General features: G+C 47.9%; 45 protein-coding genes and 2 pseudogenes (2 of these 47 cut by a window edge). 39 read left to right on the top strand and 8 right to left on the bottom strand.

The annotated features are described in order from the left end of the window. The 4 genes from P3X63_RS11085 to P3X63_RS11070 form a co-directional block, all read right to left on the bottom strand. Positions 1–1,757, bottom strand: the 5' portion of a protein-coding gene (locus P3X63_RS11085) for an ABC transporter ATP-binding protein (protein ID WP_026587376.1). Its footprint begins 70 nt before the window's first position; only the first 1,757 of its 1,827 coding nucleotides appear in the window; the start codon lies at positions 1,755–1,757; its stop codon lies beyond the left edge, outside the window. Then, positions 1,754–3,481 (bottom strand): ABC transporter ATP-binding protein, encoded by a 1,728-nt coding sequence (locus tag P3X63_RS11080; RefSeq protein WP_026587375.1) that lies wholly within the window; start codon positions 3,479–3,481, stop codon positions 1,754–1,756. The genes P3X63_RS11085 and P3X63_RS11080 overlap by 4 nt, the downstream gene beginning before the upstream one ends. After that, a complete protein-coding gene (locus P3X63_RS11075) occupies positions 3,478–3,954 on the bottom strand; it encodes a MarR family winged helix-turn-helix transcriptional regulator (RefSeq protein WP_026587374.1) in 477 nt (158 codons plus the stop codon). The genes P3X63_RS11080 and P3X63_RS11075 overlap by 4 nt, the downstream gene beginning before the upstream one ends. A 139-nt stretch (positions 3,955–4,093) precedes the next feature. Continuing rightward, positions 4,094–5,665, bottom strand: coding sequence for an alkaline phosphatase family protein (locus P3X63_RS11070; RefSeq protein WP_277692862.1), 1,572 nt, complete (start codon positions 5,663–5,665; stop codon positions 4,094–4,096). Between the two features lie 206 nt (positions 5,666–5,871). On the opposite strand from P3X63_RS11070, the gene P3X63_RS11065 reads away from it, so the two are divergent. After that, positions 5,872–7,746: a hypothetical protein gene (locus P3X63_RS11065; protein WP_051290413.1), complete on the top strand. Its 1,875-nt coding sequence runs from the start codon at positions 5,872–5,874 to the stop codon at positions 7,744–7,746. 30 nt (positions 7,747–7,776) lie between these two features. On the opposite strand, the gene P3X63_RS11060 is transcribed toward P3X63_RS11065, so the two are convergent. After that, complete coding sequence (locus P3X63_RS11060) at positions 7,777–9,408, bottom strand: PhoX family protein (RefSeq protein WP_035428117.1); 1,632 nt, start codon at positions 9,406–9,408, stop codon at positions 7,777–7,779. 253 nt (positions 9,409–9,661) lie between these two features. Continuing rightward, complete coding sequence (gltC, locus tag P3X63_RS11055) at positions 9,662–10,564, bottom strand: glutamate biosynthesis transcriptional regulator GltC (RefSeq protein ID WP_026587370.1); 903 nt, start codon at positions 10,562–10,564, stop codon at positions 9,662–9,664. A gap of 148 nt (positions 10,565–10,712) precedes the next feature. Here gltC and gltB point away from each other — a divergent pair, with 148 nt between their 5' ends. From gltB to P3X63_RS11015, 8 genes are all read left to right on the top strand, one after another. After that, positions 10,713–15,278, top strand: coding sequence for a glutamate synthase large subunit (gltB, locus tag P3X63_RS11050; protein WP_277692861.1), 4,566 nt, complete (start codon positions 10,713–10,715; stop codon positions 15,276–15,278). Between the two features lie 16 nt (positions 15,279–15,294). Next, entirely contained in the window at positions 15,295–16,776 is a 1,482-nt protein-coding gene (gene gltD, locus P3X63_RS11045) for a glutamate synthase small subunit (protein WP_026587368.1), read from the top strand. A gap of 213 nt (positions 16,777–16,989) precedes the next feature. Then, the gene (locus tag P3X63_RS11040) at positions 16,990–17,235 is read left to right on the top strand and encodes a hypothetical protein (protein WP_026587367.1); all 246 of its coding nucleotides are present in this window, start codon (positions 16,990–16,992) and stop codon (positions 17,233–17,235) included. A 65-nt stretch (positions 17,236–17,300) separates the two neighbouring features. Continuing rightward, complete coding sequence (locus tag P3X63_RS11035) at positions 17,301–19,001, top strand: DUF6044 family protein (RefSeq protein WP_026587366.1); 1,701 nt, start codon at positions 17,301–17,303, stop codon at positions 18,999–19,001. Positions 19,002–19,013: 12 nt separating this feature from the next. Continuing rightward, complete coding sequence (locus P3X63_RS11030; protein ID WP_077736664.1) at positions 19,014–20,030, top strand: glycosyltransferase family 2 protein; 1,017 nt, start codon at positions 19,014–19,016, stop codon at positions 20,028–20,030. 83 nt (positions 20,031–20,113) lie between these two features. Further along, positions 20,114–21,367 (top strand): MFS transporter, encoded by a 1,254-nt coding sequence (locus P3X63_RS11025; RefSeq protein WP_077736665.1) that lies wholly within the window; start codon positions 20,114–20,116, stop codon positions 21,365–21,367. Positions 21,368–21,380: 13 nt separating this feature from the next. Further along, a complete protein-coding gene (locus P3X63_RS11020) occupies positions 21,381–22,487 on the top strand; it encodes a mandelate racemase/muconate lactonizing enzyme family protein (protein ID WP_277692860.1) in 1,107 nt (368 codons plus the stop codon). Positions 22,488–22,560: 73 nt separating this feature from the next. Next, entirely contained in the window at positions 22,561–23,184 is a 624-nt protein-coding gene (locus P3X63_RS11015; RefSeq protein ID WP_026587362.1) for a YitT family protein, read from the top strand. Positions 23,185–23,204: 20 nt separating this feature from the next. Here P3X63_RS11015 and P3X63_RS11010 read toward each other — a convergent pair whose 3' ends face one another. Then, entirely contained in the window at positions 23,205–23,969 is a 765-nt protein-coding gene (locus P3X63_RS11010) for a phosphosulfolactate synthase (RefSeq protein WP_026587361.1), read from the bottom strand. Between the two features lie 824 nt (positions 23,970–24,793). Here P3X63_RS11010 and P3X63_RS11005 point away from each other — a divergent pair. The 16 genes and pseudogenes from P3X63_RS11005 to P3X63_RS10930 all read left to right on the top strand — a co-directional run bounded on the left by P3X63_RS11005 (position 24,794) and on the right by P3X63_RS10930 (position 42,886). Then, on the top strand, positions 24,794–25,504 hold the full coding sequence (locus P3X63_RS11005; RefSeq protein WP_077736666.1) for a phosphoadenylyl-sulfate reductase: 711 nt from the start codon (positions 24,794–24,796) through the stop codon (positions 25,502–25,504). Positions 25,505–25,519: 15 nt separating this feature from the next. Beyond that, the gene (locus P3X63_RS11000) at positions 25,520–26,659 is read left to right on the top strand and encodes a sulfate permease (RefSeq protein ID WP_026587359.1); all 1,140 of its coding nucleotides are present in this window, start codon (positions 25,520–25,522) and stop codon (positions 26,657–26,659) included. After that, a complete protein-coding gene (gene sat, locus P3X63_RS10995; RefSeq protein WP_026587358.1) occupies positions 26,622–27,785 on the top strand; it encodes a sulfate adenylyltransferase in 1,164 nt (387 codons plus the stop codon). The genes P3X63_RS11000 and sat overlap by 38 nt, the downstream gene beginning before the upstream one ends. Beyond that, positions 27,782–28,375, top strand: coding sequence for an adenylyl-sulfate kinase (gene cysC, locus P3X63_RS10990; RefSeq protein ID WP_277692859.1), 594 nt, complete (start codon positions 27,782–27,784; stop codon positions 28,373–28,375). Before sat ends, cysC begins: the two co-directional genes overlap by 4 nt. Before the next feature lie 141 nt (positions 28,376–28,516). Continuing rightward, complete coding sequence (locus P3X63_RS10985; protein ID WP_026587356.1) at positions 28,517–29,194, top strand: DUF421 domain-containing protein; 678 nt, start codon at positions 28,517–28,519, stop codon at positions 29,192–29,194. Positions 29,195–29,523: 329 nt separating this feature from the next. Further along, positions 29,524–30,375 carry a pyrroline-5-carboxylate reductase gene (gene proC, locus P3X63_RS10980; protein ID WP_026587354.1) on the top strand — a complete coding sequence of 284 codons (852 nt, stop codon included), beginning with the start codon at positions 29,524–29,526 and terminating at the stop codon, positions 30,373–30,375. Between the two features lie 40 nt (positions 30,376–30,415). Continuing rightward, positions 30,416–31,537 (top strand): glutamate 5-kinase, encoded by a 1,122-nt coding sequence (proB, locus tag P3X63_RS10975; RefSeq protein ID WP_026587353.1) that lies wholly within the window; start codon positions 30,416–30,418, stop codon positions 31,535–31,537. Positions 31,538–31,563: 26 nt separating this feature from the next. After that, a complete protein-coding gene (locus P3X63_RS10970) occupies positions 31,564–32,835 on the top strand; it encodes a glutamate-5-semialdehyde dehydrogenase (protein WP_026587352.1) in 1,272 nt (423 codons plus the stop codon). A 357-nt stretch (positions 32,836–33,192) separates the two neighbouring features. Continuing rightward, positions 33,193–34,353 carry an acyl-CoA dehydrogenase family protein gene (locus P3X63_RS10965; RefSeq protein WP_277692858.1) on the top strand — a complete coding sequence of 387 codons (1,161 nt, stop codon included), beginning with the start codon at positions 33,193–33,195 and terminating at the stop codon, positions 34,351–34,353. 31 nt (positions 34,354–34,384) lie between these two features. Beyond that, positions 34,385–36,022: an AMP-binding protein gene (locus tag P3X63_RS10960; RefSeq protein WP_277692857.1), complete on the top strand. Its 1,638-nt coding sequence runs from the start codon at positions 34,385–34,387 to the stop codon at positions 36,020–36,022. A 43-nt stretch (positions 36,023–36,065) separates the two neighbouring features. Continuing rightward, positions 36,066–37,400, top strand: a complete 1,335-nt coding sequence (locus tag P3X63_RS10955) for an acetyl-CoA carboxylase biotin carboxylase subunit (protein WP_026587349.1) — start codon at positions 36,066–36,068, stop codon at positions 37,398–37,400. A gap of 13 nt (positions 37,401–37,413) precedes the next feature. After that, positions 37,414–37,632 (top strand): annotated as a pseudogene (locus P3X63_RS10950) (acetyl-CoA carboxylase biotin carboxyl carrier protein subunit); the annotation flags it as partial. A 17-nt stretch (positions 37,633–37,649) separates the two neighbouring features. Then, positions 37,650–38,561 carry a hydroxymethylglutaryl-CoA lyase gene (locus P3X63_RS10945; protein ID WP_277692856.1) on the top strand — a complete coding sequence of 304 codons (912 nt, stop codon included), beginning with the start codon at positions 37,650–37,652 and terminating at the stop codon, positions 38,559–38,561. 16 nt (positions 38,562–38,577) lie between these two features. Next, entirely contained in the window at positions 38,578–39,360 is a 783-nt protein-coding gene (locus P3X63_RS10940) for an enoyl-CoA hydratase (protein WP_026587346.1), read from the top strand. A gap of 1 nt (position 39,361) precedes the next feature. Then, the gene (locus P3X63_RS10935; protein ID WP_035428114.1) at positions 39,362–40,906 is read left to right on the top strand and encodes an acyl-CoA carboxylase subunit beta; all 1,545 of its coding nucleotides are present in this window, start codon (positions 39,362–39,364) and stop codon (positions 40,904–40,906) included. A gap of 27 nt (positions 40,907–40,933) precedes the next feature. Next, positions 40,934–42,886, top strand: coding sequence for an AMP-binding protein (locus P3X63_RS10930; protein ID WP_277692855.1), 1,953 nt, complete (start codon positions 40,934–40,936; stop codon positions 42,884–42,886). A 77-nt stretch (positions 42,887–42,963) separates the two neighbouring features. On the opposite strand, the gene P3X63_RS10925 is transcribed toward P3X63_RS10930, so the two are convergent. Further along, positions 42,964–43,191 carry a hypothetical protein gene (locus tag P3X63_RS10925; RefSeq protein ID WP_026587343.1) on the bottom strand — a complete coding sequence of 76 codons (228 nt, stop codon included), beginning with the start codon at positions 43,189–43,191 and terminating at the stop codon, positions 42,964–42,966. A 96-nt stretch (positions 43,192–43,287) separates the two neighbouring features. Here P3X63_RS10925 and P3X63_RS10920 point away from each other — a divergent pair, with 96 nt between their 5' ends. From P3X63_RS10920 to P3X63_RS10855, 14 genes and pseudogenes are all read left to right on the top strand, one after another. Beyond that, the gene (locus tag P3X63_RS10920; protein WP_026587342.1) at positions 43,288–43,518 is read left to right on the top strand and encodes an excisionase family DNA-binding protein; all 231 of its coding nucleotides are present in this window, start codon (positions 43,288–43,290) and stop codon (positions 43,516–43,518) included. Positions 43,519–43,914: 396 nt separating this feature from the next. After that, entirely contained in the window at positions 43,915–44,349 is a 435-nt protein-coding gene (locus P3X63_RS10915) for a DUF1641 domain-containing protein (RefSeq protein WP_026587340.1), read from the top strand. A gap of 42 nt (positions 44,350–44,391) precedes the next feature. Next, positions 44,392–45,570 carry an NAD(P)/FAD-dependent oxidoreductase gene (locus P3X63_RS10910; protein WP_026587339.1) on the top strand — a complete coding sequence of 393 codons (1,179 nt, stop codon included), beginning with the start codon at positions 44,392–44,394 and terminating at the stop codon, positions 45,568–45,570. A 196-nt stretch (positions 45,571–45,766) separates the two neighbouring features. Continuing rightward, positions 45,767–46,324: a hypothetical protein gene (locus P3X63_RS10905; RefSeq protein ID WP_277692854.1), complete on the top strand. Its 558-nt coding sequence runs from the start codon at positions 45,767–45,769 to the stop codon at positions 46,322–46,324. A 141-nt stretch (positions 46,325–46,465) separates the two neighbouring features. Then, positions 46,466–47,071 carry a TetR/AcrR family transcriptional regulator gene (locus P3X63_RS10900; protein WP_277692853.1) on the top strand — a complete coding sequence of 202 codons (606 nt, stop codon included), beginning with the start codon at positions 46,466–46,468 and terminating at the stop codon, positions 47,069–47,071. Next, the gene (locus P3X63_RS10895) at positions 47,064–47,918 is read left to right on the top strand and encodes an ABC transporter ATP-binding protein (RefSeq protein WP_277692852.1); all 855 of its coding nucleotides are present in this window, start codon (positions 47,064–47,066) and stop codon (positions 47,916–47,918) included. Before P3X63_RS10900 ends, P3X63_RS10895 begins: the two co-directional genes overlap by 8 nt. A gap of 5 nt (positions 47,919–47,923) precedes the next feature. Then, positions 47,924–48,625: a fluoroquinolone export ABC transporter permease subunit gene (locus P3X63_RS10890; RefSeq protein ID WP_277692921.1), complete on the top strand. Its 702-nt coding sequence runs from the start codon at positions 47,924–47,926 to the stop codon at positions 48,623–48,625. After that, the gene (locus P3X63_RS10885) at positions 48,622–49,317 is read left to right on the top strand and encodes a hypothetical protein (protein ID WP_277692851.1); all 696 of its coding nucleotides are present in this window, start codon (positions 48,622–48,624) and stop codon (positions 49,315–49,317) included. Before P3X63_RS10890 ends, P3X63_RS10885 begins: the two co-directional genes overlap by 4 nt. Positions 49,318–49,378: 61 nt before the next feature. Beyond that, positions 49,379–50,857 (top strand): D-alanyl-D-alanine carboxypeptidase/D-alanyl-D-alanine endopeptidase, encoded by a 1,479-nt coding sequence (dacB, locus tag P3X63_RS10880; protein WP_277692850.1) that lies wholly within the window; start codon positions 49,379–49,381, stop codon positions 50,855–50,857. Between the two features lie 126 nt (positions 50,858–50,983). Continuing rightward, positions 50,984–52,477, top strand: a complete 1,494-nt coding sequence (locus P3X63_RS10875; protein ID WP_277692849.1) for a glycosyltransferase — start codon at positions 50,984–50,986, stop codon at positions 52,475–52,477. 299 nt (positions 52,478–52,776) lie between these two features. Continuing rightward, positions 52,777–55,002: a formate C-acetyltransferase gene (pflB, locus tag P3X63_RS10870; protein ID WP_277692848.1), complete on the top strand. Its 2,226-nt coding sequence runs from the start codon at positions 52,777–52,779 to the stop codon at positions 55,000–55,002. A 53-nt stretch (positions 55,003–55,055) separates the two neighbouring features. Continuing rightward, the gene (gene pflA / locus P3X63_RS10865; RefSeq protein WP_077736675.1) at positions 55,056–55,790 is read left to right on the top strand and encodes a pyruvate formate-lyase-activating protein; all 735 of its coding nucleotides are present in this window, start codon (positions 55,056–55,058) and stop codon (positions 55,788–55,790) included. 114 nt (positions 55,791–55,904) lie between these two features. Beyond that, positions 55,905–57,107, top strand: a complete 1,203-nt coding sequence (locus tag P3X63_RS10860; RefSeq protein WP_277692847.1) for a DHH family phosphoesterase — start codon at positions 55,905–55,907, stop codon at positions 57,105–57,107. A 123-nt stretch (positions 57,108–57,230) separates the two neighbouring features. After that, positions 57,231–57,671: pseudogene (locus P3X63_RS10855) on the top strand (glycoside hydrolase family 10-like protein) (its annotated part continues 708 nt past the right edge of the window); the annotation flags it as partial.

Genomic DNA, 57,671 nt, shown 5'->3' with positions numbered 1-57,671 from the left:
AGCTCTTCATGGGTTCCTTGTTCAATAATGTCTCCGTGATTCATGACAAGAATCAGATCCGCATCTTTAATGGTGGATAGGCGGTGGGCGATGACAAAGCTTGTGCGGTTATCCATCAGCCTGTTCATCGCTTTTTGGATATTCATTTCCGTACGGGTGTCAACACTGCTTGTCGCTTCATCCAAAATTAAAATCTTCGGATCGGCCAAAATGGCTCTCGCGATCGTCAAGAGCTGCCTTTGCCCCTGCGAAATATTTTGCGCATCCTCGCCAAGTACCGTGTCATAGCCGTCAGGCAGGGTGCGGATAAAGTCGTCGGCATATGCGCCTTTTGCCGCCTGGATGATGTCTTCGTCTGTCGCATTTTCACGCCCATACGCAATATTGTCGCGGATCGTGCCGTTAAAAAGCCAGGTGTCCTGAAGGACCATCGCAAACATGCTGCGCGCCTGCTCTCGCGAGAGCTCGGTAAGATCAATTCCGCCCACCTTGATCCGACCTTTGTTCAGTTCGTAAAAGCGCATCAATAGATTGATAATCGTCGTTTTTCCCGCACCGGTCGGTCCGACGATCGCAATTGTCCGGCCCTCTTCGACATCGAGGTGAAGATCGCGGATCACCGGTACATCTTTGTCATAGCCGAACGCGACGTGTTCAAACGACACATCGCCGGTTAATATCTCAGTGTCGATGTCTGCAGGTGTTTCCTGTTTTTCCTCTTCTTCGTCCAACAGGCTGAAGACCCTTTCCGCCGAAGCGATCGCAGACTGAATCGTGTTGGCGATTCCGGCGGCCTGGACAAGCGGCTGGGAAAACTGCTGGGTGTATTGAATAAAAGCTTGCACGCCCCCGACCAGCATGGCGCCGTTTAAGACAAAAATACCGCCTGTAATGCTGACAAAAACATAGCCGAGGTTGCCGATAAAGGTCATCATCGGCATCATCAGTCCGGATATAAATTGCGCTTTCCAGCCGGATTGGTACAGCCGTTCATTGACTTCATCAAACTGCTGAATCGCTTTTTCCTCATGTCCGAACGCCTTTACTTCCTGGTGTCCTGTAAACATTTCCTCAACATGGCCGTTGATTGCGCCGAGCTCATGCTGCTGACTGCTGAAATGCTTCTGTGAGAAGGAAGCGATCAGCCTCACCGCAATCATGCTCAGCGGAATGGTGATACATACGACAAGGGTCAGCCAAGGGCTGATCAAGAGCATCATGATGATGATCCCGACAATGGTGATGACCGAGGTGATCATCTGTGTCAGCGCCTGCTGCAGCGAATTATTAATATTGTCGATATCATTGACTGCACGGCTGAGTGTGTCGCCGTGCGAATGACCGTCAAAGTATTTTAAAGGAAGGCGAGTCAGCTTCTCATTAACTTCCTGACGCATTTCAAATATCGTTTTTTGCGCCACTCCGGCCATCATGTACTGCTGCAAAAATGTAAATAAAGCCGAGAGCAAGTAAAGACCGGCCAAAGTCAGCGTAATCCGGCCAAGGAAATCAAACTGAACACCGGTTCCCTTCGTAAAGCTCGCAAAAAGGGAGGAGGTGGCATCACCGAGAAGCTTTGGGCTGATGACATTAAACAAGGTGCCTAAAATTGCCGCGATGAAGACCAGCACAAGCTGAAAAGTCCGCGGTTTTAAATAGCCGGCCAGCCTCAAGAGTGTTTTCTTAAACTCCTTTGGTTTTTCAGGCTTCATACCTGCTGGGGATGAGCCGGGGTGCCGATTTTCTTTTTTGCTCATGCGCTCTCCTCCTCAGCTTGCTGGGATGCGACGATTTCCTGATAAATCTTGTTTTCCGCAAGCAATTGTTGATGTGTGCCGATCCCGGCGATTTTCCCTTCATTTAAGACGATGATTTGATCCGCTTCCGTGATCGTGCTGACCCTTTGTGCGACAATGATCACGGCGGCGTCGGCGGTTCTTTTCTCCAGCGCGTCTCTTAGCTTTTTGTCCGTCTTGTAATCAAGCGCTGAAAAGCTGTCGTCAAACAGATAGATCTCCGGTTTTCTGACCAATGCCCTGGCGATGGAAAGCCGCTGTTTTTGGCCTCCTGAAAGATTGGCGCCGGCCTGCTCGATATAAGCGTCGATTCCGTTTTCCTTGCCTTCGATAAACTCTGAGGCCTGGGCGGCTTCAAGCGCCTCAAGAATTTCCTCTTCAGTCGCATCTTCTTTGCCAAAGCGGATATTATCGCGAATCGTCCCGCTGAATAATGAAGCTTTTTGCGGCACGTAGCCGATTTTCTTGCGCAGCTCTTTTTGCGGGATCTTCCGCACATCGATTCCGTCTACAAGCACAGCCCCTTCTTCGATGTCAAAGAACCTCGGAATCAATTGCAGGATGGTCGTTTTTCCCGCACCCGTACTGCCGATGATCGCGGTGGTTTCGCCCGGCTTTGCCTTGAATGAAATCTGTTCAAGGACAGGCTTTTCCGCGCCGGTATAGCGGAATGTGACATCCTTGAATTCAACATGGCCATAGAGCCCGCTATCTTCAGTCGGCTGCTTTGGATCGGAGATTTTAGGAGCGATCATCAATAGTTCATTGATGCGGTCCGCCGATGCTTGCGCTCGCGGAATCATGACGAATGTCATGGAAAGCATGATCAAAGCGAACAAGATCATGGACGCATATTGCAGGAATGCCATTAAGTTACCGACCTGCATGGTGCCTTCATCAACCCGAATTCCTCCGAACCAGATGATGGCGATGTTCGTGAAATTCATCATGATCATCATCACCGGAAATAGGAAGGCCATGATTCTGTTAACAGCGATTCCCGTATCCCGAAATTCTTTGTTTGCCTGTTCAAACCGCTTTTTTTCTTCATCTACACGATTAAATGCGCGAATGACACGGACACCCGTCAATCCTTCCCGAAGGATGAGGTTGAGACGGTCCGTCTTTTTTTGCAGGACGCCAAACAGAGGGACGGCCTTTCTAGTAATCAGAAAAATTAAGCCAGCCAGTATCGGAAGAGACGCCAGGAAAATGATCGACAGCTTTGCATCCCTTGATACGGCCAGCACAATCCCGCCGATTAACATCAACGGGGCTCTTGTCATCATGTTGAGCATCATATTGAGCACATCTTGAACTTGTTTGACATCATTTGTCGTCCGCGTGATGAGGGAGGCGGACCCGACCTTCCCGAACTCCTCCAGCGAAAAATGTTCGACTTTCACAAACAGCTTGCGCCGAATGTCCCTGCCGAAGCCTAGGGCCGTTTTGGATGAGAAAAAAGCTTTGCCGACCGTCATGATGATCGCCAGGAGAGAACAAAGAATCATCCATACACCGTTTTTGAGGATGTATCCCATGTCTGAGTTGACGATCCCGACATCAACGACATCGGCCATTAATGTAGGCAAATATAGTTCAAGCAAACTGCCGAACAGTGTAAAAGCTGCAACGAGAATCACCTGCAGCTTATAAGGCTTCAAAAATTTTAAGAGAGATATCATCTTTCAACCTTCTTTTCGTCTTTTTTTAGGCCGAGCTCCAAAAAGTCGGACATTTTATGGACTAGCTCGGCAAACTGTTTGCTTTCCGCTTCGCCAATATAAGCGGCCAGCTGGATGAACCATTGATTGAGTTCTTTTTTCACTTCCTTTGCCGCTTTTTTACCTTTATCGGTTAAAAAAATCCGGACGATCCTTCGATCACCTTGATCCATGCGCCGGTCAATCAGTCCTTTTTCATTCAGCCGGTTTAAAAGCTGTGTGGCAAAAGGGGAGGTAACGTGCAGCGCCTGGCTGATTTCCGATACCATTTTCCCTTCTTTTCCGGCATTTTCATTTAGAAACATTAATGCTTTCCCTTCATTATTTTTCCAGTCTTGAGAGGGAATCGTGTGTTTCATTTCCAAGTAACGCACCCGGCTAAACGCCTGAATTAATTGTTCAACCGTTTCCCGGCTGATGTCATCCTGTTTCATCGCTTGCACCTGCTCTTTTAAATTTAATTAAGTAAGTAAACTAAATAGCTATCAATATATTACAAAGAACAACAAAAAAATGTCAACGAAGAACCCCTGGACAAAAGAAAAAACCTGATCGCTTCAGGAACGAATCAGGCTATTCGGTCAATCGGATAAAAAACTCTTTTAAATCAACGTGACGAAGATGTTTCGGAGCTTCATCCGATCCGACAATGATCATCGGTGCCAGACTATCCATTTTATAGAGGGAGCCGTGTCCGCCTCCGCCGAGATGAAGAGGGGATTTTTCTGCGGCAAATTGATAACCCGGTTTCGCGTCGGCGACGACGTATCGGCCGCTGTGGGAGTGGAGGGCGCTGTAAAGACGGGCGAGGGCATCGGGGTAATCCCCGTAGCGGAGCATTCTCCCGTTCACTGAAAGATTTAATACAGAGAAGTCCCCGCCGATAGACCACGATTGTCCGTAAGAATCCGTATAGCGTCCACCCGGTCGGAAACGAAGCGGCTCTTTCGCCTGCTTTGAATCGGCATAGATCCAGCCGTTTTCTTTCCAAGCGGCAAAACCGATTCTTCCGTCTTTCTTCAATGTATTTACCGCTCCTTTAACCGGCATGCTTTGCTCGATACAATAAATAAATGCCATTCTGTCGTTGACGGCAAACATAAGCTGGTCTTGATTCCGCGGACCCTTTATATCGGCCGTCCTGTCATCAGCAAATACGGAATGGAGCCTGATGACGGCTTTATCTCTGTCTTTTCCGATCACCGTCTGGCCGCTGTCTCCCATGATCACCCACACCGCCTGCTGACAAGCTTCACTCCATGAATTATAAGTGCTTAACATCCGCTGAAGCTCTTCATCGATTTTTTCAAGGCCATTCATGTTGTTCGGGCCTTTTTGATGGGCAACACGGTCAAAATCGGGCAAATAAGCTACTGTCAACGCCGGAAGCTTGTGCTTTTTGATTAAATAAGAGACTTCCTGCGCCGTAAATTTGTCATTCACACCATACCTTTGCCAAATATGATGGTCGCGGTTCTCCGGATTCAGCTGGGCAAACCGGCCGAGCGAAAAGAGCGCCGGACCATTGATGCTCATCTTCTCCGGCATCAGCTTCAGCCGTTTAAGCGGCGGCGGAATGTTTAACTCGTGCCGGTGATTCCCGCGATAGATCAGCCCGTTTACAGAGGCCGACTGTTTTCCCTGTTTTTCTAAATCTTCATGGATCGTTGTCGTCTTCGTGCTTAAATGACGATGATTTAACGAATACATTCCGTCCTTGATCGTTTGCTTGAGACCGAGTGAGACCATCTCTTTTTTGTCGCTGCCGTAATTGACGAGACGCTTTTCCTTCTCGTTATACCAGACAAGCCCGGGCACATGGTGGATATGGGGATAGATTCCTGTCAGTAAAGTGCTGTCAATCGACACAGACATCGTCGGATAGGCGCTCACGACTTCAGGCTCATAGCGGCCGTTTTCAAGAAAAAATTTCAGCGCTGGAGCGCGCCCTTCTTTGACCGCTTTTTTTAAAGGAACATCCATTAACGAATCGATGATCAGTACAATGACAGGCTTTTCGGCAGTTTTGACAACCGCTGTTTTTTCATTGGTCCGTCCCTGTTTTTCATCTCCGGTGTTAAGCCATATCATAAATATAATCAGTGCGCATAAGAAAACGGCAAACATCATGATGAACTTTTTCAAAACGGCTTCACTCCTTTCCCCTAAAGCGTTACTGAACACATATTTTCCCAGGTGGACGCCCCTTTTATAACTGGAAATAGGTTCTACATTATTTCCGGCCTTTTTAACGATCATTTTTTTAAATGGGGGAAATCTAATCATTTAAAAGGAGGATAAAAGTGAAAAAACGAAAATGGCTGACCGCTTTAGCTATCATAGCGGTTTTTATGGTGAGTGCTTTTATCGCCATGCGATATTTTGAACCTGAATATGCTTACACGCCGCCGAAAGAAAAAGTCGTCGCAAAAGAAAGCCGGATGAACGGATACGATATTTGGGGGACGTTCGTTTCAAATGAAGAGGCGGACAACATCCGATCTCGTGATGGGGCGGTGAAGGTCGATGATCAGCTGCTGGATTTGGGACGGAAAACATTTTATCAAGAAACGTTCGGTAATGAGGTTTTTTTGACGGACATCCTCGGGCTCCTTGACGGACCGATCACAGTTGCGAATATGACAAAAGCTATCGCGGCGTTAAAAGGGAAAGGGACGACCAACTTGCGGGTCGAGCTGGCCAAAACGGTGAAAATCGGGGATGAAACGTTTAAAAAAGGGGAGAAGATCGACACCGGAATCGATGTGGCAAAAGGAGCCTATGCACCCCTCGGCATGCCTGTCAAATATGCCGGAGGAAAAGCAAAAGTCGGCATCAGCTGTGCCGCCTGCCACGCCACGACAGACCCGAAAACGAAGAAGGTGATGGAAGGGGTGACGAATCCCGATTTAAACACCGGACTGATGCTCGCGCTGGCGACGAATTCAGCAGCTTATTTCACACATGCTGAAGTCAAAAGCATTCAGCAATACATTCATCATGATAGCCCTGTGATGACCCATGCAAACGGAAAAAAAGAGCGCCTTCCCGATCCCGATCAGCTTGAAGCGGCAGTTGATCAAGTATTTCTGAAATGGCCGAAAGGCTACTTCGATTCAACAATCGATATGAAAAGCAATCCGACCCAAATACCGGACGCTTTTACACTTGGGGATCATCCTTACAGCTGGAGCGGGGCCGCCATGGTCGGTCCGTTCAAAGGCTTAAGCGCGTTCAGCAATAATGTGCATGCGCAAAATTCGGACAGCCTTTCACAGTCTCCGGGAAGCCGGGCTCTGTTTGGTATGAGTGAAGACGTTTATCTCGGAACCATTCTTCAGCGTGCCGCAGATAGAAAATACCGGTATCATCCAGCAAAAGGTGAGACACCTGCCGCCTTTTTCAAAAAGAATGACCCTACGCCAGGTGTTCCAGGCGTCAATCAAATGGTGAAACCGCCGGGTTTTCCGAAAATCTCGCTGGCTGCGCCGGATGGCGTACATGTCGGCTCACCGGGCAGGAAAGCGAACGAAGAAAACAATGCGGTATCCGCTTGGCAAAACACGCTGCAACCGCCAAATCCGCCGACAAAAGCCGACAGTCAATCGATCAAGCGGGGAAGGGACGTTTTTGCCAAAGCGGGCTGCATTTCTTGCCATGCAGGACGCTATTTGACAAACAACAAGGTCGTCTCCGTCAAAGAAATCGGCACTGAGCCGACAAGAGCGCAATCGTTTAAAAAAACGGAAAAACTATTCGGCGAAAGCCTCATCTATGCGCCGGACACAAAGCTGCCGATCAGCGGCAAGGCGAAAGTGCTGAAGGTGCCGACAAACAAATTTGATCAGGAGCAAATCAAACTGGCGTGGGCTAAGGATGGCTCATCCGGAGGCTACAAAGTTCCGAGTTTGATCGGACTTTATTGGAGTGCGCCGTATTTACACGACGGAGGCGCCGCGGTTGGACGTTCGCTTGACGAAGCCGGCATCCCCGAAACCGTAGCCAAAGGGAAACCGGCCGATCCCTACAACAGCCTCTTGTCATTGATCGACAGGGATGTAAGAAAGCGCGTCGTCAAAAGCAATCAAGCATCACGCGATTTACAAACCGTCAGAGTGACAGGACAAGGGCATGAGTTTTGGGTCGATCGAAAAAGCGGCTTTTCCGAAAAGGAACAAAAAGCTTTAATCGATTATTTGTTCAGTCTTGATATGCCGAAAAAATAAAGCCGCCAATACGCGGCTTTATTCCTCATATTAAAATCCGGTAATCGCGACAACGCTAGGCCGCGGCATGTGATCGCCTTTGCGGTGGGGCCACATGCTTGTCGGACTGGCAAGGTCTGCGGTTTCTTCACCTGGGTGCTGTACTGACAGAAACAGCGCTTTTTCATCCGGTGTAAAGCATGGACCGGTTAATTCGGCTTCAACAGGTGCCGAAGCGAATTGGAATGCTTCGCCTTCCCGGTTGCCGGCAGTCGGAATGACAAATACGCCGTTGTTCCCAAAAGTCTTCCAGATGGCCGTGTTGATGCTGCTGCTGGAAATGTCTGTTACAGTCCACAGATTTCCGTCCTCATCGAATGTCAAGTTGTCAGGCGCGCTGAAGCCGCTTTGAATGCCGCCAGCGGCAAAGATTGCGAATTGGAACTCCAATGCCCCGTGGTCATCATCTTTTTCATAAAATCTCGTAATATGGCCGTGAAAGTTGCCATGCCGGTCATTGTTCGTATGAGCGATAAAAATCGTCCCGTCAAAAGGGCTGATTTCGACATCTTCAGGGCGGTCGGTCGGTGTTCCGCCGAGCAAAATCGCCGCCTCGTGGCAATGGACGAGTACGTCTGCCTGTGTTTTGAATTTTTCAAGCAGTGTGCTGTTTCCCGCGGCTTTTTTCCGGACGGCTTCAATCGTTAGCGGCACCCATTGGCCTTTGGCGAAGTTTGCTGCATATAATGTACCTTCTTGCAGCAGTGCTGTGTTCTTTTTTCCGGCCCTATGATCGTACTTTCCTTTGCTGATGAACTTGTAGACGCACGCGTCTTTTTTATCATCACCCATATATACGACGACACGGCCGTCTTTTGCAAGCCCCATACACGTATTTTCATGGTTGAATCGGCCAAGTGCCGTATGCTTGCGAATTTGGAAATCGGCGTTGAACGGATCGACCTCAACGACCCAGCCGTAGTGTGTTTGGTCAAGGCTTGCAGCCTTCGCCGTCGATTCAAAGTTTTCTTCACAGGTCAGCACTGTATTCCACAATGTCCGTCCCCCTGAACAATTGGCAAACGTTCCTTGGACCTTCACCGCACCGCCGACAGCAGCGCTTCCTTTTGCAGGGCCTGTTAAATCAATCGGTGTCAGCCCAGTAACGCGGCGGGCATATTTGGAAGACGGATCCATTTTCCAGCGGCCTTTTTCCCTGTACACCTCAATAACAGAACCGCCTTGATTATAGAGCAATGCCTCGGTTTGTTCCGCTGTATAGCCGTTTTCGACCGTTTGTCCGAAGAGGAACAGCTCTGAAATATACTCATGATTAACCCATAAAAGTCCGCGGTCTTTTTTGTTTTCCATCGGGAAATAAAGCGTGTAGTCATTGTTATAGCCAAAAGTCTCGCCTTTTCGGTTGATCTTGTCGCCGTATGAAGCGATGACATCGTAGCGGTATCCTTTCGGCAGCACCAGCTCGTCGTTTGTCGAAGGTTCGATCGGCGTAAATTTTAAAGGACCGTATTTCGGTTTTTTAAATTTGCCCGGCTGATGGAACATTCCTTTTGCTTCAGCGGCTTTCACCAGTCCGTCAAGCCCGGACCCGGCCGCAGCCAAAGCGGCAGTGCCTGTGCCGAGATAAGTTAAAAATTTGCGGCGGTTGATGACAGGGGACATATGTAAACACCTCATTCATATGGATTTGATTTTATCGTAAAGGAAAAATATTAAGTTTCATTTAAGCTTGTATGAAGTGTTTGAAAATTAGGCATGATCACGTTCATTTCGGCATAGACATATCAGATGTGGCCATATATAGAAGAAATTTCCCTGATTAATCATCAGAAAATTCCGTCTCTTTATGCCGGTTATGATATAATGAAATCAGCCAAGCTTATCGCCTGGCTGATCTCATTATATGGCCATCCTTTTATTGATACTGCTGAAGCCGCGAGAAAAACTTCTTCACAGACTGATAAAAATCTTTTGCAGAAGGGGACAGCTCTCTGTTTTTTGGAGTAATGATGCCGACGGTTCGCTTAACTTGAGGATAGTCGATCGGAATCTTTTTCGTAAACCGGGGAGTGGTCTCATTAAAGGCGGTTTCCGGCAAAAGCGTAACCCCCATTTCAGCAGATACAAGCCCTTTGATCGCATCCAAGTCTTCACCCTCCGAAGAGATTTTCGGTGTAAACCCCACTTGTTTGCATGCATCAACAGCCATCTTGCGCAGGATGAATCCATCCGGAAACAGGACATAATTATCGTTTCTCAGATCACCCAAATGAAGGCTTTTTTGCCCTGAAAGCGGATGGTTGACCGGAACGAGGGCAAAAAGGCTTTCTGTGAACAAAATATCTCCTTTAATCTCAGGATTGTTCGTCGGAACAGGGCCGAGAAAAGCCAAATCGATATCCCTGTTTTTCACCGCTTCTATTAAAAATTTATAGGAACCCTGTCTTAAAAGAAAAGCGACGTTTGGGTGCTCCTCTTTAAACGCGGAAATAACGGTCGGAAGAAACTGGCTCGCAAGGCTTGTCGGAAAGCCGATTTTCACCGTCCCTCTGTTAGGATCCAAGTATTCATCGATTTGTTCTTTTGCAAAATCGATCGCTTTCATCGCCGTTTTAATGTGATCTAAAAACTGCCTTCCGATCGGAGTCAGTTTGACATTGCGGCCTTCGCGCTCAAACAAATCGACGCCGAGCTCTTCTTCCAGATTGGCGATCTGCCTGCTGATCGCCGATTGGGCGACATGAAGGTGCATGGCCGCTTCCGATACGTGCTCTCTTTCTGCAACTTCCATAAAGTAATGCAATTGGCGTAATTCCATCGTTGTTTCACCTGCTCATCTCAAAATGAGATAGTTTTAATCTAAATTATATATTGTTTGTATAGATTTGAAAACCTACAATAGGATTAGAGTTTGTAAGATTTTATGACCGGGGATAAACGGGAAAAAAGAACGGGGGAGAGGAACTATGACTTATAATCAACTACCAAAGGCACAAGGTCTCTACCGTCCTGAATTTGAACATGATGCATGCGGAATCGGCCTTTACGCTAATCTAAAGGGCCTTCCGACTCATGATATTGTCAAAAAAGGATTGCAAATGCTTTGTCAATTGGACCACCGGGGCGGTCAGGGCAGTGACCCGCATACCGGAGACGGAGCAGGGATCATGATGCAGATTCCTGACGCTTTTTTCAAAAAAGTTTGCTCTGATTTTCACTTGCCTGAGAAAGGGCGCTATGGCGTCGGTATGGTGTTTTTTTCAAAAGATGACGCTGAGCGCGCCGAAATCGAAGCGCGTATGAATGAGCTGATTGAACAAGAGGGACAGTCAGTGCTCGGCTGGCGAACTGTGCCAATAAATGTCGGAAAAATCGGAACAGTCGCACAGGAGAGCGCACCTGTCGTCCGTCAGGTCTTTATCGGTGCGAGCGAACAGATCAAAGACAATTTGGCCTTTGAGCGCAAGTTGTACGTCATCCGCAAACAAGCGGAAAACTGGGCGCGCGAACGAGAAAAGTCATTTTATGTTGTCAGCCTGTCCAGCAACACGATCGTCTATAAAGGACTGCTTACACCCGAGCAGGTTGACGCCTTTTATGAAGATCTTCAGAATGAGGATTTCGTTTCAGCTTTCGCTCTTGTTCATTCCCGTTTCAGCACAAACACGTTCCCGAGCTGGGAGCGGGCTCACCCGAACCGCTATCTCATCCACAACGGCGAGATCAATACGCTGCGCGGCAATATGAACTGGATGAAAGCGAGGGAACAGCAGTTTGTCTCAGAAGCATTCGGGGAGGATCTGCCGAAAGTTCTGCCGATTCTTGATGAAAACGGAAGCGACTCTTCAATATTGGATAACGCTTTTGAATTTTTCGTCCTGGCTGGTCGAAAACCGGCTCATGCTGCGATGATGCTCATTCCGGAACCATGGAACGAAAACCCTTATATGTCGAAAGAAAAGAAAGCATTCTATGAATATCACAGCTCTTTAATGGAGCCGTGGGACGGCCCGACAGCGATCTCATTTACAAACGGCAAGCAGATCGGAGCCATTCTTGACCGGAACGGACTCAGACCGGCCCGCTATTATGTGACAAAAGACGACTACATCATTTTTTCGTCTGAAGTTGGCGTCATTGATGTCGAACAGGAAAATGTTTTATATAAAGACCGCCTCGACCCGGGAAAAATGCTCCTGGTGGACCTTGAAGAAGGCCGGATCATCTCAGATGAAGAGGTCAAATCCGAAATCGCCGGCGAATTTCCTTACCAGGAATGGCTCAATAACGAGCTTGTCCATGTCGCAAATGACCTTCAGGAATCTGAAGAAAAGCCGGTGCCAGACCTTTTAACGCGGCAAAAAGCGTTCGGCTACACGTATGAGGATATCCATAAATATTTGCTTCCTGTCATTACCGAAGGAAAAGATCCGCTCGGCTCAATGGGCCATGATGTGCCTCTGGCGGTTTTATCAGACCGGCCGCAATCGCTGTTCAATTACTTTAAGCAGCTGTTTGCCCAGGTTACCAATCCGCCGATTGACGCGATCCGCGAGCAGATCGTCACATCAACCTTGACATGGCTCGGAGCGGAAGGGAACATTCTTCACCCGAATGAAAGCAGCTGCCGCAGAATCAAATTGTATACGCCGGTGCTGACAAACGCTCAGTTCAACTCTCTAAGAGGGCTTGTCCATCAGAACTTTAAAAGCAAAACGATTCACACGCTTTTTACGGATAACTTGAAAAGCGGACTTGAAGATATGTTTAAAGAGGCCGACAGAGCGATTGCTGCAGGCGTCACATTGCTTATATTGTCAGACCGCAAGATGGACCCGGAAAACACGCCGATTCCTTCGCTTCTTGCCGTAAGCGCGCTTCATCAATATTTGGTCCGCGGAGGAAAACGGACGAAGGTCAGCATCATCGCCCAATCAGGGGAAGCGAGAGAAGTCCACCATTTCGCCGCATTGATCGGCTATGGTGCGGATGCTATCCATCCGTATCTCGCATATGCGACTTACAAGCAGGCGATTGAGGACGGCGCTCTTTCCATCAGCTATGAAGAAGCGGTGACCAAATACAGCAAAAGCGTAACCGAAGGCGTCGTCAAAGTGATGTCAAAAATGGGGATTTCGACTGTCCAAAGCTATCGCGGCGCACAAATTTTCGAAGCCGTCGGCATCGATAGAGATGTGATTGACCGCTACTTTACAGGAACGGCGTCACAGCTTGGCGGAATCGGCCTTGATACGATCGCCGAAGAAGCGAAGCGCCGCCACCGTGAAGCGTATCAAGACACATTCAGTGAAACGCTTGATTCCGGAAGCGATTTTCAGTGGAGAAAAGGCGGCGAACATCACGCCTTCAATCCAAAAACGATTCATACGCTGCAATGGGCGTGCCGTAAAGGCGATTACAGCCTGTTCAAGCAATATTCAAAAGCGGCGGATGAAGAAAGGATCGGCTTTTTGCGAAACCTCTTTGCATTTGATGAAACGCGGAAGCCGCTGCCACTTGAAGAGGTCGAACCTGTTGAATCGATTGTACGCCGTTTTAAAACGGGTGCGATGTCGTTCGGCTCTTTAAGCAAGGAGGCGCATGAAGCGCTGGCGATCGCCATGAACCGCTTAGGCGGAAAAAGCAACAGCGGGGAAGGCGGAGAAGATCCGAAGCGGTTTATTCCAGATGCCAACGGAGATAACCGCCGAAGCGCTATCAAGCAGATCGCATCCGGCCGTTTCGGTGTCAAAAGCCACTACCTTGTCAATGCTGATGAGCTGCAAATCAAAATGGCCCAAGGTGCAAAACCAGGTGAGGGCGGACAGCTCCCTGGAAACAAAGTGTATCCGTGGGTAGCCGATGTCCGTGGATCAACGCCGGGCGTAGGCTTGATTTCACCGCCGCCGCACCATGACATCTACTCGATTGAAGACTTGGCACAGCTGATCCATGATTTGAAAAACGCCAACCGCGATGCCCGCATCAGTGTCAAGCTTGTCGCAAAAGCAGGCGTCGGCACGATCGCTGCCGGTGTGGCCAAAGCAACGGCCGATGTCATCGTCATCAGCGGATATGACGGCGGAACCGGGGCATCTCCGAAAACGAGCATCAAGCATACCGGCCTTCCTTGGGAGCTCGGTCTTGCTGAAGCACATCAAACCTTGATGCTGAACGGTTTGCGCGAACGTGTGGTACTGGAAACAGACGGAAAATTAATGACGGGCAAAGACGTCGTCATGGCCGCCCTTTTAGGAGCCGAAGAGTTCGGATTCGCCACAGCGCCGCTCGTCGTCCTCGGCTGCGTCATGATGAGAGCCTGCCATTTGGATACATGCCCTGTCGGGGTGGCGACGCAAAACCCTGAACTGCGCAAGAAATTTATGGGGGATCCTGACCATATCGTCAATTATATGCGCTTTGTCGCTGAAGAAGTGCGCGAACTGATGGCTCAGCTCGGTTTCAAAACGGTTGATGAAATGGTGGGGCGCACAGATGTCCTTCGTGTCAGCGAACGCGCCAAAGCGCACTGGAAAGCGGGACAGCTCGATTTATCGAACCTGCTCTATCAGCCGAAAGGGGCTCGCACATTCAGGACGCCGCAAAATCACAACATCGATCAATCGCTTGATATCACCGCTATTTTGCCGGCAGTTCAAACAGCGATTGAAAACAGCACTCCGGCCGAGGCATCATTTGAGATTCGCAATATCAACCGTGTAACAGGCGCTGTCACCGGAAGCGAGATTTCAAAACGCTACGGTGAAGCGGGGCTGCCTGACGACACGATCAAATTGCACTTTACAGGCTCGGCGGGCCAAAGCTTTGGCGCGTTTGTGCCGAAGGGGATGTCGCTTTACTTGACGGGGGATGCCAACGATTATATCGGCAAAGGCTTGTCAGGCGGAAAAATCGCCGTTACAGCTCCTGAAGACTTCAATCCTGCTTTCCGCGACAATGTGATCGTCGGAAATGTCGCCTTCTACGGAGCGACAAGCGGTGAAGCGTATATTAACGGACTCGCCGGAGAGCGATTTGCCGTCAGAAACAGCGGGGTAAAGGTTGTGGTCGAAGGAATCGGAGACCATGGATGCGAGTATATGACAGGAGGGCGTGTCGTCGTTCTGGGGGATGTCGGCAAAAACTTTGCCGCAGGAATGTCCGGCGGAATCGCCTATGTCTATACGGAAAACAAAAAGGCCTTTAAACGAAAATGCAACCATGAAATGATCGAATTTGAATCGCTTGAAGCGCCGGAAGAAAAAGAAGAGCTGAAGGCCATGATCGAAAATCATTACCGCTACACTGAGAGCACGAAAGCAGCTTCCATTCTGGACGATTGGGAGGGAGCGATATCCCAGTTTGTGAAAGTGATTCCGAAAGACTTCAAGCAAATGATGGAACGGATTAAAGAACAAAAAGAAGCCGGCTTATCAGACGAAGAAGCGATGATGTACGCATTTGAAGCCGGAACAAAGCAAAAGATTCAAACCTCTGCGGCTGCCTCTTCCAAAGAAGCAGTGGCACAGTAAGAAAGGGGAGGGGAAAATGGGCAAAGCAACAGGATTTATGGAATTCAAGCGGGAAAAGCCTGCTGAACGCGATCCTCTCACACGGATAAACGATTGGAACGAATATTCGTCTCCATTTTCTGAGGAAGTCTCAAAGAGACAGGGAGCGCGCTGCATGGACTGCGGCACTCCCTTCTGCCAAATCGGCATGGATATCAGCGGATATACGTCAGGATGTCCGATTCATAATCTGATTCCTGAATGGAATGATCTCGTCTATCGGGGAAGATGGAAAGAAGCGCTTGAACGCCTCCTGAAAACGAACAATTTTCCTGAATTTACGGGACGCGTTTGTCCGGCACCATGTGAAGGCTCTTGTACGGTCGCGATTTCCGATCCGGCCGTATCCATCAAAGGGATTGAACGGACCATTATTGATAAAGGCTTTGAAAACGGATGGATCAAGCCGCGGATTCCGAAAAAGCGGACCGGCAAGAAAATTGCGATCGTCGGATCGGGTCCGGCAGGACTCGCAAGCGCCGACCAGCTTAATCAGGCAGGGCATTCCGTTACCGTTTATGAACGCGCCGACCGTCCGGGCGGCCTCTTAACATACGGCATTCCGAATATGAAACTCGAAAAAAGCGTCGTTGAGCGCCGCATCAAATTGTTGACGCAAGAAGGCATCGATTTTGTCACCAACACGGAGATCGGAAAAGACATCACAGCCGAAGAGCTCAAAAGTAAGTATGATGCGGTCATCCTCTGCACGGGAGCACAAAAGCAGCGCGACCTCGTCATTGAAGGCCGCGAAGCAAAAGGCGTGCACTTTGCGATGGATTATTTGACAGACACAATCAAGAGCATGCTTGATTCAAATTTCAAAGATAAACAATTCATCAATACGAAAAACAAAGATGTCATCGTCATCGGCGGCGGAGACACGGGAGCCGACTGCGTTGCGACGGCAATGCGCCAAAAGGCGCGGAGCGTTGTTCAATTCGGCAAGCACCCGAAGCTTCCTGATACAAGAACGGCTGAAAACATGTGGCCGGAACAGCCGCACGTCTATGCGCTCGACTATGCGTATGAAGAAGCGGAAGCAAAATTCGGACGCGATCCGAGAGAATACTGCATTCAGACGAAAAAACTGGTTGCCGACAAAAACGGTCATCTAAAAGAGCTGCACACGATTCAAATGAAAAAAGTGAAAAATGAACAAGGCAAGTTCGAGTTTCACGAAATTCCGGGAACGGAAAAAGTCTGGCCGGCTCAATTTGTTTTCATCGCCATCGGCTTTGAAGGTACAGATCAGCCGCTCTTGGAGCAGTTCGGTGTCAAAGCGGTCAGAAACAAAGTAGACGCAGCATACGGGGAGTATAAAACAAATGTCGAGGGAGTCTTTGCGGCAGGGGATGCGAGAAGGGGCCAAAGCTTAATCGTTTGGGCCATTCATGAAGGACGCGAAGTCGCCCGGGAGGTTGACAAGTATTTGATGGGTAGTTCTGTACTGCCGTAAAAACAAAGGGGATCTATGATAGATGACGGCCTGGCTCATGAACCTGATTGCAGGATCATGGGCCAGGCTTTTTTAGTGCGAAAATCCGGAGTTGTTTTTACAATTTCGGCCAAGGAAAATTACATTTGTACGTACTCTATTTTATGTAAATTCGCATAGCCTAAAGTATTCAATACCCGTTAAAGGAGGCTATGATGGTGGAGGCAGTGAACTATGACTTCGAGCATGGCTTTGAAGAGCAAAGACAACAGCCTTATTCATACTCTTACCCATACCCGCGGCCGAGACCGCGGCCAAGGCCGCGCCCGTTCTTTCCATACCCATATTTTTATTTCCCATTTCCTTTCCCTTATTATCCTTACTATCCATTCTATCCTTGGTAAAAACGAGGGCTTTCCGGCAGAATCGGAAAGCCTAATTTTGATTTTCATGCATGTTTCAATCCTGCTGAAGCAATAATAAAATGGCAGCGCCCCAAATATTTCTTCTCTTGGAACAAGAAAAAAGATGGATGTGTTGTTTTTATGTTGTTATTTGCCAAAAAGCTCAGCCGGGAAAAAGCGGTTCTCTTGATCGCTTTTACCGTCATCTTATTGTATGTTTTGCCTCTTTACATATTAAATGAAAACGCCCATATCCGTGTACACGACAATCTTGATTCCAATATCGCCTGGTATAAAGTGCTGGCGGAAAGCGGGCAGATGCTCGGCGGTGTGAAGGCCGTCATTCCGCAAATCATCAACGGCCTGCCCCGCGATGCGTATGGAACGGAATGGAGCGGGATTGTCTGGCTTCATGCGTTGTTTCCGCCGATGACAGCATATGCATTAAGCCAAACATTGACAAGGGTTTTCGCCTTCATCGGCATGTATCTGCTGTTGAAGGTTCATGTGATTCGCAACGAAAAAGCGTATCTGATCATGATCGGCGTCTCCCTCGCATTTGCCCTGACGCCCTTTTGGCCTTCAGGCATGCTCAGCACGCTCGGACATCCCCTTGCCTTATGGGCATTTTTAAATATCAGGGCGGGGACTTTTTCCTGGAAAGAGTGGCTGACTCTTGCGCTTTTGCCACTTTATTCAAGCTTTGTGCTCGGCTTTTTCTTTTTTCTTGCCGCAGTATCCATTCTTTGGCTTTACGACGCATTTACAAAACGCGACTGGAACCTTCCTTTTTTGGGGAGCATCGCGCTGATGACGGGGATTTTTCTCGCGATTGAATACCGGCTCGTTTATTCGGTTTTCGCCTCGGGCGAAACGATGCACCGCGTCGAATTTATTTCATCAAGACACGACATCCTGCATTCTTTCCGTCTGTCTTTTAAAAATTTTGCTCTCGGCCATAACCATGTCATGACCGTACATACAGCCGTGATCCTGCCTGTGATTCTTTTGACGTTCATGATCGTGGTCGGCAGAGCAAAACAAATGCGCGCGAGGGAAGAAAAACTGTTCATTTTTTTGACGATTTTAAACTACGCCCTGTCTTTATGGTATGCGTTTTGGTTCAACAAGCTTTGGGCTGTCCCGAAGGAAAAAATCAGCTTTTTGTCGGCATTCAATTTTGCCCGCTTTCATTTTTTGCGGCCGCTTGTGATCTATGTGAGCTTTGCGGTCGCTTGCTGGATCTTATGGCGCATGGGAAAGAGATGGCGGCGGTTTGTCGGCGCTGCGCTTCTTGCCCAGCTGATCGTTCTCATTCCATTCAATGAAGAATTTACTTACGGGGCTTACCGCCATTCGCCTTCCTTCCGGGAATTTTATGCGTCTGAACAATTTAAAGAAATCAAACAGTTTATCGGCCGGCCTGAGCGTTCATATCGGGTAGCGAGCATCGGACTGCATCCGGCGATCGCCCAATACAACGGCTTTTACACGCTTGATACGTATGCCAATATTTATCCGCTGAAATATAAATATCAATTTCGGAAAATCATCGCCAAAGAGCTTGAGAAAAATCCCGTCTTAAAGCGCTATTTTGATGAATGGGGGAGCCGCTGCTATCTGTTTGTTGATGAGCTGGGAAAACATTATGCCTTTAAAAAAGATTCCAAGAAAAAAATCACCAATCTGGAGCTGAACACTGAAGCTTTTAAAGAAATGGGCGGACAGTACATTTTTTCAGCCGTTCCGATTGTAAACGCCGAAGAAAACAAGCTCGCATTGTTAAAGCGGTTCAGCCATCCACAGTCCGCCTGGAACATCTATTTATATGAAGCAAAATAGGAGGGAAGCCCATTGAATCTGACACAGCCATTATTAACGATCGTTGTTCCTTGCTATAACGAAGAGGCGGTTTTTTTGGAAACCGCCAAACAGCTGACATCGGTATTGCAAGATCTGACCGAAGACAAACTGGTTTCAGCCGACAGCAAAATCTTATTTGTCGACGACGGATCAACAGACAGGACCTGGGCGCTGATCGCCATGGAAAGCACAAAAAACCACTATGTGACAGGCTTAAAGCTAGCCCGCAATGCAGGGCACCAAAAAGCGCTTTTAGCTGGGCTGGATAAAGCGAAGTATAAATCGGACTGCGTCATTTCCATCGATGCCGATCTTCAGGATGATATCGGCGCAATCCGCGAGTTTATGGAAAAGTATCATGAAGGATATGAAATCGTCTACGGTGTGCGCCGGAGCCGCAAGACTGACACGCTTTTCAAACGGACAACAGCGGCGTGGTTTTACCGCTTGATGAACAAGCTTGGCATCCAATTAATCGACAATCACGCTGATTTTCGGCTGATGAATAAAAGGGCGCTCGAAGAGCTCAGCCGATATGCTGAAGCCAATGTCTTTTTGCGCGGCCTTGTGCCGCTGATCGGGCTTCGCTCGGCCAAAGTGCTCTATGACCGTAAAGAGCGTCTTGCAGGAGAGACAAAATATCCGCTGAAAAAAATGCTTTCTTTTGCTTTTCACGGTATTACCTCTTTTAGTGTGGCTCCGATCCGATTTTTTACGTTCATCGGCTTTTTCTTATTTTTCCTAAGCGGCATCACCGGCATCTATGCGATCATTCAAAAGCTCCTCGGGTACACGAATGCCGGATGGGCGTCATTGATGATCTCGATCTGGTTTTTAGGAGGCTTGCAGCTGATGGGAATCGGTATCATCGGTGAATATATCGGGACGATCTTCACTGAAGTGAAAAGGCGGCCGAGGTATGCGGTCGATGTTGATTTGTACACCGACAGGCTGGGGCGCCTGGAACGGCTTGAATCTGAAAACATTCACGGGACAAAGCTCAGTTAAAGGCGGATGCTGGTAGGAATAGCATCCGTTCCTTGCGGACAATCTAATCTATAATCAAGTACAAGGAAGGATGTTTCAAGCTTATGGCAGAAAAACAAACCTCGGGCCTGACTGTTGTGGCCATCGGTTCGATTCCGCTGATTATGACATTGGGAAATTCAATGTTGATTCCGGTTTTGCCGAAAATGAAATCTGAACTCGATTTGTCGCAATTTCAAGTCAGCCTCGTGATCACCGTGTTTTCCATTACGGCGGCCCTTTTTATTCCGCTTCTCGGATACTTGGCAGACCGTTTTTCTCGGAAAGTGATTATTATTCCGTCCCTGTTTCTTTACGGGGCGGGGGGCATTCTCGCAGGATTTGCCGCAACGGCATTTTCCAATGCATTTCCATGGGTGCTTGTCGGCAGAGGACTGCAGGGACTCGGTGCAGCCGGGACGGCGCCGATCGCGATGGCGCTCACAGGAGACCTTTTTAAAGGATCTGATGAAAGCAGGGTGCTTGGACTTGTCGAAGCCTCAAACGGTTTTGGAAAAGTGCTGTCGCCCATCATAGGCTCTCTGATCGCATTGATCGCTTGGTTCTGGGTTTTTTTTGCTTTTCCGGCTTTTTGCATCGCGCCCATCGTTCTGAGCTGGATATTTATTAAAGAAAAGGATAAAAAGAAAGAGCCTCCGCCTTTCGGAAAATATGTCAAAGGCTTAGTCAGTGTTTTTAAACACGAAGGCAAATGGCTGGTGACGGCATATTTGGCGGGTGCTGTCTGCCTGTTTACATTGTTCGGGATTCTCTTTTATTTATCTGACATTTTGGAAAAAGAATATCATACAGACGGGGTCAAAAAAGGTCTGATTTTAGCAATTCCACTGCTCGTCATGTGTACGACCTCCTACATAACAGGCAGTAAAATCGGACAAAATCAAAAGCTCATGAAAAAAATGATCGTGATCGGACTCGCATTTATTACAGTTTCATATGGCACACTGTCATTTTTTTCCGCGCTTATACCCTTTATCTCGATTCTGGTCATCAGCAGCATCGGCACAGGATTTGTCCTGCCTTGCGTTAACAGTTTTATCACTGGTGCAGTCGGCAAAGAAAGGCGCGGGTTTGTGACATCGCTTTACCACTCGGTTCGGTTTTTAGGAGTGGCCATCGGTCCGCCGATTTTCGGAAGGCTGATGGAGTGGTCAAAAATCGGTATGTTCATGACGATTGCCGGACTGACATTCGTCGTCGGCATCCTTGTATTAACAATGATTCACGTCAAAAATGAAGACAAGACGAAAAAAGGGGAGAAGGGGCGGAAAGGACTCCGCCCCGCTGATGCACGGTGAAAGGAAAAAAAACATGCGCATTGAAAGGGTAGATACATTCCCGCTTTTTTATCGGCTTTCTGAACCTTATGGGGATGCCAATGGCTACAAACATTACAGAACATGCTATTTGCTTCGCGTGACAACCGCATCAGGACTGACGGGGTGGGGGGAGTGTGTTGACTTTCTGCCGCTGGTGGATGCGGGCTTTAAGAAACGGATCATTCCTTATTTAATTGGAAAACAGGCGACGGACCGCTTGAAGATAACCGCTGTCATTAGAAAGTGGCATCAGCGGGCAGCTGCCGCCGTCAGCATGGCGTTAACAGAAATTACGGCAAAAAAAGCCGGACTATCCATATGTGATATATGGGGAGGAAAGTTGAGAGAGCGCATACCGGTCTATGCGTCGTTTCAATCGTATTCGGACAGGCCAGACTGGATCAGCCATTCGCTTCAGTCCGTTGAGAAAAAAGTCCAGGAAGGGTTTGACACCGTCAAGTTGAAGGTGGGAGGAAGATCGTTTTCTGAAGATGCGGCACATCTCGATGCCTTTCAAGAGCTGTCGGAGGAAACGATCCGCTTTATCATCGATGCCAACCAGAGCTATGACTTGGCGGCCGCCCGCAGGTGGGAGCACCGGCTTGCAGCATGGCGCAATCTGCTTTGGTTTGAAGAGCCTATGCCGTTTGATGACCTTGCTGAATATCGCATGCTTCGCTTGAGTTCTGCTTTTCCGATTGCAGGGGGAGAAAACATGAAAGGGGCCAAACAGTTTCTGCCCCTCCTTCTTGAACATGCCGTCGATATCATACAGCCCGACTATGTTCACGGATATGGAACAGACGACTTTCAGAGCGCGCTTAAGCTCGCCCGGCATTTTGGAAGGCGGGTTTCCCCGCACAGCTTTGATGGTGCGCTGTCAAGATTGTATGCCGCTTTCGGGCAAGCCTGTCTGTCCCCTTGGTCAAAAATGGATGGAGAAGATATTGAACCGCTCGAATGGGACGTCATGGAAAATCCGTTCACAAAGATCGTCAATATTCAACTAAAGGACGGATATCTACAGGTGCCTGATAAGATCGAAGTCGATACAGACCTGATCAAAGCGTACCTGTGGGACGGGACAAACTATGGCTGATGCGGAATATTTTTCTTTTCCCCTTTCATATAGTAAACAGAGGACAAGTTCATTTAAAGGGGATTTCATCCATATGGGAAGAAAATTGAAAATTGTATATGCCTGTTGTTTAGGAAGCGTTTTGCAGGGACTCGGTATGGCGCTCTTTTTATTTCCAAACCACATTCCATCCGGAGGGGCGGCCGGGATTGCCGTGCTCCTTAACTTTTGGTTCCAGGTTCCACACGGGTTAACCGTCTGGGCCGTCAACATTTCCCTGCTTCTGACGGCTGTCAGGTGGCTTGAGCCGGTTACGGTCATCGGAACGATGGGAGCCATCACGATGACGTCCGTATCCGTGCAGATTTTCGAAACAATGATGCCTGTCATGACGACAAACAACATTTGGCTTGACTTATTTTACGGTGCCGTCCTTTTGGGTGCAGGCGTCGGATTATTATATAAATACAATATTTCCAACGGGGGATTCGGTGCCTTAGCCTTGATGATTTCAATTTACAGGGGAGGAAAGCCCGGTACGACTTTATTTTTCATGAACGCTTTTATTTTTCTCTTCACGGCTTCCGTTATCGCTTGGGGCATCGTCATCCAGGCTTTGGTCTGCCAATGGATTTCAACCAAGATCATCGATGCTATTTACCAAATTCGCTTGCGCCCGTTGTTGATGCCCCTATATGGCTATCGCAACAAAAAATAGGTCCGCTTGTTTAGCGAACCCTATTCAAACAAATAAAATGTATCCGAGCGAAGACCAAGCCTCAAAGTTTCCAGCGGGATCGCGTCTTGAAACGGAATGTTGGCCATATTGACATCAGGTCCGATTTTTTCAATAAAACACGTTTGCATCTTTTTATTCGGCGCTTCAAATATTAAATCGTCCGGCTTGATCCCCGACCGGAGGATTTCCTCAATCAGCTGTGAGCGCATTTCCCCGTCGCTTTTGCACAGTCCGCTTGTTCCGCCTTCTCTCGTTTCCGTGATGACTTTTTCCGCCCCGGCTTCAAGATCTTCGAGAATGTAGTCAATCCATTCCGAGGACTCTTGCTCGTTGCTGATCGCACTGTCTTTGGAGCCGACCTCGCTGAACACATGAAACTCCTTGGCAAAGTCGGAGATAAAGCTCGCTTTCTCTTTGTTGGACAGGCGGATCGTCCCATTTGAGATTTCCACATACTGACACCCGTATGTTTTGCAATAGCGATAGTAGTCTTCGATTTTATCCTGGCATAAAAACTTCTCGAACAATGTCCCGCCAAAAAAGAATTGGACATCATTTTGCTTGAGGCAATCGATTTTTTCCTCCAAATATTTTGTGATTAATGACGTACCCCAGCCAAATTTCACAAAATCTATATAATCGGCTGCTCCATTTACCGTGTCCTTAAAAAAATTTAAAGGAACTCCGTTGTCAATGAGGATGGTGATCCCTTTTGTTCTCGGTTTAAAATGCCTCTCAGGCAGTTTCAGTTCAGATGAAATCATGATGACCCCTCACAATCTTTAACTGTATCTTTCACACCTTGGAAAAATGCCTTTTTACCATCATGTCGCTGCCGTTCTAAAAGATACATCTGTTCTGCGTTTTCTCCTGCGATCTCCTGAGCCAGGAGTCAACCTGTTCACCTCCTTTAGCGGACAGCATGGTTGAATCAGCAAAAACCCGGATTTCAAAAGCAGCTGCTGACAAGCCTTTACGTATGGGTATTCATCCATATTGTGAAGTCAAATTAAGTATATTCGCCGTCCTTTTATAAGGTTCCACTCAAAGGGGGGATCATTCGTGAATACGGCAAAAAGGGATTGGTGACAGTTTTGCGAACGCGACAAAAATTTCACCGATTTTTCACATTCAAGATTATTTCAATATATTAAATAGACTGCTAGCGATTCTGGATGAAAAATGAAAACAGCCAATATATAAGAATCATCGGGCAAAATTCCATCCTCTTAATATCTCAGAATAATATTGAATTCATTGTCAAACATGTAAATGATATACATAAATTTATTGGATTGTTTCGCTTATGACCGGTATGCTATGATAATCCCGTATTTTGGGAATTCCCTTCAATTTTGCATGCACACATACGTCATGATGGATCCTCTGAATGTTTTTCATCTTAGAATGCGACCGCACCAGACCGGCTTTTTTAAATATTTTTAGAAAGTGGGCGCATAAAAGTTTTTTCCAGATCACATTTGCTCTACAAGTGAATAATCTGCCTATATGTTCTGTCAGTTCATTTTGTCTTGTTGGGAGGGTATAGCTAGTAAAATACGTTGTATTAAAAGTGGGGGAAAAATAGATGAACGAGTGTTTAACATATAACACATGGAACGAACATGATGCAAAAAAAGTCATGGATCATTTCAGCTGTGAAATGGATGTTTTGAAATGGGCCTACAGGACTTACGACAAAATCGTTTATGCCTGCAGCTTCGGGGCCGAGGGAATCGTATTAATCGATTTGATTTCGAAGATCAAAAAAGATGCTGACATCGTTTTTCTGGATACGGGGCTGCACTTTCAGGAGACTTACGACCTCATCGAGGACATCCGGAAAACATATCCCGATCTTTCGATACGTTTCCTGAAACCTAAGCTCTCGTTAAAAGAACAGGAAGAGAGGTTCGGAAGCGAGCTTTGGAGGCATCATCCCGATCTTTGCTGCAGCCTCCGCAAAATCGAGCCGCTCAGAGAACACCTTTCAGGCATTGAAGCATGGATTACCGGACTAAGGCGGGAGCAGTCGGAAACGAGAAGGCATGTCCGGTTTATGAATAAGGACGATCAATTTAAACTGGTCAAAATCTGTCCGCTGATTCATTGGACGTGGGATGATGTCTGGAACTACATCAGGCTGCATCAGCTGACATATCACAAGCTGCACGATCAGCAATATCCGAGCATCGGCTGTGAGATGTGCACGCTTCCTGTGACAGACGGCGGCAATTTAAGAGCGGGAAGGTGGGCCCATCGCGAAAAAACGGAATGCGGGCTTCATCAATTCCGGTAGGAGCTGGGTAGAAAGATGACAATTACAGTTTTAGCATTTATCATCGCTTTATTTTTTGCCATGAACATCGGAGCAAGCGGGGCTGCGGCGGCAATGGGCATCGCCTACGGCTCAGGGGCTGTCAAAAAAAGGCGGATTGCTTTATGGATCAGCGGCATCGGCGTGTTTCTCGGGGCCATGATAGGGGGCGGGGAAGTCGTCAAAACAATCGGTTCAGGGATTATCCCTTCGTCCATTCTCAATGTGAATATCGTCGTAATCATCCTCGGAGCATCGGCGATTTCACTTTTTATCGCAAATATGACGGGGATTCCGCTGTCGACAAGCGAAGTCACGGTCGGATCGATCGTCGGTGTCGGTATCGCCTTTCATGCCGTTTTTACAGATCAATTGCTATTGATTGTGATGTATTGGCTGCTCGTTCCGATCGCTGCTTTTTTTCTCGCTTTCATCATTGGACTGGTGATGAAAAGGGGGGAACAAAAGCTGAAACGGCTGAGGCGGAAAAAATGGTCGCGCATTCTTGTCGTGCTCGTGATTTTAACTGGGTTTTTAGAGGCGTTTTCCGCAGGCATGAACAATGTCGCCAATTCAGTCGGCCCACTGGTCGGAGCCGGGCTGTTATCGGTTGAAAGCGGCACGTTTTTAGGCGGCCTGTTTGTGGCAATGGGGGCGATTTGCCTTGGAAGCAGAGTCATTGAAACTAACGGCAAAAAAATTACAGAATTGTCCCTGCTTCAAGGATCGGCCGTTTCAGGGCTTGGGGCTTCATTGGTCATCGGTGCATCACTCCTCGGTATTCCCATTCCGCAAACACAGATCACGACATGCAGCATTATCGGTATCGGATTGTCTGAAAAGGGGAAAGCGATCTTCCGCAAAAGCGTCATTGTGAAACTTATGAAAGTGTGGGTTGTTTCTCCTGTTTTTTCTCTTGTTATATCCTATAGTCTCGTCAAGACCTTTCTTGAATTTGATTTGTACTCAGTTGCTGTTGTCTTGTGTGTATTTCTGGCAACCCTCGGCTCTGTCAGCCTGATGAAACAGGCCGGCAAATCAAAGCGCAAGGGTGATCAAAAAAGGGACCATTTTAAATCGATCGTTGGAGGGAGAAATCATGAAAGGGAACCAGCCGCATGGAGGGATTTTAGTTGACAGGTTTGACGGTGTGCATCTCGCGGATACAGCCCGGCACGAAGTCGAACTGGATGATATGGCGCTGAGCGATTTGGAGCTGATTGCAACCGGCGGATACAGCCCGTTAACCGGTTTTTTAAACGAACGGGATTATCAGTCCGTCGTTGAGGAGATGCGCCTAGCAAACGGGCTCCCTTGGAGCATTCCGATCACGCTTCCTGTCGCAAAAGATACGCTCAGCCGCATCAATATCGGCGATTCTGTCAAACTGGTCAAAGACAAGACGGTCTACGGTGTGTTGACGGTTACCGATCTGTTTTTCGCCGATAAACTGAAGGAAGCCGTCCATGTTTACGGAACGGCCGATCTTCGTCATCCGGGCGTAAAAAAATTGTTTCAGCGGCCGAACGTCTATATGGCCGGTCCGGTCAAGATGATCCGCCGCCCTGAGCGCCAAACATTCGGAAGCTTTTATCTTGATCCGAAAGAGACAAGGGAGCACTTTCAAAAGCGCGGCTGGAAAACGGTTGTCGGTTTTCAGACGCGGAATCCGGTGCACCGCGCACATGAATACATTCAAAAATCGGCTTTGGAAATCGTTGACGGCCTGCTCCTGCATCCGCTCGTCGGCGAGACAAAGTCTGATGACATTCCGGCTGATGTCAGAATGGAAAGCTATCAGGCTCTTTTAAAAAGCTATTATCCGAAGGAGCGCGTCTGTTTAGCCGTATTTCCGGCAGCGATGCGCTATGCGGGGCCCAGAGAGGCGATTTTTCATGCGCTCGTCCGCAAAAACTACGGATGCACACACTTCATTGTAGGCCGCGATCATGCTGGGGTCGGCAGCTTCTACGGCACCTATGACGCACAGCATATTTTCAGCCGATTTACTGAGGATGAAATCGGTATTACGCCTCTGTTTTTCGAGCATTGTTTTTATTGCAAAACATGCGGAAACATGGGCTCTCTCAAAACATGTCCGCACGACAAGGAAGACCATGTCCACTTATCAGGCACAAAGGTAAGGGAAATGTTGAGAAGCGGCCAAAAACCTCCGCAGGAATTTACCCGTCCTGAAGTCAGTGAAATATTAATCAGGGGTATGTCCAAACAAACTGAAAAAGAGGTGAGCCCGAATATATGACGCAAAATATCGTCTGGCATCAGCCGTCTGTCACCAAAGCCGACAGGCAGCGCCTCAATCAGCATAAAAGCGGTGTGCTTTGGTTCACAGGGCTGCCCGGTTCGGGAAAATCGACGCTTGCCAACAAAGTCGACAGAAGGCTCCATCAAAGAAACATCAGGAGCTATGTGCTGGATGGAGATAATGTCCGGCACGGTTTGAACAAAGGTCTGGGGTTCAGCAAGGAAGATCGGACTGAAAATTTAAGAAGAATCGGTGAGGTGGCAAAACTTTTCGTTGACAGCGGCCAAATCGTCCTCACGGCATTCGTCTCTCCGTATCGCAAAGACCGCGACCAAATCAGAAAGCTTTTTCCTGAAAGCGAATTTATCGAAATTTATATCAGCTGTCCGGTTTCTATTTGTGAACAGCGTGATCCAAAAGGGCTTTATCGAAAAGCAAGGAAGGGGGAGATCCGGGATTTCACCGGGATCGACGCCCCTTATGAATCTCCCGCAGATCCGGAGCTGATCATCGATACAAATCGCTGCGGAGCGGATGAAGCAGCAGATATGGTCATCGCTTATTTGCAAGAAAAAGAATGGATTTAAGCATTTAAAATGAAAGGCTTGTCTGGTGAACATACAGCAGATCGGCCTTTTTCTTTTATCGCCTTCCTGAAAAAAATTCCGCTGGTTTAAAGTGCATCCCGAATGTTAACAATGAAGAGAGAGCCTCGGGAGGGAACCTTGATGGAGTATTTACACTTGACAATTGAACTGTTGATCGGATTTGCAGCATTATTTCTCATGACGAAAATATTAGGGAAAACCCAATTCGCACAAATCACTCCGTTTGACTTTATTTCCGCTTTAATTTTGGGGGAAATGGTCGGAAACGCAATTTTTGATGAGGACGTTACCATCTGGAAAATCCTTTTTGCCATCATCGTTTGGGGCATTCTCATTTATTCAATCGAAATTTTATCACAAAAAGTTCAAGGCATCAGAGGGTTTCTGGAAGGAAGGCCAAGCCTTGTCATTAATAAAGGGAAAATCGACTACAACACACTGAAAAAAAACAAGCTTGATTTAAACCAGCTGCAAACGTTAGCGCGTGAAAAAGGGTGTTTTTCCTTAAACGAAGTCGATTATGCGATATTGGAAACAGACGGCACGCTCAGCGTTCTTCCCAAACACCAATACGGAACGCCGACAAACCAGGATTTAAACATTCCCAATAAACAGGTTCAGCTTCCTTTCCCATTAATCCTTGACGGACAGCTGGAAAAGGATAACCTCCATGAAGCCGGATTCGATGAACTTTGGCTGCAAAATCAATTATTAAGCCAAAACATCAAACAATACACTGAGGTTCTGTACGCGGAATGGCGGGGTGATGAAGGACAGCTTTATATCACCAAATATTGACGATGAAAACGAGGGCTCGACAAGTTTCGGGTCCTCGCCTTTTTTGACCGCTATTGATGATTTGGAATTCGTACTTTTATACCAGGCGGAAAGAAGGGCAATTCTTCCCTTCAAACGGATCACAACGACAAATGATACACAGCAAAATCAAATCCCCTTTTGTCAGCTCATTGACTTTCCCTTTATTATGTAAATTTTCTGCAAAAATCTCCATTTTTCACAGGCTCGACACCGTCCAGTCAAAACACGCAAACTTGACATAAATATCTAAAGTGTTAATATACTAACCGTGTTCAAAAAAATACGAACAGAAATGCGAACAAAGGGAGATGTTAAAGATCTTTAATCAAAAAAACGTAGCTTTTATCGGGGCAGGTTCCATGGCAGAAGGGATGATTTCAGGCATCGTCCAGTCTAAAAAACTGCCCGCCAGTCAAATCTATGTAACAAACCGCGCGAACCACAAGCGTTTAGAAGAACTCCAACAAAAATACGGGATACAAGGTGTCAGAAAGGAAGACCTCGACTATCAGAAAATCGATTGCTTCATCCTGGCGATGAAACCAAAAGACGCTGAAGCTGCTCTTGTATCCTTAAAACCGCATATCAAACCTCATCAACTCATACTGTCAGTTCTTGCTGGCATATCAATCTCTTTTATCGAAAACGCGCTGCACGACAAACAGCCCGTCATCAGAATCATGCCTAACACTTCGAGTGCGATCGGAGCTTCAGCGACCGCGATGTCTGAAGGAAAGAGCGTCGAATCCGATCACTTCAAAACCGCAAAACAACTGCTGCGGTGCATGGGAGAAGTCTACACGATCGAAGAAAGCAAAATGGACATTTTCACAGGTATTGCCGGAAGCGGACCTGCATACTTTTACTTTTTAATGGAGCACATTGAAAAAGCGGGAGCCGAAGCCGGACTAAGCCAAAAATTAACGAGGGAAATCGGTGCACAGACACTCATGGGCGCCGCCAGAATGCTATTGGAAAGCCCTGAAGACACAGCTGTTCTCAAAGACAACATCACCTCTCCTAACGGAACGACTGCCGCCGGCTTAAAAGCTTTGGAAGAAAACGGCGGAGGGGAAGCGATCGAGCAGGCGGTCAAACATGCCGCAAAACGGTCAAAAACCATCAGTCAGGAACTCAAACAATTAGTCGCAGCAAGATAAAACGTCTAAACATAAGGAAAAATACCACAGGAGTGATAAAATGACCTCTAATCAAAAGAGGGTAGTTGTCAAAGTAGGAAGCAGCTCGCTAACAAGTCTTCACGGAGAAATCAGCAGCAAAAAGCTCGAAAAGCTGGTTGAGCAGATCGTCCGCCTCAAAGATGAAGGGCATGAGGTTCTCCTCGTCTCATCAGGCGCTGTTGCGGCGGGATACCGAAAGCTCGGCTTCATCAGCCGGCCGGATACGTTACCGGAAAAACAGGCATCTGCTTCAGTCGGTCAAGGATTATTGATCGAGTCGTATTCCAAGCTTTTTTTATCACACGGCTACATTGGCTCACAAATTTTGATCACAAGAAGCGATTTTTCAGATGAAAAACGGTACAACAATGTCAGAAACACGATGAACGTCCTGCTGGAACGGGGAATCATCCCGATCATCAATGAAAACGACACCGTCACTGTCAACCGGCTCAAATTCGGTGACAATGATACACTGTCGGCAAAAGTGGCGGGGCTCGTTGACGCCGATCTTTTGACCATTCTCTCTGATATTGACGGCCTGTACGACGCCAACCCGAAACATGATCCGGACGCCAGACTCGTGACAGAAGTGAATGAAATCACACCGGAAATTGAAGCCTCAGCAGGGGATGCCGGAAGCGATGTCGGCACAGGCGGTATGAAGTCTAAGCTTGACGCCTTTAAAATTACAATGGCTTCAGGCATCAAAGGGTTTTTAGGCCGGGCCGACAACCCCGATATTTTGCAGGAAGCCATCAATGGGACTGCGAGGGGAACGTATTTTGAACCGAACGAAGATTCACAGACCCTCAATCATAAAAAACAATGGATAGCTTTCAACTCTGGACCGGAAGGGGACATTATCGTCAGCAATGAAAGCAAAGAGTTTATTATCGACCGTAAAAAAAGCCTGTATCCTTCTAGTATTTACGAAATCAACGGACGCTTCAGCAACGGATCCGTCGTTCGAATCCTTGACCAGGAAGGTGAAGAAATCGGCCTCGGTGTCGTCAACTTTTCTTCATCACAGCTTCGTAAATGGAAGAAGGATGCGAATCAGGAAACACCGGCTTCCTCACAGGCTGTCGTTGACAGAGAAGCGTTTGTCTGTCATTTAGAGCTATCCGTCCCGCTTTAAAAAATGAATCAGAAGGAGGAATTGATATGACAGCGACCAGAGAGAGCATCCCGGCACGTATTGAGGAAAAAGCGATAAAAGCAAAAAAGGCGGCAAAACAATTAAGGCTGACAACGGAAAAAGAAAAGAACGAAGCGCTCTTCACATTGGCGGAGCATTTAGTGACAAACATGCAATATATTCTCGATGAAAATGAAAAGGATATAGAGGCCGGACGCAGCAAAGGCTATGAGGCGGCATACATTGACCGCCTCTCCCTTAATGAAGACAGGGTGCTCGATTTCGCGAAAGGTCTTAAAGATGTCGCCCGTCTGGAAGATCCGGTCGGTGAAACGCTATCAAGCTGGACGCTCGACAACGGGTTAAAAGCAGAGAAAGTCCGCGTTCCGCTCGGCGTCATCGGCATGATTTATGAAGCGAGGCCGAATGTGACAGTCGATGCAGCCGGACTTGCTCTTAAATCCGGAAATGCCGTTGTTTTAAAAGGCGGATCATCGGCGATACACTCCAATAAAGCGATCGTCTCTTGCATGCACGACGCATTGGCGGACACAGCCATTCCGCAGGATGCCGTTCAATTTATCGAGAGCACAGACCGCAGCGCCACAAAAGAGCTGTTTAAGATGAAAGAACATATCGATGTATTAATTCCTCGGGGAGGGGGCGCTCTTATTCAAGAGGTCGTAGAAAATGCGACCGTCCCTGTATTGGAAACCGGTGTCGGCAACTGCCATCTGTATATCGACAAGGACGCCGATACGAAAAAAGCGCTCCGCATCATGATCAATGCAAAAACGGATCGCCCTGCTGTCTGCAACGCGCTTGAGACATTGCTTGTCCACGAACAATGGCTTCAAGAAAACAGCGAGGCGCTCAAGACCGCGTTAGATGCCCATGACATTCAAGTCCATGGAGACGAAAAGGCGCTCCGGCACATTCCCGGTGCGAAACCAGCGGATGAATCCGACTGGCGGAATGAATATTTAAGTCTTGACATCGCTGTTAAAGTCGTTAGCAGTGTTGAAGAAGCCTGCGACCATATCGAAACATACGGAACGAAGCACTCGGAAGCAATTGTTACGGAGAATCCGGAAACGGCCGAAGCCTTTCTCAACACTGTTGACGCAGCGGCCCTTTACCATAACGCCTCCACCAGATTTACAGACGGAGGGGCGCTCGGCTTCGGAGCGGAAATCGGCATTTCTACGCAAAAGCTTCATGCGCGCGGACCGATGGGACTGAAAGAACTGACCACTTGCAAATTTATCATGAAAGGCGACGGCCACATCAGAATATAAAACGACTGAAAAAATCCTAAAACGGTTTAAAGTTTTAGGATTTTTTCAACCTAACCCTTGCAGTCTAGGAAAGCAGAGCATCGGAGCGACTTTTCACAGAATGTGATGATGTCGGTGTTTGGACAGCACGTCCATGGACTTAACCGATGGATTCGTGAGCACTGATTTAGCAGGCCTGACAATGAATGCGAGGGTTTGTCGTCACGCTGAAACCTGCCGGAATCGGCAGGTTTTTTTCATACTTCAAACGCCATCCATCCTCATAGCATGAAGGGCGGATTTTTTTAATATAATGTTAGAAAGTTTTTCTGCTTCAACATTGACGATCCATATCACCACAAAAAAGGGGGTCATCCAGTGGATTTTGAACTGACAAGAGAACAGCAGATGATACGCGAACTTGCCAGGGACTTTGCAAAGCACGAGATTGCTCCGTACGCAGAACATGTTGACAAAACGGGCGAATTTCCAATTGACACATTCAAAAAAATGGGGAAGCTTGGGCTTTTAGGCATTCCCTTTCCTGAAAACTACGGCGGCTCGGGCGGTGATACGATTTCTTATGCGCTTGCTGTTGAAGAAGTCGGCAGAGCCTGTGGCAGCACGGGACTGAGCTACGCCGCTGCCGTATCGCTCGGCGCCTCCCCGATTTATTATTTCGGCACAGAAGAACAAAAAAAGGAACATCTTGTTCCCCTCGCGACAGGGGAAGCGCTTGGCGCATTCGGATTAACTGAACCCAATGCGGGTTCTGACGCAGGAGGAACTCAAACAAAGGCCCTGACGGACGGGGATTTTTATGTCATCAACGGGGAAAAATGCTGGATTACAAATGCCGGCTACGCCCGCACCATCATTGTCACCGCTGTCACCGGAAAAGACAGCAGCGGAAAAAATATTATATCGGCGATCATTGTTCCGACCGATGCAGAAGGGCTCACCATTAAAAGCGAGTATGACAAAATGGGTGTCCGCGGCTCCAATACATCACAGGTGATATTGGACAACGTCCGCGTACCGAAAACAAACCTTTTGGGCAGCCCTGAAAAAGGGTTCAAACAATTTCTCAACACATTAGACGGCGGCCGGATTTCGATTGCTGCGCTAGCCGTTGGAATTGCTCAAGGCGCCTTTGACGCTTCATTGGCCTATGCCAACGAGCGGAGGCAATTTGGCCGGCCGCTTTCATCTTTTCAAGTGACTCAATTCAAACTGGCTGATATGGCGCTGGAAATTGAACTGGCCCGCAATATGGTCTTGAAAGCTGCCTGGCTGAAAGATCAAGCCCGGCCGTTTACAAAGGAAGCCGCATTCGCCAAGCTGTTTGCTTCGGAAATGGCCGTCAGATCATGCAACCAGGCGATTCAAATTCACGGAGGATACGGGTATATGAGAGAGTATGGAGTTGAACGGATGCTCCGCGATGCGAAGCTGATGGAAATCGGTGAAGGTACGTCAGAGATTCAGCGGCTCGTCATCGCCAGACAGCTTGGCATGGGAAAACAGGCGCTAAAATGAAAACGCTTACCAAGAAAGGGGAGACCAACGATTGGCAGAGCCAGTCCATGTGACGATTGGAAAACTGTTGGAGCAAACGGCAAAAAGCGCGCCTGATCACGAAGCCGTCATCTATTGCGACCGCGGCCTCCGTTATTCGTATCGGCAATTTGATCAGCTATGCAGAAAAGCGGCAAAAGGATTGATAAAACTCGGTATTCAAAAGGGGGAACACGTAGCCATCTGGGCTTCCAATACACCGGAATGGCTTACAGCGCAGTTTGCAGCCGCAAAAACCGGCGCCGTGCTCGTCACAATCAATACAAACTACCAGTCTTCAGAGCTCGAATTTGCTTTGGCGCAATCGGATTCATCGACTCTCATTTTAATGGAGTCTTACAAGGGCACTTCCTATATTGATATCTTATATGACTTGCTCCCTGAATTAAAAGATGCCGAACCCGGCAGTTTGACTTCTGACAGACTGCCTTTCTTAAAAAATATCATTGTACTTGGAACAAGCCGGCACCCCGGCATGTTCACCTGGGAGGATCTTTTGGCTCAGGCCGGCTCTGTGAGTGAAAAAGAACTTGATGAAAGAATGGAGAGCCTGGATGAACATGATGTGATCAATATGCAGTATACATCAGGCACAACAGGATTCCCAAAAGGCGTCATGCTCACGCACTACAACCTCATCAACAATGCAGCCAATATTGCCGAATGTATGAATTTAACGGCCGAAGACCGCATGTGTATTCCCGTACCATTTTTTCACTGCTTTGGATGTGTACTAGGAAACCTGGCGTGCGTCACCGCCGGCGCGACAATGGTTCCGATCCAGGAATTCAGCCCGGCCAAGGTCCTTCAGGCTGTTGAACAAGAAAAATGCACCGCACTTCACGGAGTGCCCACCATGTTTATCGCTGAATTGAATGATGAACATTTCCAATCCTACAACCTGTCTTCTTTAAGAACGGGCATCATGGCTGGATCAAACTGTCCGATTGAGGTGATGAAAGCGGTTATTGAAAAAATGGGAATCACAGAAATTACGATCGCCTACGGACAGACCGAGGCTTCACCGGTGATCACCCAGACAAGGGTCAATGATTCCTTGAGAAGAAGGGTTGAAACCGTCGGACGCGCCCTTCCGAATATTGAAGTGAAAATCACCGAGCCCGGTACAAACCGGGAAGTGGAAAGAGGCAGACAAGGCGAGCTTTGCACACGCGGCTATCATGTCATGAAAGGCTATTATCAAAATCCGGAGGCAACAAAGGCGGTCATTGATGTAGACGGTTTTCTGCATACAGGCGATTTGGCCGTCATGGACGAAGACGGCTACTGCCGGATTACCGGGAGACTCAAGGACATGGTGATCAGAGGCGGAGAAAACATTTATCCGCGGGAAATTGAAGAATTTTTGTATCAGCACCCCGGCATTTTGGATGTACAGGTCGTCGGCGTCCCCAGTGAGACCTACGGCGAAGAGGTATCGGCCTGGGTCAAGCTGAAAAGCGGAGAATCTTTAACAGCAGATGAGCTCAAGGCGTATTGCCAAGGGAAAATTGCGCGCTATAAAATTCCGCGTTATATCGCTTTTGTAGATGACTTTCCAATGACGGCGTCAGGAAAGGTGCAAAAATTCAAATTAAGGGAAATGGCATCCGAATATTTCAAATTGTAATTGGTATTTTCTGCGTGCGACTAACATGGAAGGGGGAGCTTACTTGTATAAAAAACTGCTGATTGCCAACCGCGGGGAAATCGCCCTTCGGATTATTCGAACATGCAAACGGCTCGGCATTCAAACCATTGCTGTGTATTCTGAAGCCGATGCGGAGTCCCTGCATGTCAAGGCGGCTGATGAAGCATGGCCGATCGGAAAGCCGCGGGTCAATGAAAGCTATTTAAATATCGAAAAAATCATTGATACCGCCAAACAAGCGGAAGCCGACGCGATCCATCCCGGTTACGGCCTGCTTTCGGAGAACAGCCGCTTTGCTGAAAGATGCAAGGAGGAAAACATCGCTTTTATCGGCCCATCACCCGACGTGATCGCCAAAATGGGGAGCAAAATCGCAGCGAGAAAAGCAATGGAAAACGCATCAATCCCCGTTGTTCCCGGTGTATCCAAACGCCTGTCAGGACTAGAGGAAGCGCTCTCTGTCGCGTCATCCATCGGTTATCCTGTGATGCTCAAGGCTTCTCTCGGTGGAGGAGGCATTGGCATGCAGCGCATCGCAGACGAATATGAATTAAAAAAGGCATATGAAGGCAACCAAAAACGCGCTGCCGATTTTTTTGGAGACGGAGCCATGTATATGGAAAAATGCATTGAACGGGCCCGACATATCGAAATCCAGCTTTTAGCAGACGAGCATGGGAACGCCGTCTACCTCTGGGAGCGCGACTGCTCAATTCAAAGGCGGCAGCAAAAAATCATCGAAGAAGCCCCGGCCCCGCTCTTGAATGAAACAATGAGAAAAAAACTCGGCGATGCCGCCGTCAAAGCCGCCCTGTCAATCGGCTACACCAATGCGGGGACAATCGAGTTTTTAGTCGATCAAGAGAACCGTTTCTATTTTCTCGAGATGAACACCCGCCTGCAAGTCGAACATCCTGTCACAGAAGAAATTACCGGGCTGGACATTGTACAAGAACAGCTAGCTGTAGCTTCAGGCAAGTCACTCGCTTTTTCCCAAAAAGATATCAAGCGGGACGGTCATGCGATTGAAGTCAGGATATGCGCTGAAGACCCGAAAACCTTTTTCCCGTCACCGGGACGGATCACTGATCTCAAGCTGCCGCAGCATCCAAGCATTCGGCATGAATGCGCCGTATCAGCCAATATGAACATCACCCCGTTTTACGATCCGATGATTGCCAAAATGATTGTCAAAGGGAAGGACAGAAGCGAAGCGATCACCCTCTTAACCGAAGCGCTCGCACAATATCATGTTGAGGGAATCAAAACGAACATTCCGCTTCTTCAAGACATCGTACGTTCAGAAGCATTTCAAAAGGGGGGAGTCCCAACCGATTTTATCAGCCAGATGAAATAAAAAAACAAGGAGGCTTGCCATGAGTACTGTTGTCACCAATATGGCGGGAAACGTATGGAAAATTCTCGTGAAAACAGGAGACAGAGTCGAAAAAGGCCAAGAAGTCGCAATTTTGGAATCGATGAAAATGGAAATTCCGATTTTATCGGAAACGGACGGGGTCGTCAAAGCGGTCAAAAAAAGCGAGGGTGATTTTGCAGATGAAGGTGAAGTATTGTTAGAGCTTCAATAGCGTCTGGAGGAAAACAAATGAACGTTCCAAAAACAATCAGCATCAAGGAAGTCGGACCGCGCGACGGTCTGCAAAATGAGAAAACCGTACTCACGACAGGCGAAAAAATCGCCTGGATCAACATGCTCTCTGAGACAGGACTTTCCTATATTGAAATCACATCATTCGTTCACCCTAAATGGATTCCGGCGCTTTCGGACGCCCTTGACGTTGCCAAGGGCATCAGCCGGAAGCCGGGCGTCACCTATGCCGCGCTCGTCCCCAACCAAAAAGGGCTGGAGCGGGCGCTTGCAGGAAAAATTGATGAAGCTGCCGTATTTATGTCGGCAAGTGAAACACACAACATGAAAAACATCAACAAATCGATCAGTGAAACGCTTCCCATTTTAAAAGATGTCACAAGAGAAGCCATTAAAGCCAAACTCACCACAAGAGCCTATCTATCCACTGTATTTGGCTGCCCTTGTGAAAACAGCGTGCCTTTAGAGCAGATCATCCGCATCACTGAGGCGCTGTTTGAAATGGAGATCGATGAGCTTTCCCTCGGGGATACGATCGGCGCCGCCAATCCCGTTCAGGTGCAGATTGTGCTCGAAGCCCTGCTGAAACGTTTTCCGAAAGAAAACATCGCACTCCATTTTCATGATACGAGAGGGATGGCCCTCGCCAACATGATCGCGGCCATGGACATGGGGATCACCACCTTTGACGGAGCCTGCGGCGGGTTGGGCGGCTGCCCGTACGCACCGGGGGCATCGGGCAATGCCGCAACAGATGATCTGATTTATATGTGCGCGCAAATGGGAATCGAAACCGGGGTCGATCTCGGGAAGCTTCTTTTGGCTGCCAAATGGATCGAAGACAAAGCAGGCAGGCAGCTGCCAAGCCGAAATTTACAGACAGCCAAATCATTGGACTGCTTTTCATAAAAAAGGAGGGAGACCGGTGGAACCGAATCTCCAATTTTCCATCCAGCAACAATCAGTCGCGGTTCTCACACTGAACAGGCCGCAGGCCAGAAACGCTTTATCGCTTGCGCTCCTTGATGAGCTAAAGAATGCTCTCCGCGATATTCAATCCAATCCGGACATCCGCTGTGTCATCATCACTGGAAAAGGCGACAGAGCATTTTGTGCCGGCGCCGATTTAAAGGAAAGGGCCCAAATGAGCCGCTTGGAAGCGAAACAGGCCGTGTCTTTGATCCAAAACGTGTTCCGTGAAACGGATCGGCTGCCGCAGCCGGTCATCGCCGCCCTGAACGGCAGCACTTTGGGCGGCGGGCTTGAATTTGCCTTGGCGTGCGATATCAGAATCGCAGCCAGCCACATCGAACTCGGCCTTCCTGAAACAACGCTGGCAATTATCCCGGGTGCAGGGGGGACGCAGCGGCTGCCGCGCTTAATCGGTCGCGGCAAAGCGAAGGAAATGATCTACACCGGCTGTCGTATTAACGCACAGACAGCCAAGGACATCGGTCTTGTCGAACATGTCGTTCCTTTATCAGAGCTAAAAGAGAAAGCGGAAGACATCGCCTTGACCATCGCCGCAAACGGTCCGATTGCCGTCCGGCAGGCGAAGTTCGCCATCAATAAAGGGCTTGAGACAGACATCGAAACAGGACTTTCCATTGAACAAAAGGCATATGAACTGACGATTCCGACGAAGGATCGAACAGAAGGGCTGAAGGCTTTTTCAGAAAAACGAAAGCCTCGTTATACAGGAGAATAGAATGGAGGGACAGCCGTTGGCAGCCGAAAAAGAACTAAATGAACGCATCCGACAGATCAAAACTGGCGGGGCGCAAAAATATCATGATGCAAACGAAAAGAAAGGGAAATGGTTTGTCAGAGATCGACTGAAGCTCCTCTTGGACGACGACCTCGACCTGGAAGATGCTTTTTTTGCCAATTGCATGGCTGAGGAGCTTCCGGCGGACGGGGTGGTCACAGGGATCGGCAAAATCGGCGGACAAACCGTTTGCGTGATGGCCAATGATTCAACCGTAAAGGCCGGTTCATGGGGAGCGAGAACCGTTGAAAAAATCATCCGCATTCAGGAAACAGCCGAAAAATTAAATTGTCCTCTTTTTTACCTGGTCGACTCGGCCGGTGCAAGGATTACCGATCAGGTTGACATGTTTCCGGGAAGAAGGGGGGCGGGACGGATTTTTTACAACCAGGTCAAATTATCCGGGCGCATTCCGCAGGTCTGTCTTTTGTTCGGCCCTTCAGCGGCCGGCGGCGCCTATATTCCGGCTTTCTGCGACATCGTCATAATGGTTGAAGGAAACGCATCGATGTATTTAGGCTCACCGCGGATGGCGGAGATGGTCATCGGTGAAAAGGTCACCCTGGAAGAAATGGGCGGAGCCAAGATGCACTGCTCTGTATCCGGCTGCGGAGACATCCTCGCTGCAACGGAAGAGGAAGCGATCCTGTCAGCCCGCAGCTATCTGTCCTATTTTCCGGCCAACTACAGAGAAAAAGCGCCCGCCGCTCACCCAAGGCCGGCACAAACGTTTGATCAATCACTGGAGGAGATCATTCCGCAAAATCAAAACGCCCCTTTTCAAATGATGGATCTGATCAGCCGGATCATTGATGAGGATTCTTTTTTTGAAATCAAAAAATTGTTCGCTCCCGAACTCATCACAGGGCTGGCGCGGCTGGACGGACAGCCTGTCGGCATCATCGCCAACCAGCCGCGTGTGAAAGGAGGGGTCCTTTTCCACGATTCCGCAGATAAAGCTGCAAAATTCATTCACTTATGCGATGCCTATAACATTCCTTTGCTTTTTTTAGCCGACATACCGGGATTTATGATCGGAACGAAAGTCGAGCGGGCAGGTATCATCAGACACGGAGCCAAAATGATTTCGGCGATGGCCGAAGCAACCGTGCCGAAAATATCCGTCATCGTCAGAAAAGCGTACGGCGCCGGATTGTATGCGATGGCCGGACCGGCTTTTGAACCTGACTGCTGCCTGGCGCTGCCGACGGCGCAAATCGCCGTGATGGGGCCTGAGGCTGCGGTCAACGCCGTTTACGCCAAGAAAATCGCAGAGCTTCCCAAAGAAGAACGGGCAGCATTTATCGCCAAAAAACGCGAAGAGTATCAACAAGACATCGATATTTACCGGCTTGCTTCGGAAATGATCGTCGACGGCATCATTCCGGCCGATTCTCTCCGGACGGAGCTGACGAAACGCTTTAAGGCCTACATGACAAAATACATGACATTTACCGAACGGAAGCATCCTGTCTATCCTGTCTGATATCAAAAAATGGAAAGGAGAAAATGCATGACTGAACAAGCGGTTTGGCGGCCGGATCCTGAATTCGTCAAAACGACCAGGCTGTATCAATGGATGAAAGGGCTCGGCTTTAGCGATTATGGCGACTTTTTGAAAGCCTCGATAGACGATATCGCCTGGTTTTGGGAAGAAGCTGAAAAAGCCCTCGGTATCAGCTGGTACAAGCGATACAGTGCGGCATTAAACACAGATCACGGCATCAAATGGCCGACATGGTTTGCCGGCGGCCGCTTAAATGCCGTTTGTAATTCCGTGGAAAAATGGTCTGTCCAAACAGAAACGGCGGACGCTGCAGCGCTCATTTGGGAAAGTGAAGACGGAAAAACGAAGCAAATCTCATTTTCTTCCTTGCATCACAGCATATCCTGTGCGGCAGCGGGCTTTAAAGCGCTGGGGGTTCAAAAAGGCGAAGTGATAGCGATCTACATGCCGATGATCCCCGAAACCGTCATCGCCATGCTTGCGGCCGCCAAAATCGGAGCGGTTTTTTCGCCGATCTTTTCAGGCTATGGGGCGCATGCTGTCTCCTCAAGGTTGCGAGCCGCCGGAGCAAAAGTGCTTGTTACCGCAGACGCGTTTCACAGAAGGGGAAAAGCCGTCCCGATGAAAAAAGAGGCGGACGAGGCCGCAAACCGCTCGCCATCTGTCGAAAAAGTCGTCGTCTGCCGCCTTCACGGTTCAAATCCAAACATAAACAAAGCAAGGGATATAGCCTGGGATGATCTGATGAAGCACGAACCGCTTGAAAACACCGAAGAGATGGCAAGCTCTGATCCGCTTATGCTCCTTTATACCTCGGGGACGACCGGACAGCCGAAGGGAGCGGTTCATACCCACGCCGGTTTTCCGCTTAAAGCTGCGTTTGATGCCGGATTTGGCATGGATGTAAAACAAGGAGACACCTTTTTTTGGTATACAGACATGGGCTGGATGATGGGGCCGTTTTTAATATTTGGCGGCTTGATCAATGGAGCGGCCATTTTGCTGTATGACGGGGCGCCTGATCACCCGGAGCCGGACCGGATCTGGAAGCTTGTCAGCCGCCACGGGGTCACACATCTCGGCATCTCTCCGACGCTCATTCGTTCGTTGATGCAGCATGGGGAGGGGTTTCTGCAAACGTGCGATCTTTCCAGCCTGAAAGTGATCGGCTCAACAGGCGAGCCGTGGAATGAAGAACCGTGGATGTGGCTGTTCCGCCACGTTGGAAAAGAGAAGGTGCCCATTTTCAACTATTCGGGAGGAACGGAAATTGCCGGCGGCATTTTGGGCAACGTGCTCCTTCGGCCGATAGCGCCGGCAGCTTTCAACTCGCCTTTACCGGGAATGGCCGCCAATGTCTTCAATGAAGTAGGGGCAGAGGTCACAAACGAGGTCGGAGAGCTTGTCTTGACAAAACCGTGGGTCGGCATGACGAACGGTTTTTGGAAGGAGGCGGACAGGTATGAACAAACATACTGGAGCCGCTGGAAAGATGTTTGGGTGCACGGCGACTGGGCGAAAAAAGATGAGGAAGGGTTCTGGACGATCAGCGGACGGTCGGATGACGTCATCAATGTCGCCGGCAAAAGAATCGGTCCCGCGGAGATCGAATCGGTTTTGGTGGCGCATCCCGCCATCGCGGAAGCCGGAGTTATCGGCGTTCCCGATGATATGAAAGGGCAGGCTGTTGTATGCTTTGCCGTTCCCGCGAAAACAGAGCCGCCTTCTGAGACATTGAAGGAAGACTTGCTGGAGCTCGCATGCCGCGCGATCGGAAAAGCGGTCAAGCCGAAAGATGTTCATTTCGTCAGCGGACTGCCAAAGACGAGAAATGCAAAAGTAATGAGAAGACTGATACGTGCCGCCTATTTAAACGAGCCTTCGGGAGATTTGTCCGCCTTGGAAAACCCCGAAGTTTACGATGAAATCGCCCGGCTTTCGGAGCGAAAACTTCTATAGTATACTGATGGAGGCGCAAAAATAAAGAAGAAGGGTGATGGCCTTCTTCTTTATTTTGAGATAAGCGGGTCGCTGACTTACATTCGGACAATAACCGAACCGCCGCCGGACGTACATACACGGTTTTGCTGTTCCTCAATTGAGCGCAGGAGCTGGTTGTTGCTTTCCATCAGCTTAATCAGCATCCCCATTTGATCCTCCAGATGTTTTAACCTTTCTGTCATCTGTTGGGCAGATGGCTGACCCGGCGGGATTTGTGAGGCAGCAGGCGGATAGGGCGCTTCAGAATTCCATTTTGAATACATCGTGAATGTGCCTCCATCATCTAAACTGATATACCTTATCTTATGATCTGTAAAATGGCAGCGTTCGCCTAAAATCGGGACGAAAGGGATCCAAAAATGTACTTAACGATAAAAGAGACCGCAGAATATTTATCACTTCCAGAATCATATATCGAACAGCTCGTCAGACAAAGGAAAATCCGGGCGATCCATGACGGACAGCAATATTTGCTGAATAAAGAACAATTTCATACACATTTGGAGCAGATGGAAAAGTATAAGGAAATGGTTGAGGCGATTTTAAACGAACCGCTTCCGGAGGACCCGGATGTAAAAGATGAAGATTGATAATAAATATATTATGTAAACAAAGGTTTTTTCAGCATCTTCATTTGTGCATCTTTTGTCTCAGGGGAGGGGAATTGGATCACGAAGACACAATATAGGAAATGAAAGGAATGAAACAACCCTTTCAGATCAAGTTTTCTATGTTTTTCTTTCATTTCCGACACAATCGCGTTCATTTTTTGTTCAAAAAATGTTATCATTTAATAGTAAAATATACATTGTGTTTTAGATTGCAAGTTTTTGGTTTGTGCTTCAAAAGGACACCGCTGAAAACGCAAAACAAACACACCGGGGAGCGCTTTTTTCTGGACTTGTTTGTGCATAAATTCACAAACTGTAATTGGAAGGGCTTCCATCAAAAAACAGCACATCGCTTATTGTAAAGGAGAATTGGTTATGCCGGAAACAATCGATCAAACGAATGATCAAACAAACGAATCTGTAAGTCAAAGCCAACGCGATCTTATTGATCAACTGTTAAAACCTGAAGTGCAGGAATCTTTGACTGTCCTGGTCGACCAGCTTCCAAAGCTGACAGAACTGGTCAACATTTTGACGAAGTCTTACGATTTCGCCCAATCCGTGGCAACTGATGAAGTGTTGAAAAGCGACACTGTAGGTGCCATTACAGAAATTTTGGAGCCTGTGAAAGAAACGGCGAAAGAAATCGCGTCGACGGCCATTGAAGCAAAAGACCGCGCTGAGGAAAGCAACGAAGTCATCGGCCTGTTCGGTCTTCTGAGAATGCTCAAGGATCCGCAGGCGCAGAAGCTGTTCCGCTTTGCTCAAAGCTATCTGCAAATCATGTCAGAACGCGAAAAACAAAAATAACAACCTTCAGAATATATTTAGAATAAGGACGGAGGATTTACGATGTCAAAACATATTGTCATTTTAGGCGCTGGTTACGGCGGATTACTGTCCGCTTTAACAGTACGCAAACATTACAGTAAAGAAGAAGCAACAGTTACAGTGGTTAACCAATACCCAACACACCAAATCATCACAGAACTGCATCGCCTGGCAGCGGGCAACGTTTCTGAACAAGCGATCGCCATGCCGCTTACAAAGCTTTTCAAAGGAAAAGACATCGATCTTAAAATCGCGAAAGTCAATTCTTTCTCAGTCGACAAAAAAGAAGTCGCCCTTTCTGACGGCTCAACTTTAACGTATGATGCGCTTGTTGTCGGTCTTGGATCTGTCACAGCCTACTTCGGCATCCCTGGACTTGAAGAAAACAGCATGGTGCTGAAATCCGCAAACGATGCGAACAAAATCTTCAAGCATGTTGAAGAACGAGTGGCGGAATACGCCAAAACAAAAAATGAAGCTGATGCGACAATCTTAATCGGCGGCGGCGGACTGACCGGTGTTGAACTTGTCGGCGAACTGGCTGACATCATGCCGAACCTTGCCAAAAGCTACGGTGTAGATCCTAAAGAAATCAAGCTGAAATTAGTCGAAGCCGGTCCGAAAATCCTGCCTGTGCTTCCTGACGAGCTGATCGAACGCGCAACAAAAAGCCTTGAAAAACGCGGCGTTGAATTTTTAACAGGTCTTCCTGTCACAAATGTGGAAGGAAACGTCGTTGATTTGAAAGACGGTCAAAAAATCGTCACAAACACATTCGTCTGGACCGGCGGTGTTCAAGGTAATCCGCTTATCGGCGAATCAGGACTTGAAGTCAACCGCGGACGCGCGACTGTCAACGACTTCCTTCAATCTACATCCCACGAAGATGTATTTGTTGCAGGAGACAGTGCCGTTGTCTTTGGTCCGGATGGCCGTCCATACCCTCCGACAGCGCAAATCGCTTGGCAAATGGGCGAGCTGATCGGCTACAACTTATATGCATACTTAGAAAACAAATCAATGGAAACATTCAGCCCTGTAAACTCAGGGACGCTTGCAAGCCTTGGCCGCAAAGACGCGGTTGCCGTGATCGGCGCAAACAGCACGTCTCTTAAAGGCCTGCCTGCTTCATTGATGAAAGAAGCGAGCAATGTCCGTTACCTGAGCCATATTAAAGGTCTGTTCAGCTTAGCTTATTAATGTAAAGGAAGCGCTACTTATAGTTTAAACTATAAGTGGCGCTTTTTTCGCTTCAAATTTGACGGGTAAATGAAAATGTTGTGAAAACTATGACACAAAAAATGCCGCACAGATTTCACTGACGGGAAGGCCTTGATGATTTTTTTCAGGCAACATAGACATGTACCGAAAGAATAAGAACTAGGAGGTAAAACACATGAAAATGCTGAAAGTACCTGCTCCTCTTCATGAATTATTCGGCAAGAAAATTGCTGTATCTGAGTTATGTTTAACACTTTTGTTTGCCATGGGGATGTCCTCGCTTCTTTTAGCTGCTTCATATTCAGGGTGGCAGCATTTTCACATATGGCAAAGCTTGCTGCTGGCGGCATTAACCATTGATATCACAGGCGGAGTGATCGCCAATTTTTCTTCTTCCACAAACCGCTATTACAAAGAAAATGCGAAAGCCCGGCTCGTATTTATTTTGATTCATATCCAGCCGATCGTTCTTGGATGGTTATTTGCTCCATATATGCGGATCTGCTTTTCTGCATGGGGCTACACCGTCATATCAGCGTTGTTTATCAATGCTTTAACAAGACATCCAAGACAAAGGATCACAGGGGCATTTTTTGCGATGTCCGGCATTTGTCTGCTCCTTTTATTTTCAAATTTGCTTCCGAACATTCTCACGATCCTTTTGTCCTTATATATCTTTAAAGTCATTTTTGCATTTGCAGTTGACCATGACGGACGAAATTCCCTTTCATAGCGCTGGAACATGCGCTCCCCGACTATTCAGCTCCCACTTCCTTTTGCAATAAAAAGGAATTGACACATGAAAAGAAAAAGCGCATTATTATGAATATAAAATAAAAATATTCATATGTTTTTAAAATAAGGAGAGAGCACGATGCCGAAGTTTAGCGAAAAAGAAAAAGAAACCATCCGTTTAAAGCTGTTACAAGCCGGAAGAGAGCAGTTTGCACAATGGGGGCTGAAAAAAACGAGCGTCAGTGATTTGACAAAAGCTGCGGGCATCGCCCAAGGGTCGTTCTATTTATTTTTCGCCTCAAAAGAGGAGCTGTATTTTGAGATTTTGCAGGAGGAGGAACGAAAGCTTCGCTCTAAAATTGAAGCGTCTTTCGCGAAAACGGGGCAGACATTTGCACAGTTCTTGCGGGAAGCGCTCGCACTATTGGAAGACAATCCATACATTCGGCAAATGTATGATGAAGAATTAATGGAAGCTCTCTTCCGCAAGCTTCCGGAAGAGAAGCTGAAGGAGCATTTCACAAGTGATGAAGATTTTTTTAAACCGTTGATCATCAACGCCCAGGAAAACGGCTGGCTCATCAGAAAAAAGCCGGAAACGATCATCAGCCTGATCCGTTCCCTTGTTCTTTTATCCTTTCAAAAAAGAACGATCGGAGCAGAACATTACGAGGAAACGATAGACTTATTCATCGAATTAATCGGACAGGGACTTTCAGGCAAGGGGGCAGAACAGCGTGATTGAAGTCAGCGGGCTTTGTTTCACATACCCCGGACAAACAAAACCAGTCTTGAAAGACATCGACTTTTCGATCCGGAAGGGTGAAATTTTCGGATTTCTCGGACCGTCCGGCGCCGGAAAAAGCACGATACAAAAAATACTGATCGGCATTTTAAAACGATATGACGGGCGCGTCAGTGTCATGGGGGAGGAACTTCACCGCGCCAGCAGCTCGTTTTACGAAAAAATCGGCGTCGCCTTTGAATTTCCCAATTTCTATAATCGATTGACGGCGCTGGAAAATCTCAGCCTTTTTCGTTCCCTTTATGCTTCTGAAACAGAAGATCTTGAGGCTCTGCTCAAAATGACCGGCCTTCAAAATGACGGCAGGAGGAAGGTATCCGATTTCTCAAAAGGCATGAAAATGAGACTTAACTTTTGCAGGGCGCTCCTCAATAAGCCGGAACTTTTGTTTTTAGACGAACCGACTTCAGGGCTTGATCCCGTTCACGCCAAGCAACTCAAAAATCTGATCCTGATGAAAAAAGCGGAAGGGAAGACGATTCTGATCACGACGCACCATATGAATGTCGCTGAAGAAATCTGCGACCGTGTGGCGTTTATCGTAGACGGAAGAGTAGCGCTGATTGATTCCCCGCGCACTCTGAAAGTCCAAAAAGGGAAACGGCTGGTCAAAGTCGAGTACCACAGGCGGGAACAACTGCAGACCGCCCATTTTGAACTCGATCAAATCGGGGACAATTCACAGTTTTTGAACTTGATCCAAAGCCATCCGGTCGAGACGATTCATTCACAGGAAGCTTCGCTTGAAGATATTTTTATTGATGTGACGGGGAGGCGTTTAAAGTGAGGCTTATGTCCGCCTTTCGGCATGATGTCAAGCTGCAGGCGAAGCACGGATTTTATTATGCTTACTTGCTGATCAGCGCGGCATACATCGTGTTCCTGCAATTTCTTCCGAAGGGGCATCAGGAATCGGTCAATGTCGTACTGACTTTTTCTGATCCGAGTGTATTGGGCTTTTTCTTCATCGGCGGTCTCGTTTTATTGGAAAAAGGGCAAAACATTTTGGACAGTCTGTTTGTGACACCGCTGAGACCTGAGGAATATATCCTGTCGAAAACGGCATCGCTGTCCTTATTGTCGCTTGTATCAAGCTATTTGATCCACAGCAGTGTTTTTGGTTTCGGCACAAACGCCGTGTTGTTTTTGTCAGGCGTTCTTTTAACATCATTTTTTTTCACACAGATCGGTTTGGGATTGGCTGTCCGGTGTGTGACATTGAATGGATTTTTCTTTTTGTCCACTCTCTGCACACTGGTGTTCATTCTCCCATTGTTTGAGACAGTCGGGTTATGGAAGAGTCCGCTTTTTTACCTTCTGCCGTCAAAAGCGTCTTTGCTGCTTTTAGAAGCCGCATTTCACCCGCTCGGCAAATGGGAGCTGGCCTACTGTTTGTTCCTCCTGTTGCTTTGGAATGGTGTCGCCTTTTTATGGACGCGGCATTCTGTGAGAACGTTCATCACATTCAAGCTTGGCGGAGGTGAGAAGCGATGATGAAAATCATCCAGCTGATCCGCGGAGATATGAAACAGATTTGCCGCGACTCAATGCTTGCTTTTTATGGACTGGCGCCGCTGCTGTTGATCATCGTCATACGTTTCGGCGAACCGGTGGGGGCGAAAATGACGGGAGTGGATGCCGCTGTATACCACCGGCTGGTCATAAGCTTTGCCATGCTCTTGATTCCGCTGATTCTCGGCATCATGTCAGGATTTATCCTGCTGGATGAACGCGACGACAATCTAATCCAGTATTTTGCCGTCACACCGCTTTCAAAGCGCGGTTATTTAATGATCCGGCTTGCCTTCCCGATGTTAGTGACCCTCTGCTATGGCATGATTCTCTTGTTGTGGGAGGGCGGACACCCGCTTCATCTCTTTTTCGCGCTTTCGATGATCACACTCGAAGCTCCGCTGTATACGCTGCTTTTGGCGGCTTATGCTTCCAATAAAGTCGAAGGATTGGCTTTGATGAAAGGGTTCAGCCTTATGGCATTTACACCAGCGTTCGTCTTTTTCATTCCAGAACCATGGCAGTTTTTCGGGATCATCACACCGACTTATTGGACAGCCAAAACCTATCTCGCCGGGTCGCATGTTTTCTTGTTCGGCGGATTGGGAATCGTTTTTCATTTATTGATGCTGTGTGGCTTATATCGAAGGTTTATATTGAAAACAGATCATTAAATCGTATATCCCGCCCGTTTTTGCAATAAAGTATTAAACAGAATGGGAGGCGGGAACAAGGATGAAAACATATGTAAAACTTGTCTTATGCATCGTGATGATATTGGCGCCGGGTTTAAACATTCGCGGGGAAGAACCGGCCGTCATTGCCGCAGAAGATGGCGGCGGAATCCAGCATGCCATTGACCGGCTGTTAGAACAGGACCCGGATTTACAAGGCGCCCTCGCAGGGATCAGTGTCAGATCTCTGTCCACCGGCAAAATCCTCTACGGCCACATGGGGGATATTCGCCTCAGACCTGCTTCCAATTTGAAGCTTTTAACAGCGGCGGCCGCGCTCTCTGTGCTTGGTGAAGACTATTCCTTCAAGACAGAGGTTTTGACAGACGGCGTTCAGCGCGGCAAAACACTGAAAGGAAACCTGTATCTAAAAGGAAAAGGTGATCCGACATTGTTAACAAAAGACTTTGAGGAGATGGCTGAAAACATTCGCAAAAAAGGGATCACTTCAATTCGCGGACACCTTGTCGGAGATGACACCTGGTATGATGATGTCCGCTATTCCAGCGACCTGGCCTGGAGCGATGAAGATCAGTATTACGGCGCCCAGGTGTCTGCTTTAACAGCCTCGCCAAACGAAGATTATGATGCAGGCACAGTCATTCTCGAGGTGACCCCGGGCAGCAAAGCCGGAAAAAAACCAGCGGTGGCCGTTTCCCCCAAGACAAACGTTGTCAACGTCGTCAATCATGCCAAAACTGTCCCCGAGGGCAAAAAGAAGGACATCGAAGTGAAAAGGGACCACGGTACAAACACGATCCATATTCAAGGAACCATTCCGCAGGGAGCATCAAAAGTCAGGCAATGGGTTGCTGTTTGGGAGACTTCCCGTTATGCGCTCGATTTATTTAAAAAGGCGCTTCACCGCCAAGGCATTCACATCCTCGGAGACGCAAAAATCGGTGAAACACCGAAGAATGCGGAGCTCATGACGATTCATCAATCCATGCCGCTGTCAGAACTGATGATCCCTTTTATGAAGCTGAGCAACAACGGCCATGCCGAAACATTGGTCAAGGAAATGGGGAGAACGGTGAAAAAAGAAGGCAGCTGGGAAAAGGGACTTGAAGTGATGAGAACAGAGCTTGAAGCGCTTGGTGTTGATACAGATGCATTGCTGCTTAGAGACGGTTCGGGAATTTCTCATATCAATCTCCTTTCCGCTCATCAGATCACCAAGCTTTTGTATTCCGTCCAACATGAAGAATGGTTTTCCTCTTACATCCGTTCACTGCCCGTAAGCGGGGCAAGCGACAGAATGGTCGGCGGAACGCTTCGGAACCGATTGACAAACCCTTCGGTCAAAGGCAAAGTCAGAGCCAAAACAGGATCGCTTTCAACTGTGAGCTCATTATCGGGCTATATCGACACCAAAAGCGGAGACACATTGATCTTCTCCATCCTTTTAAACCAGCTGCTGGATGATGAAAAAGGGCAAGAGATCGAAGACAGGATCGCCGAAATATTAGCCGCTTCATAAACAACACCCATTTCCCAATCGGGCAATGGGTGTTTTCGGTGTTTATCGCGTACTTTTTTCGCTTTCGGCCATATAATGCTATGGGAGTGGGTTCCGATAAGTTTAACGACAGATAGGGGGAAACATATGAAAATATTGCTTGCTTATTATCGGTATTCTCCACACACAAACGGCCCATCCACCTATATTGATACACTTCGAAAAAGCTTAGAAGAAAAAGGACACACCGTCGATCTTATGTCACATGATAAAAGCTGGCTGAACATTCAAATCGCAGATCAGCAGTCAGCAGATAAACACAGCATGAAACGCGAGCTCATCCGCCGCTTTCAAACATCCTACACAGCAAAATATCCGCTGTGGATCTATTGGAGGGAAATGGAGCGCTACAGCCTGGAACAAGCTATTAAGCAGTTTGACATGAGCGGCTACGATGTCATCCACTGTCACGATTTTATGACGGCCAGAGCGATGGCCCGTTCCAAGCCCCCGCATATTCCGCTGATCGTATCGCTTCATAATTTTAAATATCACGAGGCAAAAGTAACCGGTGAATTTTACAATAAAACGGAACGTGAACAGCAGTATATGAAAATGGAAGAATGCCTGGGGGCGATGTCAGGCGACATTGTTGCCGTTCCCTGCCAGTGGCTGAAAAAACAGCTGATCCAAATCGGTGTCACCCCGTCCAAAATTCAAGTCATTCCATACGGCATCGTCAAGGAACCCTTTATCGAAAATGAAAATCCGGCGAAAAAAAGCCGAGATGAAGGCAAAAAAACCATCCTCTGCCCGGCCCGGCTGGTACCGGTAAAAGGGCACCGCTACCTGATTGAAGCCCTTTCCAAACTCAGCCGAGAACGGAAGGATTTTCACTGCCTGCTGGCGGGGGAGGGGCCGGAATTGGAAGCTTTGCAGCGTACAGCCGAACAGCTCGACATCGGGGCAGCCATTTCCTTTCTCGGAAAACGGCATGACATACCTCACTTAATGAACGGCAGCGATATCATTGTTTTGCCTTCACTGCATGATACTTTTCCGCTTGTGATCCTGGAAGGCCAATTTTCCGCAAAACCGATCCTGGCCGCAGAAGCAGGCGGCATAAAAGAAATCATCAAAGACGGCGCTGACGGATTGCTCGTTCCCACAGGCAACAGTGATGCACTTGCGGAAAAGCTGCGGCATTTGCTGGACGATGACGCCTTCCGCTCACAATTGGGAAGACGGGCGCGAGAAAAAGCCATGAAATATTGGGATATCAGCGTCCACATGGCATCGATGGAAAGGCTGTACCTAAAGTGCCAAGTCGGACAGCCTGCCTCCCTTGAACCTTCATCCGGAACAGAGCCTGATGTGGAGATCCTAAAGCAAATTGACCCGGGCATAACCGATCAACCCGGTTTTATTCTATCAGGAGAAATCCCGACGGACTTGAAAAGCCAGCTCAGGGAGCGGCAGCATTACATTCATGTCTATGACCTGTCAGGTGTTCTGCTGCAAACAAAGGCAGTCGAGCCGGAAGGAGTTTATGAGTTTCACCATCTCCCCGCCGGCAGCTATGTATTGAAAAGTACGCTTGAATCGTTCGGCAACCAAACGATCTCTGTCGGATGCCGATAAGGCTCGCCTCACACAAATAAGCCGGTCATTCAGCCACCGGCTTATTTGTGTGATCCAAACAGAGCTATACATATTTTATATAACAGTTTAGTGGAAAAGCTACTTATTATAGTACATTGTCATTCTGTAAACCAACGCTCTAACACGTTAAATAGTAGATGTTCAAAGAACTTTCGCAAACTTGTTAAGTATTTCACAAGATTGTGTGACTTTTTTCACATTCAAGTCTGTTATATTAACCATAAGATATAGAGGTAACAGCTGTTATATTAAATTGATTCAAAAAGAGGTGGATGAAAATGGAACAATGGAAGGGTTTCACTGAAAATGTGTGGCAAAAAGAAGTCAATGTCCGGGACTTTATCCTCAGTAATGTCGAGCCTTATCAGGGTGACGAATCGTTTCTCGAATCTCCAACAGAAGCCACAACAAGATTATGGGACCAAATCATGGATTTAAGCAAACAAGAGCGGGACAACGGCGGAGTCCTTGATATGGATACGGAAATCGTCTCCACGATCACATCTCACAATCCAGGATATTTGGACAAAGATTTAGAAAAAGTAGTCGGCGTCCAAACAGATGCACCGTTTAAGCGCTCGCTCCAGCCTTTCGGCGGCATCCGCATGGCGAAGCAGGCATGCGAGTCATACGGATTTAAGCTGGATGATGAAGTGGAAAGAATCTTTACAGATTATCGGAAAACCCATAACCAAGGTGTTTTTGACGCTTACACGGATGAAATGAAGCTTGCGCGAAAAGTCGGGATTATCACCGGGCTTCCTGATGCATACGGACGCGGACGCATCATTGGCGATTACCGCAGAGTCGCACTTTACGGCGTAGACTTTTTAATCAATGAAAAGAAGAAAGATGCAAAGGAAACCAGCCCGCTCATGTCGGAGGAAAATATCCGCCTGCGCGAAGAACTGTCTGAGCAGCTCCGTGCCTTGAATGAATTGAAGGCCATGGCATCAAGCTACGGCTATGATATTTCCCGCCCGGCCGCCGATGCAAAAGAGGCTTTTCAATGGCTCTACTTCGCGTACCTGGCAGCCATCAAAGAGCAAAATGGAGCCGCGATGAGCCTTGGCCGCGTATCGACTTTCCTTGATATTTACATCGAAAGAGATCTTAAAAACGGTGTGTTGACAGAACAGGAGGCCCAGGAGCTCGTCGACCACTTCGTCATGAAGCTGCGCCTGGTCAAATTCGCCCGCACACCTGAGTACAATGAATTGTTCAGCGGAGATCCGACCTGGGTGACAGAATCGATCGGAGGGATCGCACATGACGGACGGGCTCTTGTTACGAAAAACTCGTTCCGCTTTCTTCATACGCTTGATAACTTGGGGCCTGCACCTGAACCGAATTTGACCGTGCTTTGGTCTGTCAGGCTTCCTGAAAACTTTAAACACTACTGTGCGAAAATGTCGATTAAAACAAGCTCCATTCAATATGAAAATGATGATATCATGCGACCTGAATATGGCGATGATTACGGTATCGCCTGCTGTGTATCCGCAATGGAAATCGGCAAGCAAATGCAATTTTTCGGTGCCCGCGCCAACCTCGCGAAAGCGCTTCTTTACGCGATTAACGGCGGAAAAGATGAAAAACACAAGGTTCAAGTCGCACCTGAAATGCCGCCGGTCGCTTCAGATGTACTCGATTATGAAGAAGTCATGCACAAGTTTGATCAGACAATGGAATGGCTTGCCGCTCTGTACATCAACACGCTGAACATCATCCATTACATGCATGATAAGTACTCTTACGAAAGAATTGAAATGGCTCTGCATGATACAAACATTCTGCGGACAATGGCAACCGGTGTCGCGGGACTAAGCGTTGTGGCCGACTCGTTAAGCGCTATCAAATATGCCAAAGTAAAAGTGCTTCGCGATGAAAATGGCCTCGCTGTTGACTTTGAAACAGAAGGTGATTTCCCGAAATACGGTAACAATGATGATCGTGTGGACAGCATAGCTGTCGACATTGTCGAACGGTTTATGAAAAAGCTCCGCAAGCACCAAACGTACCGCGGGTCGCTTCATACGATGTCGATTTTAACGATCACATCAAACGTTGTTTACGGCAAGAAAACGGGAAATACACCGGACGGACGGCGGGCCGGCGAACCGTTCGCCCCTGGTGCAAATCCGATGCACGGCCGCGATTCAAAAGGAACGCTCGCCTCTCTGTCTTCCGTGGCGAAATTGCCTTACAACTATGCAATGGACGGTATATCCAACACATTTTCCATCGTCCCGAAAGCGCTCGGCAAAGATGAAGAAACCCGCGCCGTTAATTTATCAAGCATTCTTGACGGCTATGCTGCAAAAACAGGACATCACTTAAATGTGAACGTCTTCAACAGAGAGACATTGCTTGATGCGATGGAACACCCTGAAAAATACCCGCAGCTGACCATCCGTGTATCAGGTTACGCGGTCAACTTCATTAAACTGACGAAAGAGCAGCAATTGGACGTGATCAGCAGAACATTCCATGAATCAATGTAAGCAATTGGGGCGAAGCTTTCCTGCTTCGCTCCCGGAAAAGAGGCGATCTTCACATGTTGGGAAACATTCATTCGATTGAGACCTTTGGTACGGTCGATGGCCCCGGGATTCGATACGTCATCTTTACACAAGGCTGTCTTTTACGCTGTCAATTTTGCCATAATGCAGATACTTGGGAGATTGGATCAGGAAAACAAATGTCGGTTTCTGAAATCGTCCGCGACATCCAATCGTACCTCCCGTTCATCCAATCATCGGGCGGCGGGATCACGGTCAGCGGAGGCGAGCCGCTGCTGCAGCTTCCCTTTATAACAGAGCTGTTCAAATCGTGTAAAAAGCACGGCATTCACACGGCTCTTGACTCTTCCGGCGGATGCTATTCAACAGCGTCCTCATTTCAAAAGCAGATCGCGGAATTGATGACATACACCGACCTTGTCCTGCTTGATATAAAACATATCGATCGAAAAAAGCATATCAAGCTGACAGGGATGGCGAACGACCACATTTTGGATTTCGCCGGCTTCTTAAACGACCATCAAGTTCCTGTCTGGATTCGTCATGTATTGGTTCCCGGCATCTCGGATATTGATGAAGATTTAATCGCGCTTGGCCGCTTTATCGGCACCCTGTCGAATGTTCAAAAAGTGGAAGTTCTGCCGTATCATAAGCTCGGCGTTTATAAATGGGAAGCGCTCGGAATCGAATACCCATTAAAAGGTATTGATCCCCCGGCTGAAGAGCGTGTCGAAAACGCCTACAGACTCTTAACCGCCCAAATCACATAACAGAGTATAAAACCGCTGCATTTTTACAATAGTAAAACAGATATCAGCTAAGAAAAGACGCCCGTCTCCAACAGGAGAATACAGGGCGAAAAAATAAGCAAGGTGGGCGGCAGCATGTACCATTTGTATTCTCATAATGATTTGGACGGAGTCGGCTGCGGAATCATCGCGAAAGTGGCGTTTGGCGAACAGGTGGAGGTCCGCTATAACTCTGTCACCGGGCTGGATATGCAAGTCGAACGGTTTTTGGACAGAGCGAAAGAAAAAGGGAAGCATCATGACGGATTATGGATAACCGATTTGTCCGTCCATCAGGAAAACGAAAAAAAGCTGAGCGAGTATGCGGAAGCCGGAGGAAAGGTCAAACTGATCGACCACCACAAAACGGCGCTCCATTTGAATGAGCACCCATGGGGCATGGTCAAAGTTCAATATGAAGACGGCCGGCTCGCTTCAGCCACATCGCTTTTTTATGAATATCTGCTGGACAACGGTCTCATCCCGCAATCAAAAGCTTTGGATCAATTTGTCGAACTTGTCCGTCAATACGACACCTGGGAATGGGAACAGGCGGGCAACCAGCAGGCGAAGCGTCTGAATGACTTGTTTTTTCTTGTGTCCATTGATGAATTTGAAGATAAAATGGTCCGTCGACTTAAGGAAAATGATGAATTTTCTTTTGACGAATTCGAAGAAAAAATATTGGATATGGAAGAGGGAAAAATCGAACGATATATCCGCAGGAAAAGGCGGGAAATCGTGCAAACCTTCATCAATGCCCACTGTGTCGGTATCGTTCACGCCGAGGCTTACCATTCAGAGGTGGGAAACGAACTTGGTAAAACATACCCGCATCTCGACTACATTGCCATCTTAAATATGGGCGGCAAAAAGGTGAGCCTCCGCACGATTCACGATGATACCGATGTATCAGAAATCGCCGCCGGATTTGGCGGAGGAGGGCATGCTAAAGCGGCCGGCTGCCCGTTGACAGACGACGTGTTCAGACTGTATGTGACAGAGCCGTTCCCGATAGAGCCTTTGAGAGCGGACGCCTTCAAAAACATCTATAACCTGAAAGAGTCCGAATACGGATCACTTTATACAAACAGAGAAGAGGATCAATTTTTTCTTTTTCCGAGCGGCCGCGGGTGGAAGATCCAATTAAACGGTGTGACGCAAAATGAAACATTTGCTTCGTTTCAGGAAGCTGAACGGTTTATGAAAAGGAATTATGCGGCATGGCTCGTCAGGGATGAGGCATATATCCGGTTTCTCATGCAGCAAATTCAACAGTTCATCAAACAAACAGACTAAGGCACACGTTTTGCCTTAGTCTGTTTTTATATACAAATCGAACGGTTTGGCATATAATAACAGAAAGTTTCGAATTTTTCGAAAGGGGAGATGTGCATGAAAGCGATGTGCGGCACAAGTCAAGCGAGAGAGCTGCGTGCGGTATGGATCGCCACCGTCACAAACATTGATTGGCCTTCAAAAAAAGGACTCACAGTGAGCCAGCAAAAAGAAGAATACATCAAATTGTTAGATGACGTTCAGGACATGGGAATGAACGCTGTCGTCGTCCAAATCAAGCCGACAGCCGACGCTTTTTATCCTTCGTCTTACGGTCCGTGGTCAGAATATTTGACTGGTATCCAAGGGAAAGACCCGGGATATGATCCGCTCTGTTTTTTGCTGGATGAAACACATCGAAGAAAGCTTGAATTTCATGCATGGTTCAACCCCTACCGGATCACGATGAATCATACGGATGTAAACAGGCTTTCCGCAGATCATCCGGCCAGAAAACATCCGGAATGGGTCGTCGCCTATGGCAGCCAGCTGTACTATAATCCCGGCATCCCCGAAGCACAGACC

It is taken from the genome of Bacillus sp. HSf4 (assembly GCF_029537375.1).
Lineage (GTDB): Bacteria > Bacillota > Bacilli > Bacillales > Bacillaceae > Bacillus > Bacillus sonorensis_A.
This window is presented reverse-complemented; position numbering and strand designations above follow the sequence as displayed.

Excerpts from the sequence above, each read along its gene's own strand:
- P3X63_RS11080 (WP_026587375.1), bottom strand. The coding sequence starts at position 3,481 with ATGATATCTCTCTTAAAATTTTTGAAGCCTTATAAGCTGCAGGTGATT.
- P3X63_RS11075 (WP_026587374.1), bottom strand. The coding sequence starts at position 3,954 with ATGAAACAGGATGACATCAGCCGGGAAACGGTTGAACAATTAATTCAG.
- P3X63_RS11065 (WP_051290413.1), top strand. The coding sequence starts at position 5,872 with ATGGTGAGTGCTTTTATCGCCATGCGATATTTTGAACCTGAATATGCT.
- P3X63_RS11060 (WP_035428117.1), bottom strand. The coding sequence starts at position 9,408 with ATGTCCCCTGTCATCAACCGCCGCAAATTTTTAACTTATCTCGGCACA.
- gltC (WP_026587370.1), bottom strand. The coding sequence starts at position 10,564 with ATGGAATTACGCCAATTGCATTACTTTATGGAAGTTGCAGAAAGAGAG.
- gltB (WP_277692861.1), top strand. The coding sequence starts at position 10,713 with ATGACTTATAATCAACTACCAAAGGCACAAGGTCTCTACCGTCCTGAA.
- gltD (WP_026587368.1), top strand. The coding sequence starts at position 15,295 with ATGGGCAAAGCAACAGGATTTATGGAATTCAAGCGGGAAAAGCCTGCT.
- P3X63_RS11040 (WP_026587367.1), top strand. The coding sequence starts at position 16,990 with ATGACTTCGAGCATGGCTTTGAAGAGCAAAGACAACAGCCTTATTCAT.
- P3X63_RS11035 (WP_026587366.1), top strand. The coding sequence starts at position 17,301 with ATGTTGTTATTTGCCAAAAAGCTCAGCCGGGAAAAAGCGGTTCTCTTG.
- P3X63_RS11025 (WP_077736665.1), top strand. The coding sequence starts at position 20,114 with ATGGCAGAAAAACAAACCTCGGGCCTGACTGTTGTGGCCATCGGTTCG.
- P3X63_RS11020 (WP_277692860.1), top strand. The coding sequence starts at position 21,381 with ATGCGCATTGAAAGGGTAGATACATTCCCGCTTTTTTATCGGCTTTCT.
- P3X63_RS11015 (WP_026587362.1), top strand. The coding sequence starts at position 22,561 with ATGGGAAGAAAATTGAAAATTGTATATGCCTGTTGTTTAGGAAGCGTT.
- P3X63_RS11010 (WP_026587361.1), bottom strand. The coding sequence starts at position 23,969 with ATGATTTCATCTGAACTGAAACTGCCTGAGAGGCATTTTAAACCGAGA.
- P3X63_RS11005 (WP_077736666.1), top strand. The coding sequence starts at position 24,794 with ATGAACGAGTGTTTAACATATAACACATGGAACGAACATGATGCAAAA.
- P3X63_RS11000 (WP_026587359.1), top strand. The coding sequence starts at position 25,520 with ATGACAATTACAGTTTTAGCATTTATCATCGCTTTATTTTTTGCCATG.
- sat (WP_026587358.1), top strand. The coding sequence starts at position 26,622 with ATGAAAGGGAACCAGCCGCATGGAGGGATTTTAGTTGACAGGTTTGAC.
- cysC (WP_277692859.1), top strand. The coding sequence starts at position 27,782 with ATGACGCAAAATATCGTCTGGCATCAGCCGTCTGTCACCAAAGCCGAC.
- P3X63_RS10985 (WP_026587356.1), top strand. The coding sequence starts at position 28,517 with ATGGAGTATTTACACTTGACAATTGAACTGTTGATCGGATTTGCAGCA.
- proC (WP_026587354.1), top strand. The coding sequence starts at position 29,524 with ATGTTAAAGATCTTTAATCAAAAAAACGTAGCTTTTATCGGGGCAGGT.
- proB (WP_026587353.1), top strand. The coding sequence starts at position 30,416 with ATGACCTCTAATCAAAAGAGGGTAGTTGTCAAAGTAGGAAGCAGCTCG.
- P3X63_RS10970 (WP_026587352.1), top strand. The coding sequence starts at position 31,564 with ATGACAGCGACCAGAGAGAGCATCCCGGCACGTATTGAGGAAAAAGCG.
- P3X63_RS10945 (WP_277692856.1), top strand. The coding sequence starts at position 37,650 with ATGAACGTTCCAAAAACAATCAGCATCAAGGAAGTCGGACCGCGCGAC.
- P3X63_RS10935 (WP_035428114.1), top strand. The coding sequence starts at position 39,362 with ATGGAGGGACAGCCGTTGGCAGCCGAAAAAGAACTAAATGAACGCATC.
- P3X63_RS10930 (WP_277692855.1), top strand. The coding sequence starts at position 40,934 with ATGACTGAACAAGCGGTTTGGCGGCCGGATCCTGAATTCGTCAAAACG.
- P3X63_RS10925 (WP_026587343.1), bottom strand. The coding sequence starts at position 43,191 with ATGTATTCAAAATGGAATTCTGAAGCGCCCTATCCGCCTGCTGCCTCA.
- P3X63_RS10920 (WP_026587342.1), top strand. The coding sequence starts at position 43,288 with ATGTACTTAACGATAAAAGAGACCGCAGAATATTTATCACTTCCAGAA.
- P3X63_RS10915 (WP_026587340.1), top strand. The coding sequence starts at position 43,915 with ATGCCGGAAACAATCGATCAAACGAATGATCAAACAAACGAATCTGTA.
- P3X63_RS10910 (WP_026587339.1), top strand. The coding sequence starts at position 44,392 with ATGTCAAAACATATTGTCATTTTAGGCGCTGGTTACGGCGGATTACTG.
- P3X63_RS10905 (WP_277692854.1), top strand. The coding sequence starts at position 45,767 with ATGAAAATGCTGAAAGTACCTGCTCCTCTTCATGAATTATTCGGCAAG.
- P3X63_RS10900 (WP_277692853.1), top strand. The coding sequence starts at position 46,466 with ATGCCGAAGTTTAGCGAAAAAGAAAAAGAAACCATCCGTTTAAAGCTG.
- P3X63_RS10890 (WP_277692921.1), top strand. The coding sequence starts at position 47,924 with ATGTCCGCCTTTCGGCATGATGTCAAGCTGCAGGCGAAGCACGGATTT.
- P3X63_RS10885 (WP_277692851.1), top strand. The coding sequence starts at position 48,622 with ATGATGAAAATCATCCAGCTGATCCGCGGAGATATGAAACAGATTTGC.
- dacB (WP_277692850.1), top strand. The coding sequence starts at position 49,379 with ATGAAAACATATGTAAAACTTGTCTTATGCATCGTGATGATATTGGCG.
- P3X63_RS10875 (WP_277692849.1), top strand. The coding sequence starts at position 50,984 with ATGAAAATATTGCTTGCTTATTATCGGTATTCTCCACACACAAACGGC.
- pflB (WP_277692848.1), top strand. The coding sequence starts at position 52,777 with ATGGAACAATGGAAGGGTTTCACTGAAAATGTGTGGCAAAAAGAAGTC.
- pflA (WP_077736675.1), top strand. The coding sequence starts at position 55,056 with ATGTTGGGAAACATTCATTCGATTGAGACCTTTGGTACGGTCGATGGC.
- P3X63_RS10860 (WP_277692847.1), top strand. The coding sequence starts at position 55,905 with ATGTACCATTTGTATTCTCATAATGATTTGGACGGAGTCGGCTGCGGA.